The sequence below is a fragment of the Janthinobacterium sp. J1-1 genome (assembly GCF_030944405.1).
In the GTDB taxonomy this organism is placed as follows: domain Bacteria; phylum Pseudomonadota; class Gammaproteobacteria; order Burkholderiales; family Burkholderiaceae_D; genus Janthinobacterium.
Map to the genome: position 1 here is coordinate 2,788,643 of NZ_CP132339.1, position 57,671 is coordinate 2,846,313.

46 protein-coding genes (2 of these 46 running past the window's edge) are annotated in these 57,671 nt (G+C 63.6%); 21 read left to right on the forward strand and 25 right to left on the reverse strand.

The window, feature by feature from the left end:
* A protein-coding gene (locus Q8L25_RS12670; RefSeq protein ID WP_308925159.1) for an inorganic phosphate transporter crosses the window boundary here: on the forward strand, positions 1-813 show its 3' portion. Its footprint begins 198 nt before the window's first position; the window shows 813 of its 1,011 coding nt (coding positions 199-1,011); its start codon lies beyond the left edge, outside the window; the stop codon is at positions 811-813.
* A 47-nt stretch (positions 814-860) separates the two neighbouring features.
* On the opposite strand, the gene Q8L25_RS12675 is transcribed toward Q8L25_RS12670, so the two are convergent.
* From Q8L25_RS12675 to Q8L25_RS12685, 3 genes are all read right to left on the reverse strand, one after another.
* Complete coding sequence (locus Q8L25_RS12675) at positions 861-1,106, reverse strand: hypothetical protein (RefSeq protein WP_308925160.1); 246 nt, start codon at positions 1,104-1,106, stop codon at positions 861-863.
* A gap of 52 nt (positions 1,107-1,158) precedes the next feature.
* Entirely contained in the window at positions 1,159-1,329 is a 171-nt protein-coding gene (locus Q8L25_RS12680; RefSeq protein ID WP_165829518.1) for a hypothetical protein, read from the reverse strand.
* Between the two features lie 81 nt (positions 1,330-1,410).
* Entirely contained in the window at positions 1,411-2,295 is an 885-nt protein-coding gene (locus Q8L25_RS12685; protein WP_308925161.1) for an MBL fold metallo-hydrolase, read from the reverse strand.
* A 180-nt stretch (positions 2,296-2,475) separates the two neighbouring features.
* Here Q8L25_RS12685 and Q8L25_RS12690 point away from each other — a divergent pair, with 180 nt between their 5' ends.
* The 9 genes from Q8L25_RS12690 (at position 2,476) to Q8L25_RS12730 (ending at position 23,387) form a co-directional block, all read left to right on the forward strand.
* On the forward strand, positions 2,476-4,119 hold the full coding sequence (locus Q8L25_RS12690; RefSeq protein WP_308925162.1) for an HD domain-containing phosphohydrolase: 1,644 nt from the start codon (positions 2,476-2,478) through the stop codon (positions 4,117-4,119).
* Positions 4,119-6,368 carry an adenylate/guanylate cyclase domain-containing protein gene (locus Q8L25_RS12695; protein ID WP_308925163.1) on the forward strand — a complete coding sequence of 750 codons (2,250 nt, stop codon included), beginning with the start codon at positions 4,119-4,121 and terminating at the stop codon, positions 6,366-6,368. The genes Q8L25_RS12690 and Q8L25_RS12695 overlap by 1 nt, the downstream gene beginning before the upstream one ends.
* Positions 6,369-6,484: 116 nt before the next feature.
* The gene (locus tag Q8L25_RS12700; protein WP_308925164.1) at positions 6,485-8,071 is read left to right on the forward strand and encodes a ShlB/FhaC/HecB family hemolysin secretion/activation protein; all 1,587 of its coding nucleotides are present in this window, start codon (positions 6,485-6,487) and stop codon (positions 8,069-8,071) included.
* Positions 8,072-8,091: 20 nt separating this feature from the next.
* A complete protein-coding gene (locus tag Q8L25_RS12705) occupies positions 8,092-18,834 on the forward strand; it encodes a YDG domain-containing protein (RefSeq protein WP_308925165.1) in 10,743 nt (3,580 codons plus the stop codon).
* Between the two features lie 4 nt (positions 18,835-18,838).
* Positions 18,839-19,573 carry a FecR family protein gene (locus Q8L25_RS12710; protein ID WP_308925166.1) on the forward strand — a complete coding sequence of 245 codons (735 nt, stop codon included), beginning with the start codon at positions 18,839-18,841 and terminating at the stop codon, positions 19,571-19,573.
* Between the two features lie 72 nt (positions 19,574-19,645).
* Positions 19,646-22,030: a heavy metal translocating P-type ATPase gene (locus Q8L25_RS12715; RefSeq protein ID WP_308925167.1), complete on the forward strand. Its 2,385-nt coding sequence runs from the start codon at positions 19,646-19,648 to the stop codon at positions 22,028-22,030.
* Positions 22,031-22,033: 3 nt separating this feature from the next.
* A complete protein-coding gene (gene cueR / locus Q8L25_RS12720; RefSeq protein WP_308925168.1) occupies positions 22,034-22,459 on the forward strand; it encodes a Cu(I)-responsive transcriptional regulator in 426 nt (141 codons plus the stop codon).
* A gap of 98 nt (positions 22,460-22,557) precedes the next feature.
* Positions 22,558-22,773: a hypothetical protein gene (locus tag Q8L25_RS12725; RefSeq protein WP_308925169.1), complete on the forward strand. Its 216-nt coding sequence runs from the start codon at positions 22,558-22,560 to the stop codon at positions 22,771-22,773.
* Positions 22,774-22,784: 11 nt separating this feature from the next.
* Entirely contained in the window at positions 22,785-23,387 is a 603-nt protein-coding gene (locus tag Q8L25_RS12730) for a hypothetical protein (RefSeq protein WP_308925170.1), read from the forward strand.
* On the opposite strand, the gene Q8L25_RS12735 is transcribed toward Q8L25_RS12730, so the two are convergent.
* Genes Q8L25_RS12735 through Q8L25_RS12750 form a run of 4 tightly spaced genes read right to left on the reverse strand, consistent with a single transcriptional unit; the run spans position 23,353 to position 27,534 of the window.
* On the reverse strand, positions 23,353-23,670 hold the full coding sequence (locus Q8L25_RS12735) for a hypothetical protein (RefSeq protein WP_308925171.1): 318 nt from the start codon (positions 23,668-23,670) through the stop codon (positions 23,353-23,355). The two genes, Q8L25_RS12730 and Q8L25_RS12735, sit on opposite strands and share 35 nt — an antisense overlap.
* 11 nt (positions 23,671-23,681) lie before the next feature.
* Positions 23,682-26,198 (reverse strand): cbb3-type cytochrome c oxidase subunit I, encoded by a 2,517-nt coding sequence (locus Q8L25_RS12740; RefSeq protein WP_308925172.1) that lies wholly within the window; start codon positions 26,196-26,198, stop codon positions 23,682-23,684.
* Positions 26,195-27,133, reverse strand: a complete 939-nt coding sequence (gene coxB / locus Q8L25_RS12745) for a cytochrome c oxidase subunit II (protein ID WP_308925173.1) — start codon at positions 27,131-27,133, stop codon at positions 26,195-26,197. Before coxB ends, Q8L25_RS12740 begins: the two co-directional genes overlap by 4 nt.
* Positions 27,130-27,534 (reverse strand): c-type cytochrome, encoded by a 405-nt coding sequence (locus tag Q8L25_RS12750; RefSeq protein ID WP_308925174.1) that lies wholly within the window; start codon positions 27,532-27,534, stop codon positions 27,130-27,132. Before Q8L25_RS12750 ends, coxB begins: the two co-directional genes overlap by 4 nt.
* Positions 27,535-27,652: 118 nt before the next feature.
* Here Q8L25_RS12750 and Q8L25_RS12755 point away from each other — a divergent pair, with 118 nt between their 5' ends.
* The gene (locus Q8L25_RS12755; RefSeq protein WP_308925175.1) at positions 27,653-28,525 is read left to right on the forward strand and encodes a c-type cytochrome; all 873 of its coding nucleotides are present in this window, start codon (positions 27,653-27,655) and stop codon (positions 28,523-28,525) included.
* Between the two features lie 30 nt (positions 28,526-28,555).
* The gene (locus Q8L25_RS12760; protein WP_308925176.1) at positions 28,556-29,296 is read left to right on the forward strand and encodes a glutathione S-transferase family protein; all 741 of its coding nucleotides are present in this window, start codon (positions 28,556-28,558) and stop codon (positions 29,294-29,296) included.
* A gap of 41 nt (positions 29,297-29,337) precedes the next feature.
* On the opposite strand, the gene Q8L25_RS12765 is transcribed toward Q8L25_RS12760, so the two are convergent.
* The 3 genes from Q8L25_RS12765 to yidD form a co-directional block, all read right to left on the reverse strand.
* Positions 29,338-29,547 carry a heavy-metal-associated domain-containing protein gene (locus Q8L25_RS12765; protein WP_308925177.1) on the reverse strand — a complete coding sequence of 70 codons (210 nt, stop codon included), beginning with the start codon at positions 29,545-29,547 and terminating at the stop codon, positions 29,338-29,340.
* Positions 29,548-29,641: 94 nt separating this feature from the next.
* On the reverse strand, positions 29,642-30,583 hold the full coding sequence (locus Q8L25_RS12770; protein ID WP_308925178.1) for a bestrophin family protein: 942 nt from the start codon (positions 30,581-30,583) through the stop codon (positions 29,642-29,644).
* 201 nt (positions 30,584-30,784) lie between these two features.
* On the reverse strand, positions 30,785-31,177 hold the full coding sequence (gene yidD, locus Q8L25_RS12775) for a membrane protein insertion efficiency factor YidD (protein ID WP_308925179.1): 393 nt from the start codon (positions 31,175-31,177) through the stop codon (positions 30,785-30,787).
* Positions 31,178-31,326: 149 nt separating this feature from the next.
* On the opposite strand from yidD, the gene Q8L25_RS12780 reads away from it, so the two are divergent.
* On the forward strand, positions 31,327-32,694 hold the full coding sequence (locus tag Q8L25_RS12780; RefSeq protein ID WP_308925180.1) for an NAD-dependent succinate-semialdehyde dehydrogenase: 1,368 nt from the start codon (positions 31,327-31,329) through the stop codon (positions 32,692-32,694).
* A gap of 33 nt (positions 32,695-32,727) precedes the next feature.
* Here the strand turns inward: Q8L25_RS12780 and Q8L25_RS12785 are convergent, their stop codons facing one another.
* Positions 32,728-33,711, reverse strand: a complete 984-nt coding sequence (locus Q8L25_RS12785; protein ID WP_308925181.1) for a TPM domain-containing protein — start codon at positions 33,709-33,711, stop codon at positions 32,728-32,730.
* A 146-nt stretch (positions 33,712-33,857) separates the two neighbouring features.
* Between Q8L25_RS12785 and Q8L25_RS12790 the strand changes: the two genes are divergently transcribed.
* Positions 33,858-36,269: a TonB-dependent siderophore receptor gene (locus Q8L25_RS12790; protein ID WP_308925182.1), complete on the forward strand. Its 2,412-nt coding sequence runs from the start codon at positions 33,858-33,860 to the stop codon at positions 36,267-36,269.
* A 62-nt stretch (positions 36,270-36,331) separates the two neighbouring features.
* Here Q8L25_RS12790 and Q8L25_RS12795 read toward each other — a convergent pair whose 3' ends face one another.
* Entirely contained in the window at positions 36,332-37,006 is a 675-nt protein-coding gene (locus tag Q8L25_RS12795; protein WP_308925183.1) for a site-2 protease family protein, read from the reverse strand.
* Positions 37,007-37,229: 223 nt separating this feature from the next.
* On the opposite strand from Q8L25_RS12795, the gene Q8L25_RS12800 reads away from it, so the two are divergent.
* Positions 37,230-37,628 carry a DUF3304 domain-containing protein gene (locus Q8L25_RS12800; RefSeq protein ID WP_308925184.1) on the forward strand — a complete coding sequence of 133 codons (399 nt, stop codon included), beginning with the start codon at positions 37,230-37,232 and terminating at the stop codon, positions 37,626-37,628.
* Positions 37,629-37,722: 94 nt separating this feature from the next.
* On the opposite strand, the gene Q8L25_RS12805 is transcribed toward Q8L25_RS12800, so the two are convergent.
* The 9 genes from Q8L25_RS12805 to Q8L25_RS12845 form a co-directional block, all read right to left on the reverse strand.
* Entirely contained in the window at positions 37,723-39,570 is a 1,848-nt protein-coding gene (locus tag Q8L25_RS12805; protein WP_308925185.1) for a PhoH family protein, read from the reverse strand.
* 270 nt (positions 39,571-39,840) lie between these two features.
* Positions 39,841-40,263, reverse strand: coding sequence for a peroxiredoxin (locus tag Q8L25_RS12810; protein ID WP_374694303.1), 423 nt, complete (start codon positions 40,261-40,263; stop codon positions 39,841-39,843).
* A gap of 122 nt (positions 40,264-40,385) precedes the next feature.
* A complete protein-coding gene (locus tag Q8L25_RS12815) occupies positions 40,386-41,345 on the reverse strand; it encodes a polysaccharide deacetylase family protein (protein WP_308925187.1) in 960 nt (319 codons plus the stop codon).
* A complete protein-coding gene (locus Q8L25_RS12820) occupies positions 41,345-42,397 on the reverse strand; it encodes a bifunctional UDP-4-keto-pentose/UDP-xylose synthase (protein WP_308925188.1) in 1,053 nt (350 codons plus the stop codon). Before Q8L25_RS12820 ends, Q8L25_RS12815 begins: the two co-directional genes overlap by 1 nt.
* Entirely contained in the window at positions 42,394-43,326 is a 933-nt protein-coding gene (locus tag Q8L25_RS12825) for a formyltransferase (protein WP_308925189.1), read from the reverse strand. The genes Q8L25_RS12820 and Q8L25_RS12825 overlap by 4 nt, the downstream gene beginning before the upstream one ends.
* Complete coding sequence (locus Q8L25_RS12830; RefSeq protein ID WP_308925190.1) at positions 43,326-44,321, reverse strand: glycosyltransferase; 996 nt, start codon at positions 44,319-44,321, stop codon at positions 43,326-43,328. The genes Q8L25_RS12825 and Q8L25_RS12830 overlap by 1 nt, the downstream gene beginning before the upstream one ends.
* Positions 44,318-45,481, reverse strand: coding sequence for a DegT/DnrJ/EryC1/StrS aminotransferase family protein (locus Q8L25_RS12835; protein WP_308925191.1), 1,164 nt, complete (start codon positions 45,479-45,481; stop codon positions 44,318-44,320). Before Q8L25_RS12835 ends, Q8L25_RS12830 begins: the two co-directional genes overlap by 4 nt.
* Positions 45,482-45,728: 247 nt before the next feature.
* Positions 45,729-47,402: a glycosyltransferase family 39 protein gene (locus Q8L25_RS12840; protein ID WP_308925192.1), complete on the reverse strand. Its 1,674-nt coding sequence runs from the start codon at positions 47,400-47,402 to the stop codon at positions 45,729-45,731.
* The gene (locus Q8L25_RS12845) at positions 47,399-47,803 is read right to left on the reverse strand and encodes an Mth938-like domain-containing protein (protein WP_308925193.1); all 405 of its coding nucleotides are present in this window, start codon (positions 47,801-47,803) and stop codon (positions 47,399-47,401) included. Before Q8L25_RS12845 ends, Q8L25_RS12840 begins: the two co-directional genes overlap by 4 nt.
* A 379-nt stretch (positions 47,804-48,182) precedes the next feature.
* Between Q8L25_RS12845 and Q8L25_RS12850 the strand changes: the two genes are divergently transcribed.
* Together Q8L25_RS12850 and Q8L25_RS12855 are read left to right on the forward strand one after the other, a co-directional pair.
* Positions 48,183-49,412 (forward strand): pyridoxal phosphate-dependent aminotransferase, encoded by a 1,230-nt coding sequence (locus Q8L25_RS12850; RefSeq protein ID WP_308925194.1) that lies wholly within the window; start codon positions 48,183-48,185, stop codon positions 49,410-49,412.
* A 72-nt stretch (positions 49,413-49,484) separates the two neighbouring features.
* Positions 49,485-50,807: a homoserine dehydrogenase gene (locus Q8L25_RS12855; RefSeq protein WP_308925195.1), complete on the forward strand. Its 1,323-nt coding sequence runs from the start codon at positions 49,485-49,487 to the stop codon at positions 50,805-50,807.
* Between the two features lie 53 nt (positions 50,808-50,860).
* Here Q8L25_RS12855 and Q8L25_RS12860 read toward each other — a convergent pair whose 3' ends face one another.
* Positions 50,861-51,217, reverse strand: a complete 357-nt coding sequence (locus Q8L25_RS12860; protein WP_308925196.1) for a ribonuclease E inhibitor RraB — start codon at positions 51,215-51,217, stop codon at positions 50,861-50,863.
* A gap of 294 nt (positions 51,218-51,511) precedes the next feature.
* On the opposite strand from Q8L25_RS12860, the gene Q8L25_RS12865 reads away from it, so the two are divergent.
* Positions 51,512-51,910, forward strand: coding sequence for a hypothetical protein (locus tag Q8L25_RS12865; protein ID WP_308925197.1), 399 nt, complete (start codon positions 51,512-51,514; stop codon positions 51,908-51,910).
* Positions 51,911-52,351: 441 nt separating this feature from the next.
* Here the strand turns inward: Q8L25_RS12865 and Q8L25_RS12870 are convergent, their stop codons facing one another.
* From Q8L25_RS12870 to Q8L25_RS12880, 3 genes are all read right to left on the reverse strand, one after another.
* Positions 52,352-52,912 carry an outer membrane beta-barrel protein gene (locus Q8L25_RS12870; RefSeq protein ID WP_308925198.1) on the reverse strand — a complete coding sequence of 187 codons (561 nt, stop codon included), beginning with the start codon at positions 52,910-52,912 and terminating at the stop codon, positions 52,352-52,354.
* A gap of 146 nt (positions 52,913-53,058) precedes the next feature.
* Positions 53,059-54,519, reverse strand: coding sequence for a sensor histidine kinase N-terminal domain-containing protein (locus Q8L25_RS12875; RefSeq protein ID WP_374694304.1), 1,461 nt, complete (start codon positions 54,517-54,519; stop codon positions 53,059-53,061).
* Between the two features lie 41 nt (positions 54,520-54,560).
* The gene (locus tag Q8L25_RS12880; RefSeq protein ID WP_308925199.1) at positions 54,561-55,274 is read right to left on the reverse strand and encodes a response regulator; all 714 of its coding nucleotides are present in this window, start codon (positions 55,272-55,274) and stop codon (positions 54,561-54,563) included.
* 188 nt (positions 55,275-55,462) lie between these two features.
* Between Q8L25_RS12880 and Q8L25_RS12885 the strand changes: the two genes are divergently transcribed.
* The 3 genes in view from Q8L25_RS12885 to Q8L25_RS12895 are tightly spaced (at most 44 nt apart) and all read left to right on the forward strand, a layout consistent with a single transcriptional unit that may run on beyond the window.
* Positions 55,463-56,524 carry a porin gene (locus tag Q8L25_RS12885; RefSeq protein WP_308925200.1) on the forward strand — a complete coding sequence of 354 codons (1,062 nt, stop codon included), beginning with the start codon at positions 55,463-55,465 and terminating at the stop codon, positions 56,522-56,524.
* A gap of 3 nt (positions 56,525-56,527) precedes the next feature.
* A complete protein-coding gene (locus Q8L25_RS12890; protein WP_308925201.1) occupies positions 56,528-57,523 on the forward strand; it encodes a tripartite tricarboxylate transporter substrate-binding protein in 996 nt (331 codons plus the stop codon).
* 44 nt (positions 57,524-57,567) lie between these two features.
* Positions 57,568-57,671: the beginning of an ABC transporter substrate-binding protein gene (locus tag Q8L25_RS12895; RefSeq protein WP_308925202.1), read on the forward strand. 994 nt of this gene lie beyond the right edge of the window; 104 of the gene's 1,098 nt are visible here — the first part of the coding sequence; the start codon lies at positions 57,568-57,570; its stop codon lies beyond the right edge, outside the window.

A 57,671-nucleotide genomic window follows, 5' to 3' on the forward strand; every position in this document is an offset into this window, starting at 1 on the left:
GTGGCCGCCACAGTGGGCAAGGGCACCATCGACCCGGCGGTGATCGATCAGTACGTGATCTTCGGCGCACTGATGGGCGCCATCTTCTGGAACCTTTTTACCTGGTATTACGGGATTCCATCGTCGTCCTCGCACGCCCTGATCGGCGGCCTGGTCGGCGCCGCCGTCGCCAAGTCCGGTACCGGCGCGCTGGTCGCGGCGGGCCTGTGGAAAACCGTCGCCTTTATCGTCATCGCCCCGGTGCTGGGCTTTGTGTTCGGCTCGATCATGATGCTGATCGTGTCGTGGATTTTCGTGCGCTCGACGCCGCGCAAGGTCGACAAATGGTTCCGCCGCCTGCAACTGGTCTCGGCCGCCGCCTACAGCCTGGGCCACGGCGGCAATGACGCGCAAAAAACCATCGGCATCATCTGGATGCTGCTGATCGCCGCAGGTTACTCCAGCGCGGCCGACGCCATGCCGCCGATGTGGGTCATCATCTCGTGCTACACGGCGATCAGCTTCGGCACCCTGTTCGGTGGCTGGCGCATCGTCAAGACCATGGGCCAGAAGATCACCAAGCTGAAACCGGTGGGCGGCTTCTGCGCCGAAACCGGTGGCGCCATCACCCTGTTCGTCTCGACCGCGCTGGGCATCCCGGTGTCGACCACGCACACCATCACCGGCGCCATCGTCGGCGTCGGTTCGTCGCAAAAAATGTCGGCCGTGCGCTGGGGCGTGGCGGGCAATATCGTCTGGGCCTGGATCTTCACGATTCCGGCATCGGCCTTTGTTGCCGCAGTGGCCTGGTGGATCGGCCACCACATCATGTGATGAAGTACCTTCACGATTGAAAAGGGAGCCGTCCAGGCTCCCTTTTTTTATTGGCCGATCTGCGCCTGTTTGCCTCGCCGGCGCGCATACCCCATGCACAGCAGCACCAACAGCACCAGGAACACGATGGGGGCGGCGCCCATCACGGCAAATACGGCGCCGTAGCCGCAAGCGCCTTCGGAATGGCCGCCAAACCAGGAACACGGCATCAGTTCGAGCGCCATAAAGGCGAGCAGGGCGGTCGCCAGCGCAGAGAGCAGGGCCAGGCCGGCAATGGTCAGCAGGTTTTTCATGGGGGAGCGCCAAATGAAACAGGCGCCGCGGCGCCTGTCTGGTGGTCAGGACTTACTGGCCGCGTGGACCCTTGTCGCCACCCTGGTGCGGTTTCAGGCCGTCATTCTGGCGGATCGCCCCCTTGTCCTGCTCGGCCTGCTGGCGGCTTTTGTTCGCTTCATGCTGGGCTTGCTGATCTTCGCGCTGCTGCTGTTCGCGCGCTTTTTCGCTTTGCTGGGTCATGACGGTCTCCTTGAATAAACAGGCATTCATCATGGCCCACTGGCGCCGGCCTGACCGTTCGTTACCCAACATACACAGACCTTACGCCAGCGCCACCGTCATGCCCTCGGCCGCCAGGAAGACCTGCAGCGGTCCCAGCCGCCCCGCAAAGCGCGCCATCACGTCGGCAAACACGGCTTCCAGCTGATCGTCGCTGCGGCCCGGTTCGTGGTGGGTGCAATACAGCCGTTTGGCGCCGCAGCGCAGGGCCAGTTCGAACGCGCCGTCGAAGGTGCCGTGGCCCCAGCCGCGTTTGTTCGCGTATTCCTCGCGCGTGTACGAGCAGTCCATGATCAAGGCGTCGACGCCGGCAATCGCCTTGTCGATGGCGCCCTGGCGCTGGGCGATGACGGCTTCGCAGGCGGCGTGCTCGGGCGTGCCGCTGGCGTATGGATTGGCAAACGGTTCATGGTCGCCGCTGAAAAACAGCGAGGCGCCGCCGGACTCGATGCGGTAGCCCAGGTTGATCACCGGGTGGTTCATTTCGGCGTTCGTCACCACCGCGTCGGCCACTGCCACGCGTTCGCCGACGGCCAGGGTGCGGTAGTCGATCTCGGCCGCCATGGCCGCTTCGCTGACGGGAAAATAATTGTTCTGCAGCTGCGTGGCCATCACGTGCTCGATACCATTGCCGGCCGCATCCGCCGCGCCATACAGGCGCACGCGGCTGCCGCGGATGAAGAGTGGCGCGAACATCGGCAGGCCATGGATATGGTCCCAGTGGCTGTGGGTGATCAGGATGTGCGCCGTCGCCGGTCCTGGCGGCAGTGCGCCGGCCAGGGCGAAGAGGCCGCTGCCGCCATCGAGTACCAGCAGGGCATCGCCGGCCGTGCGCACTTCGATGCAGGTCGTGTTGCCGCCGTAGCGCACCGTGTGCGGGCCGGGCGAGGGGATCGAACCGCGCACGCCCCTGAAGGTGAATTTCATCGCTGCCTTGTTATACTGTAACGATTGTTGATTCTATTCTAATTGTCGTGCACGAAACGGCATTTTTTAATAGTTGTTGTGTTTCGGAAATCTATTTTCAGTTGTTGCCTTTTTGTAATGTACAGCCGGCAGCCGGCAACGTTACACTGGCGGTTGTTGCCACTTCCCCAGTCCTCCACCATGCTCCAGCTGCACCCCGAGCAAATTGCCCAGCGGCTCGACCAGCTGACTGAACTGAGCGTCGAACTGGGCCGTGGCGCGGCGGCAGGCATGCTGCACGGCGGCGATATCACGCCCCTGCTCGAACGCATCGTGCTGGTCGCCAAGGACATGACGGGCGCCGATGGCGGCACCTTGTACCGCCCCAGCGCCGATGGCCGCAGCCTGGAATTTCATATCAGTATCAATGACAGCCTGGGGCTGCGCCAGGGCGCCAGCGCCGGCGTGGCGGTCGGCGTGCCGGGCGTGGCGCTGTGGCAGGAAGACGGCGCACCCAATCTGGCGTCGGTGGCGGCGTATGCCGCGCACCGCCGGGTGTCGGTCAATATCGACGATGTGTACCAGTCGGGCGAATTCAATTTCTCGGGCATGCGCGCCTTTGACGGCCATTATGGCTACCGTTCCAGGTCGTTCCTGACGGTACCGATGAGCGACCATGAAGGCGAGCTGATCGGCGTGCTGCAACTGATCAACGCCCAGGACCGCGAGACCGGCGCGGTGCAGGCGTTTTCCGCCACCGACCAGCGCTTTATCGAGGCCCTGGCGGCGCAGGCGGCCGTGGCGCTGACCAATCAATTGCTGCTGCGCCAGCTGGAACAGTTGCTGGAATCCCTGGTCAACCTGATCAATATCGGCATCGATGAAAAGTCGCCCTACACGGGCCGGCACTGCCAGTTCGTGCCCGAGCTGACCATGATGCTGGCCGACGCCGTGCACGCCACCACGCACGGCCCGATGGCAGGTTTCCAGTTGAGCGAGAACGAACGCAAGCAGCTGTGGCTGGCAGGCCTGCTGCACGACTGCGGCAAGATCACCACCCCGGTGCACGTGGTCGACAAGGCCACCAAGCTGGAAACCATCCATGACCGCATCCACCTGGTCGACACGCGCTTCGAAGTGCTGCTGCGCGACGCGGAAATTGCCGCGTTAAAAGCGCAACTGGCGTCACCGGCACAGGCTGGCGAGATCGCGCTGGCCCTGCGCGAACAGCAAATCTTGCTGCGCGAGGAGCGCGACTTTTTACGTCACGCCAATATCGGCGGCGAAGGCATGTCACCGGCGGACCAGGAGCGGGTGCGCGCAATCGCGGCGCGGCGCTGGACCGGCCCCGACGGGGTCGAGCGCGATTTCCTCGACGCCAATGAGCTGGAAAACCTGACGATTCGTTTCGGCACACTGACCGATGCCGAGCGCAAGATCATCAACAACCATATTTCGGTATCGATCCGCATGCTCGAAGCATTGCCCTGGCCCAAGCATTTGCAGAAGGTGCCGGAATACGCGGGCGGCCACCATGAACGCATGGACGGCAAGGGGTATCCGCGTGGCCTCACGCGCGAGCAGATGTCGGTGCCGGCGCGGCTGATGGCGATCGCCGATATCTTCGAGGCGCTGACGGCGCGCGACCGGCCCTATAAAAAGGGCAAGTCGCTGTCCGAGTCGCTGCGCATCCTGGGCCACTTCAGCCTGAACGGCCATATCGATCCCGACCTGTTCGACGTGTTTATCCGCAGCAAGGTGTACCTGGCGTTTGCCCGGCAGCATATGCATCCCGAACAGATCGACGCCGTCGACGAGGCGGCCATTCCCGGTTACGTGCCTTGATGCGCTGGTTTGCGGCACTGAAAAAGCATGGCGCGCGGCTGCTGCTGGGCGCATTGTTGACGGTGCTGGCCGCCTGCGCCAGCATCGGCCTGTTCGGCGTCGATACCCTGGGCCGGCTGGACGCCATGCTGGGCGACATGCGCATGCGCGTCGAAGCCCCGCAGCTCGACACGCGCATCGTGATCGTCGATATCGATGAAAAAAGCCTGAACCAGATCGGCCGTTTTCCCTGGGGGCGCGACGTGCAGGCGCGCTTGGTGAGGCAACTGACGGGCCACTATGGCGTGGCCGCGGTCGGCTTCGATATCTCGTTTCCCGAGCCCGACACCAGTTCCGGCTATGGCGTGCTGGCCGACCTGGCCAAGGGCCAACTGGCCGGCGTGCCCGGCCTGCGCAGCCAGCTCGAACGCCTCAAACCACAGATGGACTACGACGCTTTGTTTGCCGAGGCCATGCGCGGTCAGCCGGTGGTGCTGGGCTACAGCGTGTCGGACAGGCAAAAGAAAGGCGTGCTGCCCAAGCCTGCTTTTACGGTGAGCGACCTGAACGGGCGCACGGTGACGGCGTTTACGGCGCCCGGCTACGAGGCCAACCTGGCTCAGCTGCAACAGGCGGCGCAAGGGGCCGGCATCCTCACGGCCCTGACCGACAGCGACGGCGTGCTGCGCTCGTCGACCCTGCTGCAGCGCATCGGCGACGCGTACTATCCGTCGCTGTCGCTGGCCACGGCCAGCGTGTACCTGAAGGCGCGCGCGATCGCACCGGTGTTCGGCCAGACCGCCGACAACTTGTCCGAGGCCGAGCGCGAGCATGGCGGCCTGGACCACATCGCCGTGTTTACGCCACGCGGACGCCTCGATATCCCGGTCGGCGAAGCCTTGACCACCACCATCCAGTTTCGCGGCAATGGCGGCCCCGACGGCGGCGCCTTCCGCTATGTGTCGGCCGCCGACGTGCTGATGGGGGCGGTGCCGACCGAAGTGCTGCACGGCGCCATCGTGCTGGTGGGCACCACCGCCGCCGGCCTGAACGATATCCGCGCCACGCCCGTCAATGCCGAGTTTCCCGGTGTGGAAGTCCACGCCAACCTGATCAAATCCATCCTCGACGGCCATTTCAAGTCGCGTCCCGACTATGCGCTGGCGATCGAGTTCGGCCAGGTGGTGCTGGTGGGATTGCTGCTGGGCTGCGCGCTGGCGCTGGCCACGCCGGCGGCAGCCGTATTGCTGGCAGGCAGCACGCTGGCCGGCGCACTGGGCCTGAACTGGTGGCTGTACCACGGCTTCGACGCGGCGCTCGATATTGCCGTGCTGCTGCTCCTGGTCGCGGCGCTGTTCGTCGCCAATCTGGCCTGGGGGTATTTTTTCGAAGTGCGCAAGGGCAGGGCGCTGGTGTCGCGCTTCGGCCAGTACGTGGCGCCGGAACTGGTGGCGCAGATGGCCGACAATCCCGACCGCTACAGCATGGATGGCGAAAGCCGCGAGCTGACGGTGCTGTTTGCCGACGTGCGCGGCTTTACCGCCATTTCGGAACAGATGACGCCGCAGGAGCTGCGGGAATACATCAACCTCTACCTGACCGCCATGTCGGAAGACATCCGCGACAGCCACGGCGGCACCCTGGACAAATATATCGGCGACGCCGTGATGGCGTTCTGGGGCGCGCCGGTGGCGTTTTCCGATCATGCCAGCCGGGCCGTGGCCAGTGCCCTGCTGATGCAGCGCAGCGCAGCGCGCCTGAACACGGACTTCCAGGCGCGTGGCTGGCCGGCGCTGCAGATCGGCATCGGCATCAATAGCGGCCTGATGCATGTGGGCGACATGGGCTCGCGCATCCGCCGCGCGTATACCGTGATGGGCGACGCCGTCAACCTGGGCGCGCGCCTGGAAGGCATTACCAAGGTGTACGGCGTGGGGATTGCCGTGAGCGAATTCACGCGTGCGCAGGCGCCGCAATTTGCCTACCGCGAACTGGACCGCGTGCGGGTAAAAGGCAAGACGGAACCGGTGGCCATCTACGAGCCGCGTGGCTTGCTGGGCGAGGCCGATGCGGTTGAACTGGCGCTGCTGGCGCGCTGGTCGCGCCTGCTGGAATTGTTGCGCGCACGCGACTGGGATGGCGCTGGGGCAATCTTGCTGGAACTGCCAGATGATGGCTTGCGCCGGCTGTACGCCGAGCGCCTGCGCCAGTATCGCGCCACGCCGCCCGGAGCGGACTGGGATGGCGTCACCAGCTTCGAGACAAAATAACCATCGCTAGCACAGAAATATCTGACTGAGAATCAGAATCCGTCTAAACTTTGCCTTCAATCAATTGATGGTCCAGACACGCCTGGCTGGCCATGCAACCACAAGAACTCTCACACATGAATTATCGTCTGGTGCGCCTGCTTGCAGGTTCCGCGCTGTTGTTCTGCGCGGCATGCGCAAACGCCCAAACCCCGGCCGCCGACAGTGCCGTTCCTCTGTTCGATATCGCCCGCTACGAGGTCAGCGGCGACACCTTGCTGGGGCCGCAACTGGTGCAATCGCTGGTGGCGCCGTTCGCCGGCCGGCAGCGCGATTTTGGCGCCATCCAGCAAGCCGTCGAGGCGCTGGAAAACGCCTACCGCGCGCGTGGCTACACCATGGTGCTGGTGGCTTTGCCGGAGCAGGAACTCGATCATGGCGCCGTGCGCCTGGAGGTCATGCAGACGCAGGTCGGCAAGGTGGCCATTACCGGCAACCAGCATGTCGACCAGGCCAATGTGCGGCGAGCCTTGCCGGCCCTGGTCGAAGGGCAGACGCCGAACATGCCGGCGCTGGGGCAAAGTTTGAAGCTGGCCAATGAAAATCCGGCGCGCAAGATGGAAGTCAAGCTGGCCACCGGCGAGGTCGACGGCACGGTCGACGCCAGCATCGCGGTGGCGGACGAACGTGCCTGGAAAGCCACGCTCAACCTCGACAATACCGGCAGCAAGGACTCCGGCAAGACGCACGCCGGCGTGGTGCTGCAGCATGCCAATCTGTGGGGCCGCGATCACGTGGTCAGCCTGCAATACACCACCTCGCTCGAGCACGCCAACCAGGTCGGCGTGTACGGCCTCGGCTACCATGTGCCGCTGTATGCGCTGGGCGATTCGCTGGACTTTTTTGCCAGCTATTCGAACGTCGATTCGGGCAGCGTCGCGGCCGGCATTGTCGACCTGGCCGTCAGCGGCCGCGGCACCACCGCCGGCGCGCGCTACAACCAGAACTTCGGCAAGCGCGACAACTACGAACCCAAGCTGGTGTACGGCCTGGACTTCAAGGCCTACCGCAACAGCCTGCAGTTCTTCGGCATGGAGCTGGGCACCGACGTGACGGTGCACCCCGTCAGCATTGCGTATATCGGCGCCTGGAGCTTGCCGCGCGGCGAGGCCAGCGTGGGCCTGACCCTGACGCGCAATATTCCCGGCGGCAAGAATGGCAGCCAGCAGGATTTTACCCTGGCGCGCCTGGGGGCCAAGGCCGGCTACAGCACGTTGCGCTTGAGCGGCAACTATAGCCAGGTGCTGGACGGCGACTGGCAATGGCGCGCGCTGTTCAACGGCCAGTACACGCCCGATGCGCTGGTGCCGGGCGAGCAGTTCGGCGTCGGCGGCGCGGCCACCGTGCGCGGCTTCCTGGAGCGCGAAGTGGCGAACGATAGCGGCGCCAACCTGAACCTGGAACTGTACACGCCGAACTGGTGCGGCGACGGCGGCTACCAGTGCCGCGCGCTGGCGTTTTATGACACGGCCTGGGTGCGCCGCAATCACGCCTTGCCCGGCGAAATCGACAGCATGGCGATCGGCTCGACCGGCCTGGGCCTGCGCATCCTGCTGAACCGCTACGCCAACCTGCAGTTGGACTATGCGCATGTGGTCAACGCCGGCCAGTCGGGGCGCCGCGACGCCAACCGCCTGCATTTCAGAGTTGCGCTGTCGTACTGAGCATCAAGGATAACCACATCATGAGCAAACAAAAACAATTGCGCACCGTGCCTGCCGGCGGCCCCTTCGAGCCGCCGCTGCGCCGCACCGCGCTGGCCTTGCTGATCGCCGCCTGCTTCAATGCGGCCCACGCCAATCCGGTCTTGCCGCAAGTGGTGCATGGCCAGGCCACGTTCAACCAGCAGGGCAATCTGTTTACGATCACGAACACGCCCAACACCATCATCAACTGGCAGAGTTTTTCCGTCAACCAGGGCGAAATCACGCGCTTTGTCCAGCAAAACGCCGGCAGCAGCGTACTGAACCGCATCACCGGACAAGACCCCAGCAAGATCCTCGGTTCCTTGCAATCGAACGGCAAGGTCTTTCTGATCAATCCGAACGGCGTGCTGTTCGGCCGTGATGCGCGGGTCGACGTGGCGGGCCTGGTGGCGTCCAGCCTGGCGCTGTCGAACCAGGATTTCCTGGCCGGCAAGATGAACTTCAATGCCGGCGACACGGCCGGCGCCGTTATTAACCAGGGAGCCATCAACGCCGTCAGCGGCGGGCAGATTCTGCTGATCGCGCCGAACGTGGAAAACAGCGGCATCATCACCGCGCCCAACGGCGACGTGCTGCTGGCCGCCGGCCACAGCGTGCAGCTGGCCGACGCCGCCAACCCGGACCTGCGCGTGGTGCTGTCGGCCCCCGCGGACCAGGCCATCAATGTGGGGCAGATCGTGGCCCAGGGCGGGCGCATCGGCATGGCCGGCGCGCTGCTGAACCAGCGCGGCGTGCTCAATGCCAACAGCGCGGTGCTCGGCGAGAACGGCAAGATCGTGCTGAAAGCGACCGGCAAGGCGCTGCTGGAAAACGGCAGCGTCACCACCGCGAGCAACACGGCGGGCAAGGGCGGCGAGGTCACGGTGCTGGGCGAGCAGGTCGGCGTGCTGGGCAATGCCCAGGTCGACGCCAGCGGCGCCCTTGGGGGCGGCACGGTGCTGCTGGGTGGCGACTACCAAGGCAAGAATGCTGCCATTCCCAATGCGCGCCAGGTGGCGGTGGACAGCGGCGCCAGCATCAAGGCCGATGCGATCGTCAACGGCGATGGCGGCAAGGTCATCGTCTGGGGCAATGAAACGGCGCGCGTGTACGGCAGTATTTCGGCGCGTGGCGGCGCCGCGTCCGGCAACGGTGGCCTGGTGGAAACCTCGGGCCACTACCTGGACGTCGATGGCATCCGCATCGATACCGGCGCGTCGCGTGGCAAGCGCGGTAACTGGTTGCTCGACCCCTACGATATCGATGTGGTGTCCAGTTCCAGTGGCCAGCTGGAGAACTTCGACCAGTTTGCCGATGGGCCAGCCACTGGCAGCTCGACCATTGGCGCCGGCACCATTTCGTCGGCACAGACTAATGTAACCCTGCAGGCCACGCACCGCATCACGTTTACCAGCGCGATTAATATCGTCAAGTCGGGCGTTGGACTGACGGCCCTGGCCGGCGAGTCCATCGTCGTCAATGCGGCGATCAGCGCGCAGGGTGGCAATATTACGCTGTCGGCCAACGATGCTACCAGCGGCAGCGCCTATGGCCTCGGCTCCGATGTGATCCTGCACGCACCCATCAACACCTATGGCGGCGCGGCTTACCTGTCGGGCGCGAGCATTACCAGCAATGGTTCGGGCTGGGTCAATGTCGGTAATGGCAACCTGACCTTGCGCGCCAGTGACGCGCTTGGTGGCATCAATCTGGGAGGCGGCGGCGACCAGTTGCTTGGCAGCGGCGCCTATGGCCAGTTGGTAACTTTGCAGGCCGATAACATCAGCTTTGGTGGCAGGCTCGTTTTTGGTGGCGCCACCGGCTATGCCGAAGTGATCGCCAAGCCGCTGACCGATGGGCGCCAGGTGTCCGTGGGAAGCAAACCCGGCAATGGCCTGGGCCTGACAAATACCGAGCTGAACCAGATTTCCGCCAATACCGTCACCATCGGTAGCGCGACGGCGGGCAACCTGACCGTCAGTGCGCCGGTCGACCTGGTCAATCTGGCCGAGACCGAAGGTGTGCGCAGCCTGAACCTGCAAACCGGCGGCAACCTGACCGTGTCGAACATGGTGGCCCTGCGCCAGGACGGCAGCAACCTGCGTGCCACGGCCGGCGGCGCCTTGAGCGTGAATACCGGCGGCGGCTTGTACGCGGGCGGCACGGTCAGCCTGGTGGCCGACAACATGACGCTGGGCGGCGCCGCGCAATCGATCTCGACCGCATCGAACGGCACGGTCAACCTGCGGCGCCGCAGCAATGACGGCAGCATCGAAGTGGGCACTAGCGCCGCCGACAGCGGTACCAGCCTGGGCCTGAGCACGGCCGAACTGGGCACCATTGCTGCGCCGACGATTGCGATTGGCAGCAGCGAGTTTTCCGGTACACTCGATGTAAAGGGCGGGCTCGACCTGACAGGCCTGACGACCCTCAATACGCTGGCCTTGAACAGTGGCGGCGGCATCAACCTGAACAGTGCGCTGGCGGTGGCCAAGGACCTGACCCTGTCGGGCGGCTCCATCAATGCCACTGGCGCCGTCAACGTGGGCGGCAACTTCCTGCTCGATCGTGGCAACTGGGAACAGAACGCCGCCAGCCTGCCCGCTTTCTTTGCCAACGGCTTCAGCATTGGCAACGCCACCTTTTTGCGCGCCACCGGCGGCGACGGCAGCGTGGCGGCGCCGTATCAGATTGCCGATGTGTACGGCCTGCAAGGCGTCGGCAAACAGATCAACAACAAGAATTATCTGCTGGCGGGCGATATCGACGCCAGCGGCACCGCCAGCTGGAACGGGGGCGCCGGCTTCACGCCGCTGTTCGGCGGCGACGAATATGCGTACACCGGCATCTTTGACGGCGGCAATCACGGCATCCAGGGCCTGGTCATCAATGGCAGCGCCAATTCATCCTATTTTGGCAGCGGCCTGTTTGCCAGGTTGCAGGGTGGCACCATCCGCAACCTGGCCATGCTGGGCGGCAGCGTCACCGGCGGCAACAATGTCGGTGCGTTGGTGGGCAACAACAGCGAAGGCACGCTCAGCAATGTGAGCAGCAGCATGGCCGTCAGCGGCAACACCAATGTCGGTGGCCTGGTGGGGGCCAATGGCGGGACGATCAGCAATGCCACCGCCACTGGCAATGTGACGGGCCTGGCCGGCGGCATGGGCAACGGCAGTGTCAGCGGTTCATCGATTGGCGGCCTGGTCGGTTCCAACAATAGCGACGGCAGCATCAGCGTGGCGCGCGCCAGTGGCGCCGTCACCGGCCCAGGCGAAAAGATCGGTGGCCTGGTCGGCAATAATGACGGCGCCATTTCGCAGGCCTACGCCACCGGTGGCGTGGGCGGCGGCGCGAATGTCGGCGGCCTGGTCGGACGCAACGGCGGCACCATCGCCGATGCCTATGCCGCCGGCGCCATCGGCCTGGCCAGCAATAGCGACCAGACGCTCACGCGCGAGAACGTGGGTGGCGTGATCGGCTGGAGCGTGGCGGGCAGCAGCGCCAGCCGCCTGTATTTTTCCGGCACGGTATCGGGCAATGGCGTCAACTCCGGTACCTTGGGCGCCGTGGTGGGCCGCGCCGATCCTGGCGCAGGCGTGGGGCCGGCCTTCTTCAACTACGAAACCGCCGGTACTTATTTTGACCAGGGCGGCTCCACCGGGCGCAGTACGGCCGACATGAACAAGCAAAGCAGCTTCGGCGGCTTCAATTTCGGCGAGAACGCCGTCTGGCGCATCTACGACGGCTATACCACGCCGATGCTGAAGGCCTTTTTGACGCCGCTCCAGGTCACCGCCAGCGGCGCGGCCAGCCGGGTCTATGACGGCCAGGTGGCCGGCGTTGACACGCTCGGCTATGTCGGCCTGCTCAATGGCGATCTTGGCGCCAGCGGCACCGCCAGCTACGGCAACGCCCTCAATGTCGGCAACTACGCGCTGGGCGGCTTGTGGTCGACCAAGTACGACATCAGCTATGCCGGCACCACCACGCTGGCCATCACGCCGCGCGCCCTGAGCGTGATCCTGGGTGGCAGCAAGGTGTATGACAGCCAGCTGGGGTTTGCCAACGCGACCTTAAGCTTGGGTAACACGGTTAGTGGCGACACCCTGGGCGTGACCGGCAGCGCGCAATTTGTCGACAAGAATGCCGGCACCGCCAAGGCCGTCAATCTCAGCGGCCTGGCCTTGAGCGGCAATGAACTGGGCAATTACAGCCTGGCCGAAACGGCCAGCGGCACGGCCGAGATCAGCCGCGCCAGCCTCAGCCTGGCCAGCGTGAGCGCCGCCAGCAAAGTCTACGATGGCAGTACCGGCGCCAGCCTCAGCGCGACCTTCGAAGGCGTGTTCGGCACCGACCAGGTCCAGCTGTCGGGCGCCTCGGCCAATTTCGTCGACAAGAACGTGGGCGCCGGCAAGGACGTCAACTACAGCGTGGCAGGCGGCAACCTGGGCGGCAGCGACGCGGGCAATTATGTGCTCAATACCAGCACAGGCAAGACCAGCGCCGGCATCACGGCGCGCACGCTCGATCTCGGCTTTACCGGCGTCAACAAGACTTACGATGGCGGCGTGGCGGCGGCCGTGACGCTCACCGATAACCGCGTGGCCGGCGACGTGCTGACGGCAACGGCCACCGGCGCATTTGCCGACAAGAACGCGGGTGCTGGCAAGACCGTGACGGTACAGAACGCCAGCCTGTCCGGTACCGACGCGGCCAACTATACGCTAGGCAATACCGGTGGCACGGCCACGGCCGATATCGCGCAGCGCGCCCTGAACCTGGCGTTTGCCGGTGTCAACAAGGTGTATGACGGCGGCACGACTGCCGTCGTGACAGTCACCGATAACCGTGTGACCGGCGACTTGCTGACGGCAACGGCCAGCGGCGCATTTGCCGACAAGAATGCTGGCGCCAACAAAGCCGTGACGGTGCAGAATGCCAGCTTGTCCGGTACCGATGCAGCCAACTATACGCTGGGCAATACCGGTGGCACCGCCACGGCCGATATCACGCAGCGCACCCTGAACCTGGCGTTTGCCGGTGTCAACAAGGTATATGACGGCAGCACGACTGCTGCCGTGACGGTTACCGATAATCGTGTGACCGGTGATCTGCTGACAGCGTCCGCAACCGGCGCGTTTGCCGACAAGAACGCGGGTGCTGGCAAGACGGTGACGGTACAGAACGCCAGCTTGTCCGGTACCGACGCGGCTAACTATACGCTGGGCAATACCGGTGGCACGGCCACGGCCGATATCACGCAGCGCACTTTGAACCTGGCGTTTGCCGGTGTCAATAAAGTGTATGACGGCGGCACGACTGCTGCCGTGACTGTCACTGATAATCGCGTGACCGGTGACGTGCTGACAGCGTCCGCAACCGGCGCGTTTGCCGACAAGAACGCGGGTGCTGGCAAGACGGTGACGGTGCAGAACGCCAGCTTGTCCGGTCTTGACGCGGCTAACTATACGCTGGGCAATACCGGTGGCACGGCCACGGCAGATATCACGCAGCGCGCTTTGAACCTGGCGTTTGCCGGTGTTAACAAGGTATATGACGGCGCTACCAATGCTGCCGTGACCGTCACCGATAATCGCGTGACCGGTGATGTGCTGACAGCGTCGGCAACAGGCACGTTTGCCGACAAGAACGCGGGTGCTGGCAAGACGGTGACGGTGCAGAGCGCCAGCCTGTCTGGTACCGACGCGGCCAATTATGCGCTGGGCAATACCGGTGGCACGGCCACGGCCGATATCGCGCAGCGCACCCTGAACCTGGCGTTTGCCGGTGTCAACAAGGTATATGACGGCGGCACGACTGCTGCCGTGACGGTTACCGATAATCGTGTGACCGGTGATCTGCTGACAGCGTCGGCCACCGGCACATTTGCCGACAAGAACGCGGGCGCTGGCAAGACGGTGACGGTGCAGAATGCCAGCCTGTCCGGTCTTGACGCGGCCAACTATGTGCTGGCCAAGACGGACGGTACGGCGACGGCGGCCATCACGCCGCGTGTGCTGACGGCCACTGTAAGCGGCAGCAAGGTCTACGATGGTGGCCTGAATCTGGACGGCGCCAGTTTTGTCCTGGCGAACGTGGTTGCCGGCGAGTCGCTCGCCGCCAGCCTGGGCGCTGGTGGCAGCGTGAAGTTTGACGACAAGAATGCTGGAACTGGCAAACCCGTCAATGCCACCGGCATCAGCCTGGCGGGCAATGAACTGGGTAACTACACGCTGGCGACCACCGCCAGCGGCCTGGCCGATATCACGCCACGGACCCTGACGGCCAGTGTCGGCGGCAGCAAGGTCTACGATGGCAAGCTGAGCTTGAATGGCGCCAGCTTCACGCTGGGCAATGCAGTGGCGGGCGATACGGTCAATGCCAGCGGCAGCGTGGAGTTCACGGACAAGAATGCCGGCAGCGGCAAGAGCGTCAAGGCGACTGGCGTGTCGCTGGCCGGCAGCGACAAGGGTAATTACACGGTGGCCGATACCGCCACCGGCACGGCCGAGATCAGCCGCGCCAGCCTGGCATTGGCCACGGCCAGCGCGGCAGGCAAGGTGTACGACGGCACTGTGGCGGCCAGTCTGAGCGGCACGTTTGACGGTCTGTTCGGCGACGACCAGGTACAGCTGTCGAATGCGGCCGCCAGTTTCGTCGACAAGAATGTGGGAACGCGCAAGATCGTCGACTACAGCGTCACTGGCAGCAATCTCGCCGGCCGTGACGCGGGGAACTATATTCTCGGCGACAGCAAAGGCAGCGCCAGTGCCGATATTACGGCGCGCGCGCTCAATCTGGGCTTTGCCGGTGTCAACAAAACCTATGATGGCGGCACGGCGGCCTCAGTGACCATCACCGATGATCGCATCGGCAACGACGTGCTGACAGCCACAGCCACTGGGACGTTTGATGGCAAGAATGCGGGCACGGGGAAAACCGTCACGGTAAAGGATGCCAGCCTGTCCGGCGCGGATGCGGCCAACTACACGCTGGCCAATGTCGGCGCCGAGGTCAAGGCCGATATCACCCAGCGCGAATTGAACCTGGACTTTGCCGGTGTCAACAAGATTTACGATGGCGGCAAGGGCGCTGCCGTGGCGATCAGCGACGACCGTATCGCGAACGACGTGCTGACGGCGACCGCAATTGCTGCGTTTGCCGACAAAAATGCGGGCGCCGACAAGGCCGTGACGGTCCAGAACGCGAGCCTTTCCGGTGCCGATGCCGCCAACTATGTATTGAAATCAACCACCGGCGTGACCAGCGCCGCCATTACCCAGCGCGAACTGGCGCTGGGCTTTGCGGCAGCCGGCAAGACCTATGATGGCAGTACCGCCGCCACAGTCGCCGTGACCGACAACCGCGTGGCCGGCGATGTGCTGACGGCAACGGCGACCGGCGCGTTTGCCGACAAAAATGCGGGTGCCAACAAGGCCGTGACGGTGCAGAACACCAGCCTGTCCGGTACCGATGCCGCCAACTATATATTGAAATCAACCACCGGCGCGGCCAGCGCCGCCATTACCCAGCGCGAACTGGCGCTGGGCTTTGCGGCAGCCGGCAAGACCTATGATGGCAGTACCGCCGCCACAGTCGCCGTGACCGACAACCGCGTGGCCGGCGATGTGCTGACGGCAACGGCCAGCGGCGCGTTTGCCGACAAGAACGCTGGCGTCAACAAGTCGGTGACGGTGCAAAATGCCAGCTTGTCCGGTACCGACGCAGCCAACTATGTATTGAGCTCGACCACCGGCGCCTCCAGCGCCACGATCACGCAACGCGAGTTGGCATTGAGCTTTGCGGCAGCCGGCAAGACCTACGACGGCAGCACCGCCGCCACGGTCGCCGTGACCGACAACCGCGTCGCTGGCGACGTGCTGACGGCAACGGCCAGCGGTGTGTTTGCCGACAAGAACGCCGGCGCCAACAAGGCCGTGACGGTGCAGAACGCCAGCCTGTCCGGTGTCGATGCCGCCAACTATGTATTGAACTCGACCACCGGCGCCACCAGCGCGACCATTACCCAGCGCGAACTGGCGCTGGGCTTTGCGGTAGCCGGCAAGACGTATGACGGCAATACCGCCGCCACAGTTGGCATCACCGACAACCGTATTGCCGGTGATGTGCTGACGGCAACGGCCAGCGGTGCATTTGCCGACAAGAATGCTGGCGCCAACAAGACCGTGGCGGTCCAGAACGCGAGCCTGTCCGGTGCCGATGCCGCCAACTATGTACTCACCTCGACCACCGGCGCCACCAGCGCCACGATAACCCAGCGCGAACTGGCGCTGGGCATCACTGCCGCAGGCAAGACCTATGACGGCAATACCGCCGCCACCGTCGCCATCACTGACAACCGTGTCGCCGGCGATGTGCTGACGGCAACGGCCAGCGGCGCGTTTGCCGACAAGAATGCGGGCGCCAACAAGGTCGTGACGGTCCAGAACGCCAGCTTGTCCGGTACCGATGCCGCCAACTATGTACTGGCCTCGACCACCGGCGCGACCAGCGCCAGCATCGCGCAACGCGCGTTGGCATTGAGCTTTGCCGCAGCAGGCAAGATCTATGACGGCAGCACCGCTGCCACCGTCGCCATCACTGACAACCGTGTCGCCGGCGATATGCTGACGGCCACGGCAACCGGCGCGTTTGCCGACAAGAACGCTGGCAACAACAAGGTCGTGACGGTGCAGAACGCCAGCCTGTCCGGTGTCGATGCCGCCAACTATGTATTGAACTCGACCACCGGCGTGTCCAGCGCCACCATTACCCAGCGCGAACTGGCCTTGGGCTTTGCGGCGGCGGGCAAGACCTACGACGGCAATACCGCCGCCACGGTCGCCGTGACCGACAACCGTATTGCCGGTGACGCATTGAACGTGTCGGCCAGCGGCGCGTTTGCCGACAAGAACGCCGGCAATAACAAAGTCGTGATGGTGCAGAACGCCAGCCTGTCAGGCGCTGATTCTGGCAACTACACGCTGGCCACGACCGGCGGCACGACCACCGCCGCCATCGCGCAGCGCGCCTTGACCCTGGGCTATACGGGTATCGACAAGGTGTATGACGGCGTGACCGGCGCGCAGGTGGCGATCAGCGATAACCGCATCGCCGGTGACGTCCTGACGGCCTCGGCCAGCGCGGCGTTTGCCGACAAGAATGCGGGCAGCGGCAAGGCCGTGGCGGTGCAGGGCGCGACCCTGTCCGGTACGGACGCCGGCAATTACCGGCTCGCCGCCACCGGCGGCGCCACCAGCGCCAGCATTGCGCGGGCGGCGTTGACCTTGGCCAGCGTCAGCGCCAGCGACAAGGTGTATGACGGCACGCAAGTGGCCAGTGTCAGCGGCACCGTGGCGGGCGTGATCGGCCAGGATACGGTCAGCCTGGCGGGCGGCAGCGGCACCTTTGCCGACCGCAACTTCGGCACCGGTAAAACCGTGGCGGTGAGCGGCTTCCAGTTGGCAGGTAGCGATGCCGGCAATTACGCCTTGACATCGAACAGCGGCGTGGCCCAGGCCAGCATTGCGCAGCGCGCCCTGTCGACCTGGATTGGCGCGGCCGGCGGCTTGTGGAGCGACGCCGCCAACTGGGAAGGCGGCGTGGCACCTAGCGGCGCCAATGTGCTGGCGGCCGATTTCGCGGCCAGCACCGGCAACGTGGTCTACACGGCGGCGGCCGGCGATACCGTGCTCGACAGCTTGACCTCGCGCGGCGGCCTGAACCTTTCCGGCGGCAGCCTGTCGGTCAATAACGTGTTGACGGTGGCCAACTATGCGCAAAGCGGCGGACTGCTGGGCGGCCTCGGCAACGTGACGGTCGGCAACAGCTTCAGCCAGAGCGCGGGCGCCATCAATATCGGCGGCAACCTGGCCGTGACCCAGGCCGCCGGCGACCTGCGTTTCGCGGCACTGACCGCCAATGCCATCAGCCTGAACGCTGGCGCAGGCGCCATCAGCCAGAGCGGCGCCGTGGTTGCCCGCAGCCTGGCCACGCAATCGCAAACCGGCACCGTGCTGAACGACGCCGGCAACCGTGTCAAGACCTTCAGTGCGAGCAACAGCGGCGCCGGCGGCATTGCGCTGACCAATACCAGTGCGCCTGACGTGCTGGTGCTGGGTAGCTTGTCTACCGGCGCGGGCGATGTGCGCATCGAAAGCACGGGTGGCATCGAGAGCCATGCGATCAATGCCAACAGCGGCAATGTGACCCTGATCGCGCACAGCCCTGTCAATGTGCAGGGCGTCGTCCAAGGCAACGACGTCACCGTCGATGCCAGCACGGACGTGGCCTTCGGCGACGGCGCGCGCGTCAATGCGGCGCGCGCCATCGCGGTCACGGCCGGTACCGGCGTCACCTTTGCCGGCGCCGCCACACTCGATGTGCAGGCGACGGGCGGCATCAACGTGCTGGCGAAAAACGGTGACCTGACCGCCGCCGAGACGGTCCGCATCAACAGCCGCGGCGCGCCCGTGTCGCTGCTGGCGCCGAATGGTCGCGTGACGGTGCCGGCTTCGGTGCTGGTGGCCGGGCCTGTCACCACGCCAGTGTTGCCGCCTGCGGTGATCGTGACCACAAACAACTACGTGCCGGCGATCAGCGAGCAATACAACCCGCTCAACCAGCTCAATACGCCCAACAATGTCACGTCGCCGCTGCTGGCAAGCGCCGCACCGACAGTATCGACGAAGGAAACCAAAGATGATCTGCAGAACAGCATCAAAAAGACCTTTTGCAACTAGGCCCATGCTGATATGCGCCTTGTTGTGGCTGGCGCTGATGAGCGTCAGCCTGCAGGCGATGGCGCAAGTGGCCGGTACGGTCACGCAGCTGAGCGGCCCGCTGATGGCGAAAAAGGCCGATGGCAAGATCAAGGTATTGTCGCTCAAGTCCGAGGTGGAGTCTGGCGACACGCTGGTGACGGAGAAAAACACCTATGCGCTGGTGAAATTCATCGACAGCAGCGAGATCACCCTGAAACCGTCCACCACGTTCGTGGTCGAGCAGTTTGCCTACCAGGCCGACCAGCCCGATGGTGACCGCGCCTCGTTCAACCTGGTCAAGGGCGGGCTGCGTTCGCTGTCCGGCCTGCTGGGCAAGCGCAACAAGGAAAAGTTCTCGCTGAAGACGCCGGTCGCCACCATCGGCATCCGCGGCACGTATTTCATTGCTACCTTCGTGCCAGCGCCGACGCCGGGGCAATCGGCGCTGCCATCCGCGCCGGCGGCGGGGGCCACGCCACCCGGTTTGTATGTGCAGGTGCTCGATGGCATGATCCATGTGAGCAATCCCGCCGGTTCGCTCAATGTCGGCGCCGACCAGTTCGGGTTCACGCCGAGCTTCAAGCAGCCCCCCGTGGCTGTGCCGACCAATCCGGGTATTCCGTTTTCGCCACCGCCCATCTTCAACTCGAGCACGGCGCCGGCCGCAGTCAATAGCGATGCTGGCAAGCCGAATGCCGTCGATTGCATCGTACGCTAATCGGTGCTTGACCTTCCCATCGTTGGATAGCTGATCCTGCAGACATATATTCTTGTCTACAGGATCCGCGCCATGCAGCCAGCTTCCCCCTATTTGCAATCGTTCACGGTCGAAGGCATGACCTGCGCCTCGTGCGTGGCCCGCGTTGAAAAGGCGCTGGCGGCCGTGCCGGGCGTGACCAGCGCCAGCATCAACCTGGCCACCGATACGGCCAGGGTGGCGTCCAGCCAGAACGTGCCGCTGGCCACCTTGCAGGCGGCGGTGGACAAGGCCGGCTATGCGGTGGCCAGCACCGACATCGACCTGTCGGTGGCCGACATGACGTGCGCCTCGTGCGTGGGCCGGGTGGAAAAAGCATTATTGAAAGTGCCGGGTGTCCTGGCCGCCAGCGTCAACCTGGCTACCGAAAGCGCGCGCGTGACGGTCAGCGGCGTCGAGGCGTCCACGCTGGTGGCGGCGGTCACCGCTGCCGGCTATGCGGCCAGCGTGCCGCTGCAGGGCGAGGTCGGGGCACCAGCGCCATCGCGTGACGGAATCAAGGTGGTCTTTGCCGGTCTGCTGTCCTTGCCTTTGATGCTGCCGATGCTGCTGGAGTGGGCCGGCGTCCACCTGATGCTGCCGGGCGCTCTGCAATTCGCGCTGGCCACGCCGGTGCAGTTTTACCTGGGCGCGCGTTTCTACAAGGCGGGCTGGAAGGCGGTGAGGGCGGGCAGTGGCAATATGGACCTGCTGGTGGCGATCGGCACCAGCGCCGCGTATGGCTTGTCGGTCTATCAATGGCTCACAGCCGAGGAGATGTTGCCGCACCTGTATTTCGAAGCGTCGGCGGTGGTGATCACCCTGGTGCTGCTGGGCAAATGGCTGGAAGGGCGCGCCAAGCGGCAGACGGCTTCGGCTATCCGGGCCTTGCAAGTGTTGCGGCCGGCCTCGGCGCGCGTGCGCCGCGACGGCGTGGAGAGCGATGTGCCGGTGGAACAGGTCAGGCTGGGCGACCTGGCGGTGATACGGCCCGGCGAGCGGGTGGCCGTCGATGGCGTGGTGATCGATGGCGCCAGCCAGGTCAACGAGTCGCTGATCACCGGTGAAAGCCTGCCGGTCGACAAGCATGTGGGCGACCAGGTCACAGGCGGCGCCATCAATGGTGACGGCTTGCTGCTGGTCAGGACGACCGCGGTCGGCGCGGAGACCACCTTGTCGCGCATTATCCGCCTGGTGGAAGACGCGCAGGCCGCCAAGGCGCCGATCCAGCACCTGGTCGACAAGGTCAGCGCCATTTTTGTTCCCGTGGTGCTGGGGCTGGCGCTGCTGACCTTGCTCGGTTGGTGGTTCACCAATGGCGACCTGGAAACCGCCATCATCAATGCCGTCGCTGTGCTGGTGATCGCCTGCCCGTGCGCGCTGGGCTTGGCCACGCCGACCGCCATCATGGCCGGCACCGGCGTGGCGGCACGTTACGGCATCCTGATCAAGGACGCCGAAGCGCTGGAGGTGGCGCATGCCGTCACGACTGTCGTGTTCGACAAGACGGGTACTTTGACGGTGGGCAAGCCGGTGCTTGCCGCACTGCATGCGCATGGCGTGGACGAGGAGCGACTCCTGCTGCTGGCGGCCAGCATACAGTCGGGCAGCGAACACAGCCTGGCCAAGGCCGTGCTGGAGGCGGCCGGCGCGCGCGGCATCGTGGCCTTGTCGGCGAGCGGCCTGTCGGCCCTGCCGGGCCGGGGCCTGGCGGCGCAGGTCGATGGCATGGCGCTGAAACTGGGCAGTACGCGGCTGATGCAGGAGGAGGGTGTGGACATGTCAGCCTTGGCCAGCCAGGCGCAGGCGCTGGAAGCTGCCGGCAACACGATTTCCTGGCTGTCTGCCGGCACGCAATTGCTGGGATTGTTCGCCTTTAGCGACCAGGTCAAGCCCGGCGCGCGCGAGGCGATCGCCCGGCTGCACGCGCTGGGCATCGCCACCGTCATGCTGACGGGCGACAACCAGGGCAGCGCCGAGGCGGTCGGCAAGCAGCTGGGTATCGACACGGTGGTGGCCAAAATGCTGCCGGCCGATAAAACCGCTAGAATCATGGAGCTGAAAGCGGCCGGTGCGAAGGTCGCCATGGTGGGCGACGGCATCAACGATGCGCCCGCGCTGGCGGCGGCCGATGTTGGTATCGCCATGGCTACCGGTACCGACGTGGCCATGCATGCGGCCGGCATTACCCTGATGCGCGGCGATCCGGCTCTGGTGGCGGACGCCATCGACATCTCGCGCCGCAGCTACAGCAAGATACGGCAGAATCTGTTCTGGGCATTTATCTATAACCTGATCGGCATTCCGCTGGCCGCGTTCGGCTTGCTGAACCCCATGGTGGCGGGCGCGGCGATGGCGTTCAGCTCGGTCAGCGTGATCAGCAATGCCTTGCTGCTGCGGCGCTGGAAGGCGCACGGCGCGCATCACCAAGAGGAGTAAGCAATGAATATCGGCCAGGCGGCAAGCGAGACGGGTGTCTCGGCAAAAATGATACGGTATTACGAAAGCATTACGCTGTTGAAACCCAGCGCGCGCAGCGATGCCGGCTACCGCATCTACACACCGCAAGACCTGCACGCGCTGCATTTCATCAAGCGTTCGCGCAACCTGGGCTTTTCGCTGGAACAGATCCGCGAACTGCTGTCGCTGTGGCAAAACGACCAGCGCGCCAGCGCTGATGTAAAAACCATTGCACTGGCCCATGTGGCCGACCTGAACCAGCGCATCGCCGAACTGACCGACATGCGCGATACCCTCAGTCAACTGGCCGGTTCCTGCCATGGCGACGACCAGCCCGATTGCCCGATCTTGCAGAATCTGGGGCTGGCGATGGGGGAAGGCGGAACCGGTAAAGCATGTTGTGGTTAATGTCAAACTTCCTGCTCAAAACCTGCGCCGTAACGGATGTATAATTTGCAGGCGCCGTTAGACGGCGAGTTCATTTGAATTTGACAGGAGCCGATAGCATGAGTGCAAAATCAGCTTTCTCGCGCAGCGACGTGGCTGCCATCATGATCCGGATGTCGAACGGCCATCCTGGCGCGGAGTTTCCCGCTTCAAGCTTGTCGCATGCGCCTGCCTCCCCCGTCGCCGCCAAGATCATGCGTGAAATAGGGGTGTCGCGTGAAAAGATGCGTCAGGCGTATGGCTATGCCAAGAGCGTGGTGTTGGCCCAAAAATAGGATTGTTGGCGGTGGTCTACAATACCATTTATGAAAAACTGACGGCTGACCCAAACGATCTGGTCGGTGCGTTTGCCTACATCATCTACAAGCAGCAAAAAGTCGACTATTTCAAGTCTTTTGGCGGGCGCGAGTTGCGTCGTGAAGAAGTGGAGAGTTTCCATGCCATTGCCGCCCTGGATACGTCCATTGCCGCATATCGCACACAGGGCGAGGCGCTGGCGCAAACCTTCCTTAACGCCAGTCTTGATGAACTGGTGGAACGCACCGAAGCCGCTACGCGCAAAGATACCCTACACCGGCAAATTGATACGGTTCATGCCGGCTTGGCCGCCAGGCTGGCTGCCATCAGTGAAAGCCTCAATGCCAGACGCACATTGTCGGGTTGGGCGCGCGATGTCGCCGGCAATCTGCTGGTCAATCTGGTGTCGATTTTCGTGCTGGGTGCGCTGCTATTGGGTTACCGGTTCAGCGGCGAGTTACAGCAAAGCGCGGAAAAGAAGGTCGGCGTCAACGCACCCGGTGTGGATCAAGGCAGCCAAGGAAGAGCCGTTGCACCAGGCGGTGCAGCAAAGAGCGTCAATACCGGAGCAGCACCAGCGGAAGACAGGTAAGCAGCACGCCAATCATACCCAGCACCGCGCAGGCCGCGCTGGCCCAGTCCAGCATGCTGATGGCGCCACCCGCATGCAAGCGTCGCACTGCGCGCCAGCACAGCACTGTCAGTAACGCCAGCGCCAGCAGCGAGGCGATCCCCACCGTCCACAAGAGCGACGCCTTGCCGAAGCGACCCTGCTCGGCCGCCACAATATAGCAAAAGAAAAAGTGCATGCCCCATACCAGCAGCGGCAGCGACGGTTGCAGCAGTTGACGGAGCAAATGGTCTTGTGCGCGCATGGAGATTTTCCTTAGCCCATCAACGACGGCATCAAGTGCACGAGGGCAATGCCGACGATGCCCTGCAGCGCCGTGCCGTGCCACAGCAGGCTGCAGTTGTCGAGCGTGACGCGGTGGCTTGGCAGCAGCCGGTTGGCCCACGAACGGGCGCACAAAAATCCTGCCACCAGCACCAGGATCACCACATGGAAGCCCTGGTAGGCCAGCAATGCCGCCACGGTGGCGGCCCAGGCGCTGGCGGTTGGCGACAGTCCCGCCAGCGCCTGGCTATACCAGGCCAGGCCGAAGCCGGCCAGCGCGCAGGCCAGCGCCAGCAGCACGGCCAGACGCAGCAATCCTTGCCTGTTGCTTAATTGCATTTTGCGCGCCCACAGCATCATGATCGATCCCAAAATCAACAGCGCGCAGGCGGCCCACGGCCACAGCGGCGCCGGCAATCTGGCGCCCGGCGGCGGGCAGATCTGCAATGCCATGGCACTATGGATATGCGCAAAGGCGAAGGCCGCAAAGATGCTGGCATCGACCACCAGCATGATGATGGTGGCGCACCAGGAGTGGGATGCCGGGCCGGTGATGCCGACCGGCAGCACGACGGTGTCCGATACCCGCGCCGTCGTCACGGGCGGTGTGCTGTCCGACTGCCACATCCAGGCGATGATCGCCACGATGGCGGCAATCCCGCAAGCCCACGCCAGCCGGGTCTGTTCTATCGTCAGCAGCAGGAAGAAGCCGGCCGTGCCCAGCGCGCCGACCAGCGGCCATGCGCTGTCGCCGGGCAAGATCTGCAGGTACAAGGGGCGCGCCTGGACCGGGCTGGTGATTATCGTTTCGCGCAAGCCCGTGACGGTGCCGGGCAGCCAGTGCCGGCCGGCCACCACTTCGTCGGGCAAATCCGGCTGGTCCCACAAGGGGTGGCGCGAACGGATATCGGGAATGCTGCGCACGGCGTAGTCTTCCATCGGCAGCCATTCGAGGGTGGCGGCGCGCCACGGGTTGCCGTGTTCCTGCTTGGGTTTGCGCAGGGTGCGCACCAGGTCGATAAAGAACAGCACGATGCCCAGCGCCAGGATCAGCGCGCCGATGCTGGACGCCATGTTCAGATTGTTCCAGCCCATGTCGGCCGGATAGGTGTAGACGCGGCGCGGCATGCCCCACAGGCCAGTCAGGTGCATGGGGAAAAACGCCAGGTTGAAGCCGCCGAACATCAGGCTGAAGACCCAGCGCGCGCAGCGCTCGGACAGGCGGTGGCCGTTGACCAGCGGCATCCAGTAATAAAAGCCGGCAAACATCGGGAACACCATGCCGCCGATCAGCACATAGTGCAGATGCGCGACGATGAAATAGGTGTCGTGCGCCTGCCAGTCGAACGGCAGCACGGCCACCATCACGCCCGTCAAGCCACCGAGCACGAAGATGAACATAAAGCCGAGCAGGAACAGGGTAGGGGCGTTGGCTGGACTGGCCTGGCCGCGCCACAAGGTGGCGATCCAGGCAAACACCTGCACGGCGGTAGGGATCGCCACGGCCATGCTGGCGGCCGATACCAGGCTCATTTCCAGCACGCCTAGCCCGGCCGTCAACATATGGTGGGCCCACAGCGCAAAGCTGAAAAAGCCCACCGCCAGCAGGGCCGCCACGATAGAGCGGTGACCGACCAGGGCCGTGCCGGCCAGGGTCGGGATCATGGTCGAGACCATGCCGGCGGCCGGCAGGAAGATGATATACACCTCGGGATGGCCGAAGAACCAGAACAGGTGCTGCCACAGCAGCGGATCGCCGCCGCGCTCGACGATAAAGAAGGGCCAGTCGAAGGCGCGCTCCATTTCCAGCAGGGTGGTGCCGGCGATCACGGCCGGAAAGGCAAACACGATCATCACGCCGACCACCAGCATGGCCCAGGCATACACCGGCATCTTCGACAAGGTCATGCCCGGCGCACGCGTATAGAGAATGCCGACGATCAGTTCGATCGCGCCGGCAATCGCCGAGATCTCGATAAAGCCGATGCCCAGCAGCCAGAAATCGGCATTGAGGCCCGGCGAATACTCCTTGCTAGTGAGCGGTGGATACATGAACCAGCCGCCGTCGGGCGCCAGGCCCCAGAACAGGCTGGTAAAGAACCCCAGGCCGCCGACCGCGTAGGCCCAGAAGGCATATGCCGACAGGCGCGGAAACGGCAGATCACGCGCACCGAGCATGCCGGGCAGCAAATACACGGCGATCGCCTCGACCACGGGAATGGCGAACAAGAACATCATCACCGTGCCGTGCATGGTAAAGATCTGGTTATAGGTGCCGGCCGACAGAAAATCATTTTCCGGCACCGCCAGCTGCAGGCGGATCAGCAGGCCCAAAATGCCGGCCAGCACGAAGAACAGCAGCGCCGTGCCGATATACAGCAGGCCGATATTGTTGTTATTTACGGTCGTAAAGAAGCGCCAGCCGGTCGGCGTGCGCCAGACTGCTTCCAGCTTGGCCAGTTCGTCCGGTGGACGCGGCAGGGAGCTTGGCAATGCGGAGTGTGTCATTGCAGTTGCTCCAGGTAAGCGGTGAGGGCGGCCAGGGTTGAAGTGTCGAGGTCGCCAGCGGCCGGCATGCGCACGCCCGGTTTGCTGGCATGCGGGTCGGCGATCCAGCCTGCCATGGCGCCGGGACTGTTGCGCAAGGTGCCTGCGCCCAGGTACAGGCGGCTGCCAATATGGGTCAGGTCCGGCCCCAGTTGCGCCTCGTTTTCGACTCCGCGCACCGTGTGGCAGGCAACGCAGCGCCGGGCGACAAACGCGTCGCGCCCGCGCAGCGCCAGCGCGCCGGTGGGCGTCGCGGCCGGCCTGGCCTGGTTCGCCAGCCAGGCCGTGAATTCTTCGGGCGTTTGCACCACCACATGCAGCGCCATGCGCGCATGCTGTTCGCCGCAGTATTCGGCGCACTGTCCGCGGTACACGCCGGGCTTGTCGGCGCGCACTGTCATGCCGTGCAGGCGGCCCGGCAGCATGTCGACCTTGCCGGCCAAGGCTGGCACCCAGAAGCTGTGGATCACGTCGGTACTGGTGAGGCCCAGGTAGACGCTTTGCCCGGCCGGCAGGCGGATTTCATTGGCCAGCACGATATCGCGTCCGCTGGCCGGGTCGGTGTAGCGCACTTCCCACCACCACATCTTGGCGGTGACCGCGATCTTGACCGCGTGCTGCGACGACGGGCGCGTCAGGTGGGCGCTGCGCAAGGTGCTCCAGGCCAGGAGCGCCGTCAGCATCACCAGCGGCAGCACCACGCCGCCGCCGATCAGCCAGCGCAGCGGCCGCACCGGCGCGCCTGATTTTTTGCGGCGCAGCGCCAGCGCCAGCAGCACCATCATGCCCAGCAGGATCACGCTGGCGCCGATGATCAGCAGCCACGACAGATTGTGGATGATGGCCGCGTCGGGGCCGGCCGGATGCAACGCCGATTGCCGGAAGTCTGCGCTCATGGCAGGCCATACAAATAGGCGGCCATGTCGCGCGCCTGGTCGGCGGACACGCCCATGGCCGGCATCAGGGCGCCTGGCTGCATGGCTTGCGGATCGACGATCCAGCGCACCAGTGTTTCGGGCTGGTTCGGAAACTGGCCGGCGATATAGCTCTGCTTGCCCATATTCGCCAGGCTGGGGCCCATGTAACTGCGCGCGGCCGGCACGTCGGGGATCTGGTGGCAGGCGCCGCACTGGAACTGCGCCAGCAGGCGCTGGCCCCGTTCGGCATTGCCCAGGGGCGTGGCGGAAGCGGGAGGCGCCGGCATGTCGCGCATGTCGCAGGCGCTGGCCAGCAAGGCGCAGCCCAGCAGGCAGGTCAGGCGGGCATACGGTCGACAGTCGATCAAGGGCTTGCGCACGATTGCTTCCTGCTGAAAGCTGGTGAATCTTTATACTACGATAAAGGTATTATTTTCTTGCGTTCAATAGAAATGCCGGCGCAGCAAGCCGGCCGCCACTGTCAAAGGAGCCGCCCTGATGCCTACGCGCCGCGCGACCATCGTTCGCACCATCGCCGCCACCCTGCTGGCGTGCGGCGCCGCAGGTGCGCTGGCCGGCGTGTTCGTGCTGAAAAGCGGCTGGTACAACATCGGCGCCACCAAGCAGCACTGGCAACCCGTGTACAGCGTGCTGGAGCAGGGCATGCACGAATCGGTGCGCCACCATGCCAGCGAGGTGAAGGTGCCCGAGCCCCTGGCCGCTGGTGCTGCCAAAGAGCAACTGGTAGCCGGTGCCGGCCTGTACCGCCAGCATTGCGCGCAGTGCCATGGCGCACCGGGCGTGGCGCAGGAAGCCATCGGCCAGAGCATGCAGCCGATCCCGGGGCCGCTGGTCGACGCGGCCAGGCGCTGGCGCAAGAACGAGCTGTACTGGATCACGCGGCACGGCATCAAGATGAGCGGCATGCCGGCCTGGGGCCATCATCTGGATGAAGAGCAACTGTGGGCGGTGGTGGCGTTCCTGGGCCAGCTGCCGGCGATCTCGGCGCAGGACTATGCACAATTGGCCAGCGCAACGGCGCCGTTGAACCACCAGCCGCAGACCACGCATGGCCGTGCGCCGAATCCGGCCACCAGCATCGAACGGGGCAAGGTCGCGCTGACGCAATTCGCCTGCCGGGCCTGCCACATGATCCCCGGCATCACCGGCTCGGAAGTGTTCGTGGGGCCGCCCCTGGACAAGCTGGCGCAACGGCGCTACCTGGCCGGGCGCCTGGCCAATACGGATGCCCATCTGCAGCAGTGGATACGCGATCCGCAGTCCGTGAAACCGCAGACGGCCATGCCGAAGCTGGGCGTGGGCGCCGACGATGCGCGTGACATGGCGGCCTACCTGCTGAGCCTTGATTGATTGTGTTGTGCCACCCTAGAGAGGTCATCCATGAGCGCACCGTATCTGCTGTATTACTGGCCCACCATCCAGGGCCGCGGCGAATTCGTCCGCCTGGCGCTGGAAGAAGCGGGCGCCGACTACCAGGACGTGGCGCGCCTGCCCGAGCGCAAGGGCAAGCGGCAGGGCATGAGCGCGCTGCTGGCCTGCCTCGATGGCGATGCCACGCCGCAAGTGGCGTATGCGCCGCCGGTGCTGGGCCATGGCGAGCTGCTGCTGGCCCAGACGCCGAATATTTTGTTTTATCTGGGCAAGCAGCTGGGCCTGGCGCCGCGCGCCGAGGCCGGCCGGCTTTGGCTGAACCAGTTGCAGCTGACCATGGCCGACTGGCTGACGGAAGTGCACGACACGCATCATCCCTTGGCGATGGGCCAGTATTATGAAGACCAGGCGGCCGCCGCCGCCTTGCGTTCGGCAGATTTCCGTGCAACGCGCCTGCCGAAATTCCTCGATTATTTCACCCAGGTGCTGGCCAATAACGGCAGCCGGGGCGGCTTTCTGGTCGGCGCCAAACTGACGTATGGCGACCTGTCGCTGTTCCAGATGATGGCCGGCCTGCGCTATGCCTTTCCGCAGGCCATGGAACGGCTGGCACCACGCTACCAGGCGCTGTCCGACCTGCATGACAGCGTGGCGGCGCGGCCCAATATTGCCCGTTACCTCAAGTCCAAAAGGCGATTGCCGTTCAGCGAGGAAGGGATCTTCCGGCATTATCCGGAGCTGGATGGGTGAGTTGTGGCTTCTGTGGCTGTTGTCGGATTACGGCCCTTGACCTATCCGACCGATGCGGATTTGGTGACCGGATAACCGGCTTCCACGATGGCCGCGCTGATGGCTTCCAGCGCCTTGTCGGTGCCGACCTTGACGCTTTTCTCTTCCAGCTCGATCTGCACTTGTGCCTGCGGGTCGACCGACTGCACGGCCTTGGTGACGGCGCTGACGCAATGGCCGCAGGTCATGTTTTCAACTTGTAACTGGTACATGGCGATTCCTCCTGAATGGTTAACATGGCCACTATAAGCCTTGCTGCCATGGGAAGGTCAAGCGGCGCACCTGCCGTGCGGCGCCTGGTGCCGATCAGGTCAACATGAAGTTTTCCGGCTGCATCGGCGGCGGCACCTGCTCGTCCTGCAGCGACTCGCGCAGGTTGATTTCAATCGTGCGGCAGATGGCCGACAGCGGCAGGTCGTTGGCGTCTTCGCCGAACGGCTCTTCGATCTCGTCGCCGAGCGCGTCCAGGCCAAAGAAGGTGTAGGCGACGATGGCCACCACGAACGGCGTCATGAAACCGAGCGAGTCGACCAGGCCGAACGGCAGCAGGAAGCAATACAGATAGGCCGTGCGGTGCAGCAGCAGCGAGTACGAAAACGGAATCGGCGTGCCGCGGATGCGTTCGCACGAGGCGCCGGCGCCCACCATGGCCGAGATCGAATTGTCGAGCTGCGCGGCCAGGATGGTGTCGATGCGTTGTTCGCGCACGCAGGTGGCCAGGTCATGGCCCATCTGCTGCATCAGGTAGTCGGACGGGTTCGACGACTTGCAGGCCAGCTCCCATTCGCCGGGCCGCAGCAGCGGCTGCAAATCAGACGCGCACTTTGAATCGCGCAACTGGTGGCGCAGCGCATGGCAAAAGGCGATGGTGCGGCAGACCATGCGCACGCGTACGTCGTCCAGCCCAAGTTTTGCGTGCGCCACCGTGTCGCTCTGGATCATGCTCTGGCACTGGCGCGAAAAGTTGCGGCTACGCAGCACCAGTTCGCCCCACAGCTTGCGCCCTTCCCAGTAGCGGTCATAGGCGGCTGTATTGCGAAAGCCGAGGAAGATCGCCAACGGCAGGCCGATCAGGGTAAACGGGATGGTGGTGAGGATCACCTTGTGGTCGAACAGCGTGCCGTGGCACCAGGTGACGAGGGTGGCGATCAGGGTGTTGACGATCAGGGTGACGCGGATGCGCGGCAGGATGGAACCGCGCACGATAAGGAACAGCCTTAGCGCCGAAGGGCGTTCGCGCACGATCATGGCATGCTCCCGAAGCTGGTGGAGAAAGGAGACAAGTGCTGCGAACAACAAGCCCGCAAGGCGTGCGGACCGGAATGGGTGTTCATGGGTGGCAATGTAGGGGAGAGGGCAGGAGTATAGGCCGCCAGTTTGCGGGCCGCCAATTCAGAATGGCGATGGCAGTTATTCATTTTATGAATGTATATTTCATAAATATCATAATCAAGCTGATTTTTTCTTTTTGCGCGGCCAGTCGCAGCAATCGAGCAGCTCGCTTGCATCACAGGCGCAGTTCGCACAATCCGCCGATGGCAGGTCGCAGTCGCAATAGCCGGCCTGCGCCTGATGGCGGGCGGCGCGGTATCGCATGGCGGATGCCGCCGCCTGATGTGCCTGGTAATGCCGGCTGCAGGCACGCGTGCGGCGCCGTAGCAATGCCATTCCGCGCAGCAGGCCGAACCGTTCGATCGCGCGATAGCCATAGGCGGAACAGCTGTCGCGTCCGGTCAGCACGCGGAAGGCGCACGCATAGCCTTTCAGCGGCGACAGGTAGCGCTGGTAAGCGCGGATGACCAGCAGGGCGGGGTAGGCAAGAATGATGGCGCTCCCATGCATTTAAAACAAGCAGCATACGTCCAGTGCTGCTTTTGGGCAAATATTTGAGGCCGCCACTATGTACGTCCCCGAACGGTAGCGTTTGCCTTACCGGCGCATACTGAAAAGCTACCCATGCAATCGCGGGGCGTCATGACAAAGGAAAACAGATGAGCTATCAGACCACGAATCCGTACAGCGAACAGATCGAACAAACCTTCACGCCGCACAGCGACGCGCAAATGGAAACCATCCTGGCCCAGGCCGCCACCACCTTCGAGAGCGACTGGCGCCAGCGCAGCTTCGCCGAGCGCAAGGCCGTGGTCAAGAAAGCGGCCAGCCTGTTAAAAGAGCAGCGCGACGATTTCGCCAAGCTGATCACGCTGGAAATGGGCAAGCTGTTCAAGGAAGCGCAGCAGGAAGTGTCGCTGTGCGTGAAAATCCTCGACTACTACGCCGACAACGCCGAACAGTTTTTGGCGCCCAAGCAACTCGACGTCAAGCGCGGCGAGGCCAGCGTGGAAATTGCGCCGCTGGGCGTGATCTTCTGCGTCGAGCCGTGGAACTTCCCGTATTACCAGCTGGCCCGCGTGGCCGGCCCGAACTTGATGGCCGGCAATACGCTGGTCGTGAAACACGCGTCGAACGTGCCGCAATGCGCGCTGGCGTTTGAAAAACTGTTTGCCGATGCGGGCGCGCCGGCCGGCGCCTACACCAATGCCTTTTTCTCCAGCGAGCAGGTGGCCACGGCGATTGCCGACCCGCGCGTGCAGGGCGTGGCGCTGACCGGCAGTGAACGGGCCGGCGCATCGGTTGCCGCCACCGCAGGCAAGGCCTTGAAAAAGACCACGATGGAACTGGGCGGCAGCGACGCCTTCATCGTGCTGGGCGACGCCGACATGGACCTGGCGGTGAAACTGGCCGTGATCGGCCGCATCCAGAATTCGGGCCAGGTCTGCGACGGCTCGAAACGTTTTATTCTGGCCGACAGCATCGCCGACACCTTTGTCGAACGCTTCCAGGCCGAACTGGCCAAGTTGCAGGCGGGCGACCCGATGGACGCGGCCACCACGCTGGCGCCATTGTCGAGCGAAGCGGCACTGAAGCTGGCCGTGAAACAGGTGGGCCAGGCGGTCGAAGGCGGCGCGAAAGTGCTGCTGGGCGGCAAGCAAGTTGACCGCACCGGTTACTTCATGGAGCCGACCATCCTGACCGATGTGACACCCGACAATCCCGTCTACTACCAGGAGTTCTTCGCGCCCGTCGCCATGATCTTCCGTGTGAAAGACGAGAACGAGGCGATCACGCTGGCCAACGACTCGCCGTTCGGTCTGGGCGGCACCATCATCACCACCGATATCGCGCGCGCCAAGAAACTGGCCAGCCAGATCGAGACGGGCATGGTCTTTATCAACTCGCCGGCGATCACGGCGCCGGACCTGCCATTTGGCGGCGTCAAGCATTCCGGCTATGGCCGCGAACTGTCGGACCTGGGCATCATGGAGTTCGTCAACCGTAAATTGGTGCTGGTGGGATAACCCTGCGCCGCATGGTGGTGGGGCCTGCCGGCCTTACCACGATCCCGACGCGCCACCTCCGCCCGAGCGCCCGCCGCCGCCGGAGGTGCCGCTGCCGCCCGACGAACCGCCGCCCGACGTTCCACCACCGCTGCGCCGGTCATTGCGCTCCCGCTTCTTTTGCGGCCCGCCACGCGCAAACCCCAGCGAAAACAGATAGACCCCGAGCCACGCCAGTGTTTGACTGCGCGCCTTCGGCAAGTGATATTTGCGCACATTGTTCGCCACCATCCACCAGCGCAGCAGCAGCCACGCCAGCACCACCGTGCCCGCAATGATCCAGCCGCGCCAGTCGCTGGCGAACAGCAGTACCACCGACACCGCGACGATCACGCTGGCCAGCAGGCCGAACACGCCCGCAAACAGCGACATGCCGAGCGCAAACAGCAGCAGGAAACCGAACAGGCCCAGCACGATCCATTTGGCGGCGCCCGAGATTTCCTTGTTCGCGACCTTGGCGCCAGCCAGCGGCGCGGCGGCCGGCTGGCCCGAAATGACAGCCAGCATGGCGTCGACGCCATCGGCCACGCCGCCCTCGATATCGCCTTGTTGGAAACGCGGCGCGATCACCTCGCGCACGATGCGCGCGCTGTGCAGATCCGTCAGTTTGTCTTCCAGTCCATAACCGGTTTCGATGCGCATCTTCCGGTCGCCGGTGGCGATCACCAGCAGCGCGCCATCGTCACGCCCCTTGCGGCCCGGCTGCCATTGTTCGAATACCGCCACGGCATAGGCGTCGATCGAGGTGTCCGCAGGCAGGCGGTCGACCGTCAGCACGAATACCTGGTGGCCGCTTTGCGTCTCGAAGGTTTTCAGTGTCGCGTCGATGGCCGGGCCGCGTGCGGCCAGCACGCCGGCGTAGTCGTTTACATGCGATTGCAAGATGGGAAGCGGCGTGGCCGCGTGCGCCAGCGTCATCGCCATCAGGCACAGTGCGCACAGCCAGGTCCAAAGACGCGACAAACGAGGTGAAATCAACAGCAGCTCCGGGAAAAGTGAGAGGCCACGGCATGCATGGCCGTGATGAGATTATCATTTATTTTCAACAAAACCTGACCGATCCGCATTTTCAAGGCACCTGCTTGATAGACACCCTCTTTGGCACGCACTTTGAAAGGCATCACATGTCAGCCGGCAATCAGCAGCATCGTTCTTCTTTAAAATTAAAATCCAAACCGCTAGTCCAGGCCGTTTCACTGGCCGTCTGCAGCCTGGCGCTGTATGCGGGCGCACCAGCCGATGCGTACGCGCAGGCGCAGCCGGCCAGCAACCAGCAGGGAGCGCGCCTTGCCTACAGCATCCCCGCCGGACCATTGGCGCCGGCGCTGCGCAGCCTGGCCAGCGCGGCGAATGTCCTGCTCAGTTATACGCCGGATCAGGCCAGCAGCAAGACGACAGCCGGGCTGCAGGGCCAGTACACGCCGCAGGCGGCGCTGGCCGCCTTGCTGGCGGGCACCGGGTTGCAGGCGGTGGAACTGGCGCCGGGCAGCTATGTGCTGCGCGCCGCCGCTGCCGTCGCAGCCAAGGCGCCCGACGCCGTGATGCCGCTCATTTCCGTCACGGCCGTGCAGGATGGCGAGGCGGCGACCGTCGCGCGCGGCTATGCGCCGGTCAGCGTGGCCGCCACCAAGATCGGCACGCCGCTGATCGAGACGCCGCGCGCCGTGTCGGTGGTCACGCACGAGCAGCTCAAGGCGCAGGCGCCGAAAAACATCGAGCAGTCGCTGGCCTACACGGCCGGCGTGATGACCGACGTGGCCGGCACCGACGTGCGCATGTCGGGCGCTACCATCCGCGGTTTCAGCGACGGCAGTTCGTACTACCAGGATGGGCTGAAGCTGCTGTCGGCCGGCAGCTATGGCTCCTGGAATGCCGAGATGGAAGAGGTCGAGAGCGTGGAAGTGGTCAAGGGGCCGGCGTCCGTGTTCTATGGCCAGGGGCGCCCTGGCGGCATGATCAATGTCACTTCCAAGCTGCCCGGGCGCGATCATGTCAATACGGTGGGCGTATCGGCCGGCCGCTACAGCAATTACCAGGCGAATGCCGACCTGGGCGGCGCGCTGGGCGCCAATGACGATCTGCTGTACCGCGTGATCGTCAGCGGGCGCAACGCCGACGATCGCCTGGTCGGCTCGCAGAACGACCGCCTGTCGCTCTCGCCCTCGTTGCGCTGGGCCATGTCTGGCCGCAGCAGCCTGACCCTGCTCGGTACCTGGTCGCAGGAGCGCGGTACGCCGAAATCATGGTGGCCCAGCCTGTTCGTCTATCCGCAAATCAAGGACTTGCCCGTCAGCCGCACGGCGGGCGACCCGTCGTTCGATTACTTCAACCGCGATACGCGCGCGCTCGGCTATATGTTCGAGCATGCGATGGACAGCGGCTGGCGCCTGACGCAGAACCTGCGCTACTCGACCATCAAGGTCGATTACCAGCATATCTACGCGATGGACCTGCTGGCCGACGGCCGCACCGCCACGCGCGCCAACCTGGCGGAAAAAGTCGATGGCAAGACCTTCACGGTCGACAGCCGCGCGCAGCAGGACTTTCGCTGGGGTGCAGTGGAGCACCGCGTGGTGCTGGGTGTCGACTATCTGAAATACAAGGAAAATGACGGCCTGGGCTTTGGCTGGGACGTACCGAATCTCGATATCTACGCGCCCGTGTATGGCCAGGCCATTGCCGCGCCAGAACTCGAGTACAACCACAAGCAGCTGAGGCAGACCGGCATCTACACCTTGAACCAGTTCAAGCTGCAACAGTGGGTCGCCAATCTCAGCCTGCGCCACGACCGCGCGAGCAGTTCGCAGGCGGCCACCACCACCACGCGCATCAGCGACAGCGCCACCACCGGCAGCACCGGCCTCTTGTACCTGTTCGACAATGGCGTGGCGCCGTATGCCAGTTATGCCACCTCTTTCGATCCTGCCACCGGCAGCGATTTTTATGGCAAGGCTTTCCAGCCGCGCAAGGGCAAGCAGGTGGAACTGGGCGTGAAATACCAGCCGCCCGGCAGCAGCACCTTGCTGACGGCGTCGCTGTTCGACCTGACGCAAACCAATGTCACCACGCAGGACCCGGAACACCCGCGCGCCTCGATACAGACCGGCGAAGTGCGTTCCACCGGGGTGGAGCTGGAAGCGACCTTCAAACCCGTCAATGAACTCAATGTGCTGGCCGGCTACACCTACCTCGACCCGCGCACCACGAAAAGCAACCGTGCCTGGGAGCTCGGCCGCCAGACCATCCAGACCACGCGCCATGCGGCCAGCCTGTGGCTCGACTACCGCCCCAATGTCGTGCCCGGCCTGATGCTGGCCGCCGGCCTGCGCTACCGTGGCAGCGCGCCCTACAACGGCGCCGCCAACGCCCTTTACATGAACGATCCTTATACGTTGGCCGACCTGGCGGTCGCGTATGAAACGGCACGCTACCGGCTGGCGCTGAACGTGGGCAACGTATTCGACAAAAAATACTTCGGCGGCATCTTTCGCGGCGCCGAACGCGAAGCGCAGCTGAGCCTGAAAGTCAATTTTTAAGTTGTGGCATGCCGGGGTCCGACCCGCCGGGTCGTATCCCAGCCTTCCGTTTTGGGTCTCAGCTACCCGATTGAATGACGCCAGCAATACACCCCGAACGCCACCAGCCACGCCAGCGCTACCCCCAGCCCCGGCAGCAGCAGCCATTTCGCCACCGTCTCTTCCCACGCCACATAGGGTTTGCCGCCGCGCGCCAGCGCCAGCAGCACCTGGCCGCCGCTCAGGCCGCCAAACGGCAGCAGGTTGAACGCACACAGTTTCACACTGACAAGGGCAGCCACCAGTGCAAAGCCGTGCGAACGGGCAAACACCTCGCCATCGGCCAGCAGCAGTTGCGCCGTGTTCAAAGGCGCCAGCGCGCCCGCGATAATCTGCGCAAACGCGTCCGTAAAACTATCCCATCCCTGCGCGCCCAGCAAGCCCAGCGCCAGGATCAAGGGCACCACCACGCCACTGAGCGGCACGGCGAGCTGTTGCCACAGCGGCCGCTCGTTATAAATATCGTTGCCACGATCGTCGTCGTAAATGTCTTCTTCACGCGTGTCCTTCAGCACCACGCTGCCGGCAAACGGCAGCAACCTGATCTGCGCCCTGCCAACCGAAAACAGGGCCGGCCCCACGCCATAGGCAATGCGGCGTATCGTGATGCCGAAGGCGCGGGCGCACAGCGCCATCGCAGACACATGGAGCAGCATGAAGACAAAGGTGGCGAGCAGGAACTGGAAGGCTGGGTGCATTGCGGCAGGGGGAAAGTTGGTGAACCGTATTAGAGCATGTCGCCTGCAGAAACCGCGTTCCGCCTGAAACCTTGTAATATGGGCAATCTTGTGCGGAAAAAATGCGGCATGGCTGGCGTGACAGGGAGAACAGAGCATGAAGTGCACGAACAGATGCGTTGTGGCGTTGCTGGCGATCGTTTTATGCTGTCTCGGCGCTGGCTGTGGCGAGCGGACCAAGCTTTTGAGCCTGGTCGGCTATAACCATACCGAGCATGGGATCGGCGGCTATGTCGTACGGCTGGCGGACGGCTCGTGGGATGAAGCAGGTTATCTCGATCCGGGCGGGGGCGGCGGCAGCATGATGGGTTCCGTGTCGGTCCCCAGGCAATGGCAGCCGGGCATGACGGTCACGGTCATCATGTACACGGTAAAAGATGGCCAGGACATCCATGTGGTCAAGGTCGTGCCCGTGCCCCGTTATGACGCCGCGCATGCCAACTACTTTGTCGTGCATTTCCTGCATGACGGCAGCTACAAGGTCTTGGTCACCCGGGTGCTGCTGGGACACCGTGAGTATCCGCTGTCCGGCAAGGAAGCGGAACTGGTGCCGGGCGAGCCGCTGGAAATCGTCTGGGAGTGAACCGGCGCGACAGCTGCACGTAAAAAAGCCCCGCCCGCATCGCTGCGGCCGGGGCTTTTCAATACTGCGGCAGCTGGCGCTGCCCGGTAAAAAATTACAACACTTCGCTGGCGTGATCGGCCAGGCGCGAACGCTCGCCGCGCGCCAGGGTCACGTGGCCGCTGTGCGACCAGCCCTTGAAGCGGTCGACCACATAGGTCAGGCCGCTCGAACCTTCGGTCAGGTACGGCGTGTCGATCTGGGCGATATTGCCCAGGCACAGGATCTTCGTGCCGGGACCGGCGCGCGTGACCAGGGTCTTGACCTGTTTCGGCGTCAGATTCTGCGCTTCATCGATGATCAGGAATTTGTTCACAAAAGTGCGGCCGCGCATGAAGTTGAGCGACTTGATCTTGATGCGCGAGCGGATCAGGTCTTGCGTTGCCGCACGGCCCCATTCGCCGCCATCCGAGTCGGACTTGTTCAGCACTTCCAGGTTGTCGTCGAAGGCGCCCATCCATGGCGACATCTTCTCTTCTTCCGTACCCGGCAGGAAACCGATGTCTTCGCCGACCGGCACCGTCACGCGGGTGACGATGATTTCGTTGTAGAGCTTGGTTTCCAGCACTTGCGCGAGACCGGCGGCCAGGGCCAGCAGGGTCTTGCCGGTACCGGCCTGGCCCAGCAGGGTGACGAAGTCGCATTCCGGATTCATCAGCAAATTCAGCGCGAAGTTCTGCTCGCGGTTGCGCGCCGTCACGCCCCATACGTTGTTCTTGGTGTGGCTGAAGTCGCGCAGCGTCTGCAGCACGGCCGTCTTGCCGTTGATCTGTTTTACCTGGCCGTAGAACGGCGTTTCGCCGTTTTTCGGTTCCAGGTAGATGAACTGGTTCACCAGCAGCGACGGGATGAACGGGCCGGTGACGCGGTAGAACGTCGAGCTGTAGCCGTTCTTGCTTTCCTGCCAGGATTCCATGTCCTTGCCGTGCTTGTTCCAGAAGTCGTCCGGCAGTTGCACGATGCCCGAGTACAGCAAGTCCGTGTCTTCCAGCACATGGTCGTTGAAGTAGTCTTCGGCCGGCAGGCCCAGCGCGCGCGCCTTGATGCGCATGTTGATGTCCTTCGACACCAGCACCACCGGGCGGCCCTCCTGTTCCGATTCGAGCGAACGCACGACGGCCAGGATCTGGTTGTCGGCCTTGCCGACCGGCAGGCCGGCTGGCAGGTCGGCGCTTTGCAGACGCGTCTGGAAGAACAATCGGCCCTTGGCGTCCTTGTTGCCCAGCTTGGACAGCGCAATGCCGTGCTCGATCGCGTCGTCGTCGGTATTGCTGATCAGCGCGTCGAGCGTGCGCGACACCTGGCGGGCGTTGCGCGCGACTTCCGTCATGCCCTTCTTGTGGTTGTCCAGCTCTTCCAATGTCATCATCGGCAGGTAGACATCGTGCTCTTCGAAGCGGAACAGCGACGAAGGGTCGTGCATCAGCACATTGGTGTCGAGCACGAACAGTTTCGATACGCCACGCTGGTCGGCGGCGCGGCTGGCCGACGATTTGAGCTGGACTTCGACCGGCTTGTGCTTGGCCGGATGGGCTTGCTCGGCCTGTTTGACGGACTTGATCGGCGTGACTTTCGCCACTGGCGCTTCGGCCACCTTGGCCGGTGCCTTGGCTTTGGCGGCAGGCTTGGCCTTGGCCGCTGGCGCTGGTGCAGCGGCGACCGGCGCCGGTGCCGCGACAGGTGCAGGTGCAGGCTTGGCGACCATCAGTGCCGCCACTTGCTTGATCTTGGTGGCCGCATTGCGGACCGGTTTTGCAACTTCGGCGATCGCCGCTTCAATAATCGGTGCAGCCACTTTCTTGGCTGCCGGGGTTTTGGTGGCCGGGCGCGCTGCGCCTGCGGTTGGGTAATCTTGGGTGGCCAGGATGGTGGCTGGCTTGCTCGGTAATTTTGGCAGTGGCATCAGGATCTCAATCAAAAAATTTCTGGAATGAATCTCCCACGGGCAGCCAAATCATGGCGGCACAGCATGGGGTGGATGCGGGAACAACAATGGAACAGGACGATATGACTGCCGACTGGCCGGCTTGCTGAGCCGGTAAGGAGATCCATCAGCGGGCGCTGGGCCCGGCTGGCGGAGTGGAGTGAGGCGCTTCGTTGACTCAAAATGGCGATAGCTGCTGTGAACTGAACGATAGGTTGGACGACGCTTGCTGCAAACCCGACATGCGCATCAGTTCAGACGCGCCACGAATTCCAGCACTTCTTCCACGTGAGTTGCGACCTTCACGCCTCGCCATTCTTTCACTATTCGGCCCTCAGCGTCAATCACAAACGTGCTGCGCTCGACGCCGCGCACGGTCTTGCCATACATCTGTTTCATCTTCATGACATTGAATTGCAGGCACATGGCCTCGTCGGGATCGGAAATCAGCTCGAACGGCAGCTCCAGCTTGGCCTTGAAGCTTTCATGCGAGCGCAGGGAATCGCGGCTGATGCCGTAGATGTCCACATTGGCGGCGGTAAATTTGTCGTAGGCGTCACGAAACGCGATGTTTTCCGTGGTGCAGCCCGGCGTGTTGTCTTTCGGGTAAAAGAACAGCACGCTGGCCTTGGCTGGACGGCCCAGCAATTGAAAGGTCTTGCCGCTGGTCATGGCGGCGGTAAAATCGGGTACGGCAACGAGGGATAGGCTATCAGCCACAGGTTCTCTCCTGAACGGTGATCATCAGCGCTGTTTTTAACCTGGCAACGCATCCAGGTGGAACAATACAGCATTCAGGCGGCTTTGCCCTGCACGATCAGGCGTCCCGAGCGACCCGGCAATTCATCCCAGGTGATGGGGCAGACGGGCAATTCGGACTGTTTGACCTTGTCATGATACTCGGCCATCGAGGCAAATTGATAACCCTGGGCTTGCCAGCCTGTCAGCAGTTGCTCGAAAATGGGGGCGAGTTTCTGTCCTTCAAGCTCTGCGTGCAAAGTATAGACATGATCGCGGCGGTTTTCCGCCGTCAGGGACAGGATATGGTCGGCAATATTGCTGGTGGTGAGCATTTTGCCATCAATCTGGCATCCAAGCAATTCGTCGAGGGTGGGCAGGGTGGTCGGCAGCTGCACGCATTGCAGTACTGTATTGCCATTGCGCAGACGGTGCGGACCGTCGCTGGCGCGTACCATGGCGCCCCGTTCGTCCAGCATGGCGCGCCCGTCCGAGGCGTAGGCATAGCCGGCCGCGTCGTGTTCGACAAAGGCGCTGACATTCATTTGCCAGCCGGCCGCACCTATGGTGTGCGCCGGCGCGCCGAATACCTGCGCAAAGCGGGCGGCGGCCTTGCGCATCATGGCGGTGGTCCAGCCGGCCTCGCGGCGGGCCACGTTGTCCTGCCACAAGGTGTGGTCCCAGGTATGGATGCCGCATTCGAAGCCGGCGTCGCGCACGGCGCGCAATTCATCCGCGCACAGCTTGCCGATGTCCGGACCCGGCAGCAAGGTGCCGTACATCAATGTTTTCAAGCCATAGTGCTCGACCACCGAAGTGCGCGAGACCTTGCTGAAAAAACCGGGCCGCAGGGCCCGGCGCAAGGCCCAGCCCGTATGGTCGGGGCCCAGCGAAAACAGGAACGTCGCCTGGGCCTGGTGCGCGGCCAGCATGCGCACCAGATTGCCCATGCCCTCGCGGGTGCCGCGATAGGTGTCGACGTCGATCTTCAGTGTCAATAAGGGTTTGCTCAACATTAATCCATCAGCGCTTGCGCCTGCGTGACCTGGCTGCGGTAGGCATCGAAAATATGGCGCAGCGCGTCGCTCATGCCGGTGGTCGGCGCCCAGCCCAGTTCTTCGCAGGTATTGGTAATCTTCGGCACGCGGTTCTGCACGTCCTGGTAGCCGGCGCCATAGTAGGCGCCCGAGGTGGTTTCCACGATTTTCACATGCTGCGCGCCGTCGGCGTATTCCGGGTATTCGGCGGCCAGGGTCAGCATCATGCCGGCCAGCTCGCGGATCGAATAGTTATTGCCCGGATTGCCGATATTATAGATCTTGCCGCTGGCAATGCCGTTCCGATTGGCGATAATGTGCATCAGCGCATCGATGCCGTCGTCGATATACGTGAACGCGCGTTTTTGCGCGCCGCCGTCGACCAGCGAAATGTTTTCACCGCGCACGATATGGCCGAAGAACTGCGTCACCACGCGCGACGAACCTTCCTTCGGCGTGTGGATGGAATCGAGGCCGGCGCCGATCCAGTTGAACGGGCGGAACAGGGTGAAGTTCAGCCCTTCCATGCCGTAGCCCCAGATCACGCGGTCCATCAGCTGCTTGGCGTTCGAATAGATCCAGCGCGGCTTGTTGATCGGACCGCAGATCAGTTCCGAGTTCTCCGGATCGAATTCCTCGTCGTGGCACATGCCGTACACTTCCGAGGTCGACGGGAACACCAGGTGCTTGCCGTACTTGGCGGCCGAACGCACGATCGGCAGATTCGCTTCGAAGTCCAGCTCGAACACGCGCAGCGGCTGCTTGACGTAGGTCGACGGCGTGGCGATCGCCACCAGCGGCAGGATCACGTCGCATTTCTTGACGTGGTACTCGACCCAGTCCTTGTTGATGGTGATGTCGCCCTCGAAGAAATGCATGCGCGATTTGTATTCCGGGTTCTCCAGCACATCGCTGATGCGGTCCGAATTCATGTCCATGCCGTACACATGCCAGTCGGTGGTTTCCAGGATGCGCTTGGACAGGTGATGGCCGATAAAACCGTTGATGCCGAGGATGAGTACTTTTTTCATATGAATTTCTCTTGGATGGTATTGAGGGTGCTGGCATGGGAAGCCAGCTGGTCTTGCAGTTGTGCGGCAGAAATCGGTGCGCCATCGGCGTGCAAGGAGGAAATGGCCAGCAGCCGGCCGTCGCCGCAGACGCCGGCGATGGCGCCATCGACGATGGCCAGGCCCGGTGTCAGCTTGACTGGCGCAAGCTTGCTCAATCTGGCTTGCTGGATCACGTAGGTGACGCCATTGAGCTCGGTAAACGCGCCAGGATAGGGCGGCGCGACGGCGCGGTGCAGGTTGTAGACCTGCTGCGCCGGCAAGCTCCAGTCGATGCGGCCATCGGCCGGTTTGCGGCCACCGAAGTAGCCGCCCTGGGTCAGGTCGTTCGGCAGCAGCGGCGCGCTGCCGTCCAGCAGGGCCGGCAGCACGCGCCACAGGGTCTGCTCGGCCGCCACGGTGACCTTGCCGAATACCTCGAAAGCGGTGTCGTCGGGCAAAATCGGCACGGCGGTCTGCGCGACGATGGCGCCGGCGTCCGGTTTCACCGTCATCGCGTGCAGGGTGGCGCCACTCTCGCGGGCGCCGTGCAGCACGGCCCAGTTGACGGGTGCGCGGCCACGGAACTGCGGCAGCAGCGAGCCGTGCATGTTCCAGGCCGGCGCCACATCGAGGATGCCTGCTGGCAGCATATGGCGGTAATAAAAGCTGAACAGCATGTCGGGCCGGGCGGCCTGCACTTGCGCCAGCAGTTCGGGCGACCCGGCATCGGGCGGCGTAATAAAAGCAATGCCCTCCATGCGGCACAGGCTGGCGACCGACTCGAACCACAGGTTTTCCTGCGGGTTGTCCTCATGCGTGACCACCAGCGCGATATCGACGCCGCCGGCCAGCAGCACCTTGATGCAGCGCACGCCCACATTGTGATAGGCGAAAACGACGGCGCGCATCAGCGGGCCACCTGGCGTTTTTCCAGGCGCACATACGGCAGGGCTTCCGCCTCGGCCTGCGCCATGCCGTCCTGCAAGATGGTCTGCACCACGTAGCGGGGGCGGGCGCGCACCTGCTGGAAGATGCGGCCCACGTATTCGCCCACCAGGCCGATGCCGAACAGGATCACGCCCATCAGGAAGAAGGCGACCGCGAACAGGGTAAACACGCCCTCGGCTTCGGCGCCGAACAGGAAGCGGCGCGCCAGAAGGTAGATCACCAGCAGTGCCGAGCTGAACGACAGCAGCATGCCCAGCATGGAAAAGATCTGCAGCGGGATCAGCGAAAAGCCCGTCACCAGGTCGAAGTTCAGGCGGATCAGGCTGTACAGCGAATACTTCGATTCGCCTGCCGCCCGCTCCTCGTGTTCGACGATGATCTCGGTCGGTTTGCGGGCAAAGGTGTAGGCCAGCGCCGGCACGAAGGTATTGACTTCGGCGCACTGGTTGACCAGGTCGATCACATTGCGGCCATAGGCGCGCAACATATTGCCCTGGTCGGTGATCTTGATATTGGTGATGCGTTCGCGCAGGCGGTTCATCATTTTCGAGGCCACCGTGCGCCAGGCGGAATCCTGCCGCTTGCGCCGGATCGAACCCACGTAATCGTAGCCTTCGCGCATCTTGGCCACCAGGTTGCCGATTTCCTCGGGCGGGTTTTGCAGGTCGGCGTCGAGCGTGATCATGATCTGGCCGCGCGACACCTCAAAGCCGGCCAGGATCGCCATGTGCTGGCCGTAGTTGCCGTTGAACAGTACCACCCGCGTCACTTCCGGGCGCTGGCGGAATTGCTCGGCCAGCAGGGCCACGGAATTGTCGCGGCTGCCGTCGTTGACGAAAATGATTTCGTAGCTGGTCTGCAAGGCGTCGAGCGCCGGGTACAGGCGCGCGAACAGGCTGGCCAGGCCTTCCTGTTCGTTGTAGATCGGAATGATGACCGACAGTTCAGGTTTCATGATGGGGTTCCTTCCTTGACGAGGATGGATTTGACGGCGGCCACGGCCCGTTCCACGTCGGCCAGGGTCATGGCGTAGAACATCGGCAGGGTGACGGTCAGGCGGCCGATGGTTTCCGCATGGGGAAACATGCCTTCGCTAAAGCCGCGTGCGCGGTACAGGCTGAACAGGTGGATCGGCGCGTAATGAAAGCCGGTGCCCACGTTCAGTTCGGCCATCTGGCGCATGAAGGTGGCGCGCGTGTCGGGGCCGTGGTCGGGCAGGATGATCTGGAACAAATGCCAGTTGCTGTTCTCGAAATCGGCCACCGGCAACTGCGCGCCGCTGGCCGCTTCGAAACCGCTGCCGAACTGGACAAAGTAATGGCGCGCCAGCGCGCGGCGGTGCGCGGTGATGGCGTCGAGCTTGGCAAACTGGCCGAGACCAATCGCGGCCATGATGTCGCTCATGTTGTACTTGCCGCCCAGCACATCGACGTCGATGCCGTCCACGCCGCTGCGCGTGACGCCCTGCAGGCGGAATTTCTCGGCCAGCTTGGCTTCTTCCAGGTTGTTCAGCACCAGCGCGCCGCCTTCGCCGGTGGTGATGTTCTTGTTGGCCTGGAAGCTGAACGACACCATGTCGCCAAACGAGCCGATCGGACGGCCTTTCCACGAAGAGCCCAGCGCCTGCGCCGCGTCTTCGATCACGCGCAAATTGTATTGCCTGGCGATCGCATACAGGCGGTCCATGTCGACCGGCAAGCCGGCCAGGTAGACGGGAATGATGGCGCGGGTGCGTGGTGTAATGGCCGCTTCCAGCTTGTCGAGGTCGATATTGCGCGTGACCGGGTCGATATCGGCAAACACCGGCGTGGCGCCCACTTCGATGATCACGTTGGCCGTCGCCACCCACGACACGGGCGTGGTGATGACTTCATCGCCTGGCCCTATGCCGGCCACGCGCAGCGCGATTTCCATGGTGCAGGTGCCGGAATTGAAGGTGCGCACAGGGCGCCCGCCGCAGTACCCGGACAATTGCGCTTCGAAGGCCTGCACTTTCGGGCCACTGGTGATCCAGCCCGAGCGCAGCACCTCGCCGACGGCGGCAATCGTGGCCTCGTCGATGGTGGGCTTGGAAAACGGCAAAAATGGCAGGGGCGGGGTCGTAATGTTTGTCATGCTGCACTCACTGTTTCTCGGTTCAGGCTGGTCATTCGCCATGTGGCGCGCTCGCGAAAGCCGCCTGCAAACAAGGCGTTTGCAGGCACTTCCATTTTAAAGCTTCTCAATTTTGCGGCACGGTCAATTTCAGCGGGGGCGGGGCTGAGATCCGTGCTGCGGAAGGGGTGGCAATTTCGGCGAACCCTGATGGCTGGCCGCTCTTGCCGGTGTTGCTGTCGTGGCGCATGCTTGGGCCACGGCTTTATTACAAGTTGGCAATGATCATGCGGCGTGCATCTTCGGCAACGACGCGCATGGGAACACTGCGGTGTTTCAAGTCTTCATACCGGTCCAGGCTGATGATGGCGAGGCTGTGCACGCCGGCGGCGGCGTCGTTTGTCCATTGCGTGATGAAAGTCTCTATCACCGGCATCGACAGTTCAGGCTGCTGTTTCAGGCCAAAAGCGAATTCATCGGTGTAGGCCACCAGGGTCACCGGACGCCGCAGGTAAAACACCAGCGACTGCTCGTAGATGCCGACCGAATACAGCTTGGTGCCGGGTTTCAGTTCGGCCTGGATCTGCGGCAGCAGGTCGGTGCCGGCGCGGTTCTGGCCATACAGTTCGGAGCCGGCCAGGATGCTGTGGGTGGCCAGGAAGCCAGCCACGGCGATCGTCAGCACCGCCATGTCGCGCCGCGACTGGCGCTCATGCAGCAGCGCCATCACGCCGCCCGCCATCACCAGGAAACCTGCCGCCATGACCCAGGGCTGGTAGCCGCGCAGGGCCGCCAGGTGGGCCTCGTCGCGGGCCGTGATCAGCGCCAGCGTGACCGGCACGGCGACCAGGATGGCGAGGCCCAGCACGGCCAGCATGCCGGCGAAGATCAGGCGCTGGCGACGCGAGGCCGCTTCCAGCGACAGCGCCGCCAGCAGCGCCAGGGCCGGGAAGATGGGCACGATGTAGCCGGGCAGCTTCGAGGTCGAATAGCTGAAGAACAGGAAGATGAAGACGGCCCAGATCAAGATCATCAGGCGCGGCTGGAAGGCGCCGGCCTGGCGCTTGGCGCCTGCGGCCAGGCTTTGCGGCAACAAGGTGATCCAGGGCAGCATGCCGGGGATCAGCAGCACCAGGAAGTAATACCAGCCGCCTTCGCGCTTGTGGCCCTTCATCAGGAAGCGCTGGAAGTGTTCGTGGACAAAGAAAAAATACGGCTGCTCGGGATTGCGCAAGGCGACCAGCACGAACCACGGCGTGGCGATGGCAAAGAACACCAGCATGCCTTTGATCAGGTGCAAGCGGGTCCAGATGCGCCAGTCGCGGGCGAACAGGCTGTACAGGATCAGCACGGCGCCCGGCAGTACCAGGCCGATCAGGCCCTTGGCCAGCACCGCCAGCGCCATGCCGGCCCAGCACACCAGCATCCAGTTGCGCCGCTCGCTGGCGCTGGCGTCATCGCGCTGGGCGATCAAGAGGCTGGCCAGGGTCACGGTCATCATGCTTGATAAGCCCATGTCGAGCGAATTGATCTGGCCCGAGGCCAGCCAGAACAGGCTAGACGCCAGCACCAGCCCCGCATACAGGCCGGTGCGCGGGCCGAATACTTTCCTGCCCGCATGGGCCGTCATCACCACGCCGAGGATGCCGCACAGGCCGGTCCACAGACGCGCCTGCCATTCACCGAGGCCGAAGGCGGCAAAAGTCAAGGCGTTCATCCAGGTTTGCAGCGGCGGCTTTTCGAAATACTTGATGTCGTTCAGGCGCGTGGTGATCCAGTCGCCGCTGGCGAACATCTCGCGCGCCATTTCGGCGTAGCGGCCCTCGTCGGGCGGCACCAGGGTGCGGATGCCGAGCGCATACAGGGTGACGACGACGAAGAGCCCGAACAGGGTCCACATCGCCACCTTCGATGTGTGCAGCTCGCGAACAGGCAATTTCATGCGGTGGCGCCGGCGCCAGCAGGCTGGGAGACGGGCAGAATCAGGGCCAGGGTAACCTTGCGGCCCTCGCCCATCAGGATATTGTAGGTGCGGCAGGCGGCCTGGCTGTCCATGCATTCGACGCCGATGCGGCGCATGGTCAGCGACGCCGTCAGTTTCGGATGCACGAAGCGCTGGCGCTCGCCCGTGCCGAGGATCACCACGTCGGGCGCGTCGGCCAGGATCTGCTCGAAATGCGCCTCGCTCAGGTCTTCGAAACGCGTCACGTCCCAGGCGCGCGGCGCCGTTTCCGGCATCACGATCAGGCTGTAGCCAAAGTGTTCGGCGTTGATCTCCACGCCGGTGGCGTCGTAGCCGGTCACGGTCTGGTATTGCTGGGTGCTGGAAGCGTGCAGTTTCATGATGGTTCGGGTACTCACTGAGTGGATCGGGATGCGTGCCGATGCTAAAAAAGCATGCGGCGAAGGCCGTCAGGATGCCATAAACAACGTCAAAGAGCGAATGGAAATGGACTTCCTTTCCAAACTGCAATCTAGATGTTGACTAACAGCATCATCCTAAACAGCGAAGATTAAGAGAACATGAAGAAGGGCGCGGCACCTTGCTGCCCGGTATACAAGCAGGCGTGGCAGGATGGGCGCGAAATGCTGGGGTTGACCATGTTTAATTTGATAAAATGGCCTGCTTTCGGCGAGAATGCTTGTTTTCGCCTTGCAGTGCATTGGGGATAGTTCAGGCGCGCCTTGGCTTTTTAGCGCCGCATCACGACAGGGATTTATTTTGCGACCGATTCAGAAATCGAATAAATTGGCGGATGTCTGCTACGACATCCGCGGCCCGGTCCTGGAAAAATCCAGGCAAATGGAAGAAGAAGGCCACAAGATCACCAAGCTCAACATTGGCAACCTCGCCGTGTTCGGCTTCGATCCGCCGGACGAGATCGTGCGCGACATGATGCTCAACCTGCAAAACGCCGCCGGCTACACCGATTCAAAAGGCATGTTCGCGCCGCGCAAGGCCGTCATGCACTATACGCAGGGCAAGAATATCGCCGGTGTCACCATCGACGACATTTACCTGGGCAATGGCGCATCGGAACTGATCGTCATGTCGATGAACGCCCTGCTCAACAGCGGCGACGAGGTGCTGGTGCCGGCGCCCGACTATCCGCTGTGGACGGCGGCGGTCAGCTTGTCGGGCGGCAATCCGGTGCATTATGTGTGCGACGAGCAGAACGAGTGGTATCCCGATATCGAGGACATGCGCCGCAAGATCACGCCCAATACCCGCGCCATCGTCGTCATCAACCCGAACAACCCGACCGGCGCGCTGTACCCGGTCGAGGTGCTGTTGCAGATCGTCGAACTGGCGCGCCAGCATCAATTGATCATTTTCGCCGACGAGATCTATGACAAGGTGTTGTACGACGAAGCCGAGCACGTGTCGATCGCCTCGCTGGCCGACGATGTGCTGTTCATTACCCTGAACGGCCTGTCGAAGAATTACCGTTCCTGCGGCTACCGCTCCGGCTGGATGGTGGTGTCGGGCGAAAAGCGCCACGCCAAGGATTATATCGAGGGCCTGAACATGCTGGCCTCGATGCGCCTGTGCGCCAATGCGCCGGGGCAGTTTGCGATCCAGACGGCGCTGGGCGGCTACCAGAGCATCCAGGACCTGGTGGGGCCGGGCGGGCGCCTGTTGAAACAGCGCGACCTGGCGCACAAGCTGCTGACCGATATCCCGGGCGTCACCTGTGTCAAGCCGAAGGCCGCGCTGTACATGTTCCCGAAGCTGGACCCGGCCGTCTACCCGATCGCCGACGACCAGCAGTTTGCCTATGAATTGCTGGCCGAGGCCAAGGTGCTGATCGTGCAGGGCACCGGTTTCAACTGGATCGCGCCGGACCATTTTCGCGTCGTCTTCCTGCCGAATTCGGACGACCTGACCGAGGCGATGGGGCGCATTGCGCGCTTCCTCGAAGGTTACCGCAAGCGTCACAGCCGGGTTTGAGCCGGCCAGCAGCAGCATCGATCAACCTGGCGCGGGCGGTTTGCCCGCGCCACTCATGAGCACAAGACCATTATGAAATCCATCAAGATCGGCCTGTTGGGCCTGGGCAATGTAGGCTACGGCACGTTCAGCGTTTTGAAGCGCAACCAGGAAGAAATCAAGCGCCGCGCCGGACGCGGCATCGAGGTGGTGGCTGTCGCCGTACGCGACGTGGCGCGCGCCGAAGCGCTCGTCAACGGCGCCTGCAAGGTCGTCAACGATCCTGCCACCATCGTCAACGACCCCGAGATCGATATCGTCGTCGAACTGATCGGCGGCTACGATCTGTCGAAAACCCTGGTGCTGCAGGCGATTGCCAACGGCAAGCACGTGGTCACCGCCAACAAGGCGCTGCTGGCCGTGCATGGCAATGAAATCTTTGCCGCCGCCCAGGAAAAAGGCGTGATGGTGGCGTTCGAAGCGGCGGTTGCCGGCGGCATTCCCATCATCAAGGCGCTGCGCGAAGGCCTGACGGCCAACCGCATCGAATGGATCGCCGGCATCATCAACGGCACCACCAATTTCATCCTGTCCGAAATGCGCGACAAGGGCCTCGATTTCGCCACCGTGCTCAAGCAAGCCCAGGAACTGGGCTATGCGGAAGCCGACCCGACCTTCGACATCGAAGGCGTGGACGCGGCCCACAAGGCCACCATCATGTCGGCCATCGCCTTCGGCATTCCGGTGCAGTTCGACAAGGCCCATGTGGAAGGCATCAGTAACCTCAATGCCATCGATATCCGCTACGCCGAAGAACTGGGCTACCGCATCAAGCTCTTGGGCATCACCAAGCGCGCCACCGTCGACGGCGTGGAAGGCATCGAGCTGCGCGTGCACCCGACCCTGATCCCGGCCAAGCGCCTGATCGCCAACGTCGAAGGCGCGATGAACGCGGTGCTGGTGCATGGCGACGCCGTCGGCGCCAGCCTGTATTCGGGCCGCGGCGCCGGCGCCGAGCCGACCGCCTCGTCGGTGATCGCCGACCTGGTCGACATCACCCGCCTGGCCACGGCCGACCCGGAACACCGCGTGCCGCACCTGGCCTTCCAGCCGAACGCGATGACCGATATCGCGATCCTGCCGATGTCGGAAATCACCACCAGCTACTACCTGCGCATGCACGTGGCCGACCAGCCGGGCGTGCTGGCCGACCTGACGCGCATCCTGGCCGACCGCGGCATCTCGATCGACGCCATGCTGCAAAAGGAACCGGCCGAAGGCGAGACGCATACCGACATCATCATGCTGACCCACCAGACGCAGGAGAAAAACGTCACGGCCGCCATCGAACAGATGGAAGCGCTCAATAGCGTGGTCGGCACGGTGACCAAGATCCGCCTGGAAAACCTCAGCTGATACTGGCCCCGCCATGCAAAACGGCGCCCGCGGGCGCCGTTCTTTTTACCGTATTACAGCGTCGGCGCGCCGACCGGCCCCACATCCATGCCGTCATAGCTGGCCAGCTTCTGCTCCAGCGCGAACTGCTGCAGCTCGCCGTTGCGCGCATGCAGGCTGTCCACATTGTGCACTTCCTCTTTCTCCACGTGCAGCACCCACACCGGTGGTGCGGCCGCGTCTTCCAGTTCCGGCTGGTACAGCTCGACCGGGCGATAGCCGTCGATCGCCAGCAGGCCGGCCGCCTGCTCCAGCGCTTCCGGCGTCGGGTTGGTGAAGTAGTATCCCCACAGCAGCGGCTGGGTCAGGTCCCAGGGCGCGTTTTCGGCGATATTGTCAAACAGTTCGGTCACTTCTTCTTTGGTCATCATGGCGTGCGCCCTTGTTGGATACTGAGGGCGCGATGATAGCATTTGGCGGGTTGTTGATCTGTTGAACATCCAATATGGCAGGAGGAACGGCAGCTGGTTTGTTACAGGCCGTCTGAGCGCAGATGGATAATTTGATTAAATTCATTACCGCCGATAGCGACAAGAAAATAATCGCGGGTACAGTGCGCGCGTAGCAGGTAATTTCAGAATGCAGGCACGACTCGGTGCCGTCAAGGTGTATCAGGTCAGCATGGCAAACTTGCCCTGCGTGCTGACTGATATGAATGTTTACTGGTGGCAATAACGGAGCGACAGGCAAGCCACTGCAGCGGATCCCCGCTTCGCCTCCCCGGCCTGATGGCCGAGGTGCCGCGCGCAAATTCGACGATGAAATGGCATCAATCAATTCCCCTTTTAATAACATTTGTCGGTAGTTTTATCGCATTTTCCGTCGTTTATTACCTGCTGGATCTGTCTTCAGGCTTTCTTGCGCTAGCTCCGAACGGGAATAAGGAACCATTTTTCTTCCAGATCATGGATTTTCTTGATCGCGTTGGCGGCTTTTTTACCGGAGTTCCATTTCACAAAAGAAGTGTCGGACGGGCAATCTTATTTTACGCAACAATATTTGCATTTTGGATAACCTTCTTGGACCATAGAAGAATGGAAAACAAAAAAAATATTCGTAAGTAATTGTCAATTTCTCGCTTGGGGACGGTTTGATAACTTAGCGGAAATGTGGTCGATGCAGCAGCGATCCCATGGCCACGTAAATCATGTTTTTCGACACGTCAATGCGCTGTTCATGGTCGCGCACCAAGCGCCGGTAACGCAGGTAAAGGCGAGGGGTTTGCCTGATGGGCTGCATGGGCGGACGTTTTGTTGTGATGCCGCCGGCACAAAAAAACCGGCCGGGGTGCGATCACCTCGACCGGTTCCCGAGATCAGCCAGACGCTGGCCCGGTATGAATACTTAGAGCCTATCCCAGTAGATGAATACGCCCCCTGCTGGCGCCCCTCAGAAGCGGGGACTGCGTTGCTCGTCGTTGCATGGCTCGCCATGCCGCCTCCTCACGCCTTGTCCGCGCTCCTGATGAGCTGCAAGCAGAAGACGCTCACTACTGGGATAGGCTCTTAGAACTGATAGCGCACGCCAGCCGACAGCATGGACGCTTTCAATTTCGCGCCGTTTTCGCTGTAGGTCTTGCCGAAGTTTTCGTATTCGGCGACGACCGACACGTTCTGGTTGACATGGTAAGCGGCGCCGATGCCGAACATGGCGGCGGTTTTATCTTCCTTGCCGCTGAAACGCAGGCCGAAACCGCTGACGGTGGCCTTGGTGCGGTTTTGCGTGACGCCGGCCTTGGCAAACGCCGAGAGCTGCGGGTTGATCGGCATGGTGGCGGTGCCGGCCAGGTAGAAGGCGCTCGTTTCCATGCTGACGGCAGTGCCGGCATCGCGGTCTTTCAGCTTGCCGAAATTGGCGTAACCGGCTTCCAGGCCGAAATTCTGCGTGAAGTTGTAGCCGGCGTACGCCTTGTAGCCGGTTTTGTCTTCCTTGCCCGAACCCAGGTCGCCCGACAATTTCAATTCCGAACGGCCGGCATTGATGCCGACATAGCTGCTTTGCGCTTGTGCAAACATGGGCAGGGCCAGGGCGGCGCCAACGACGACTGCGAACAATTGTTTTTTCATGATTCATCCAGTAAGTCACCAATGCGGCGAGGAATTCATCGCTTGATGGGAGCCGGATTTTATAACAAGGTTAAATTTTTACAGGTGCGCACGATTCAAAGCGCCAAAAAATTTTACATTAATATCTAGAGAGTAATATTTTCCGGTCAGGCGCCGCTGCCGGCACTGAAATGCACGCGTACCCGCAAACCCTGGCCGTTATCAGCCGTGCCCAGTTCCAGCCGCGCCCCATGCAGGGCGGCGATATCGCGCACGATGGCCAGGCCCAGGCCGGCGCCGCCCGGATTGCGTTCCAGCGCCGACGACACGCGGTAAAAGGGCGTAAACACGCGCTCGCGTTCGGCTTCGGGGATGCCGGCGCCGCTGTCCTGTACTTCCAGCACCGGCCCCTGGCCTGGCCCCTGCGGCGGCTGCACGCGCAGCGCCACGCTGCCGCCGGGCGGCGTGTAGCGCAGCGCATTGTCGACCAGGTTGACCAGCAATTCGTGCAGCAGCAGCGCCTGGCCCTGCACGGTCGCGTCCAGGTCGGCTTCCAGTGACAGATCGATGTCGCGGCCCACGGCCGACATCGCCATTTCCAGCCCCACCTGCTGCGCCAGTTCGCGCAGCGACACGGTGTCCATCAGCAGGTGCTCGCCGCCATGCTCGATGCGCGCCAGGGTCAGCAGGCGGTTGGCCAGCAGCACGGTCGAATCGGTGGTGGCGGCGATGCTGGCGACGATGTCGCGCAGGGCGGCCACCGCCTGCGGGTTGTCGGGCTGGCGGTCGCAGGCGCGCAGCGCCAGTTCGGCCTGGGTTTTCAGCACCGTCAGCGGCGTGCGCAGCTGGTGCGAGGCGTCGGCGATAAAGCGGCGCTGGCTGGCGATCAGCTGCTGCAGCCTGGCCATCGAGCCGTTCATGGCCGACACCAGCGGGCGCATTTCACGGTGCACCAGCGTCGGATCGACATCGGACAAATCGGACAGGGCGCGCGTCTCGACTTCGGTCTTCAGGCGCATCAGCGGCTGCAGCACCAGGCGCACGGCAAACCACACCAGCGCCGCCATCACCAGCACCATCGCCGCCTGCCAGATCAGGGTGTCGAGCAGGATCTGGTTCGACAGGCCGCGCCGCGCGTCCAGTGTTTCGCCCACCTGGATCAGGGCGATGCCGCGCATGGAATCGTCATACACGGGCTGCAGCAGGGCGGCGATGCGGATCGGCTTGCCGTGGTAGTCGGCGTGATAAAAGCGCACCAGCGCCGGGTAATTCTGCGAGCGCGGCACATTCGCCGGCACCGCCGGCAAGTCGCCATAGCCCGACACCAGCTCGCCGTTGATGCCGGTCACCTTGTAGTAGATGCGGCCCAGGGTGTCGGTCTCGAAGCTGTCGAGCGCCACGTAGGGCACGTCGGCCACCACCTTGCCGCCTTCGATCGAGACGCGTTCGGCCAGCGCGCGCGTCGACGCCAGCAGCGAGCGGTCGTAGGCCATGTCGGCCGCGTCCAGCGCATTGCGGTAGACGAACACGGCGTCGAGCAGCACCAGCATCACCAGCGGAATCAGCAGCCAGCGCAGCAGCTGGTTGCGCAGGCTGCCCAGGCGCCGCGCCTGCAGGTGGCGCTGCAGCCGTTCCAGCCAGCTGAGTCTGCGTTCGTTATGGCGTGGCTTCACTTGCTGGCGGCGGCCGGCATCGCGCTGCGCGGCTGCAGCAGGTAGCCGATGCCGCGCAGGGTGGTGATGGCGGCGGGGTCGGCCAGGCCGCCCTGTTCGAGCTTCTTGCGCACGCGGTGGATCAGCAGCTCGATGGCGTCCAGGCTGACGTCGTCGGCCAGCGCGAACACTTCGTCGAACAGTTTTTCTTTCGAGACGGCCCGCCCCAGGCGCGAGATCAGCGCTTCGAGCACGGCGTGTTCGCGCGGCGTCAGGGCCATCGCCGCGCCGCCATAGCTGAACATGCGCGTGATGGTGTCGAAGCTGAGCGCGCCGCAGGTATGCACCAGCGCCTCGTTGCCCTGGCTGCGGCGCAGCAGCGCCTTGACGCGCGCTTCGAGTTCGGCCAGTTCGAACGGCTTGGCCAGGTAGTCGTCGGCGCCCAGGTTCAGGCCCTGCACTTTTTCATCGATGCCGCCGCGCGCCGTGAGTATCATGACGGGGGTCTTGGCGCGCGTGCCGCCGCGTGCGCGCAGGCGGCGCAGCACGTCCAGGCCATCCATTTTCGGCAGGGTGAGGTCGAGCAGCACCAATGCATAATCCTGCGTATGAAGCAGGGCGTCGGCATCGGCGCCGTTATGGGCTGTCTCCACCGTCAGGTGCGCGTCGCGCAGGGCTTTCGCCAGCCAGTGCGACAGCTCCAGATGGTCTTCCACTAATAGTATGCGCATGGTCTCCGCCATTCGTTGTTATGCGTGCAGTGTAAGCCAGGCGCCGCGCTTGTGGGGCCGCCTGTGGCCGGCCGGCGACAGCGCTGATTCTGAAAGCCAATTGAAAGGATGCAGCTCATATAGTGTGATCCTGATTCAGAAAATGAATCGGGCATATCACCAAAAAATATAACTAAAGGGAGACTCCTGTGAAGACTACCGCATTACCGCTGGCCGCCCTGGCCTTGTTTGTGACCGCTGGCGCCGCCCAGGCCCAGTCCAACGTCACCCTGTACGGCCGTCTCGACGCCGGCGTCAGCACCACCAGCAATGCCGGCCCGTCGAAAGACTCGGTCACGCAAGTGAGCTCGGGCGGCATGAACACCTCGCGCTGGGGCATCATCGGCAGCGAAGACCTCGGTGGCGGCCTGAAAGCCGTGTTCAACCTCGAAGGCGGCATCCTGGTCGATACCGGCGCGGCCGACGGCGCGCTGTTCAAGCGCCAGGCCAACGTGGGCCTGGAAGGCGCGTTCGGCCGCGTGGTGCTGGGCCGTTCGTTCACCACCGTGTATGACTTCGTGCTGCCCTACGATCCGATGGCCTATGCGCCGTTCTACTCGTGGGCCACTTCGGGCAATGCAAGCGGTCCCAGCAAATACGGCATGACCACCGCCTTCGACAACCTGGTCAAGTATTCGGGCAAGACCGGCGACTTCACCTATGGCGCTTCCTACGGCTTCGGCGAGCAGAGCACCGGCACCTCGGACAGCGCCAAGCTGTCGACCGCCGTCAACTACAAGAGCGGCCCGGTGAGCGTGCTGGCCACCTATGAGCGCATCAACGGCAATGCGATCGCCGGCGGCGCGCGCGACAAGAACACGGTGGTGCACCTTGCCGCCATGTATGAAGAAGGCGCCTGGAAAGTGCAGGCCGCCGCGCGCGACTACAAGCTCGATCCGGCCGCCGCCAACCGCGCCGATGTGCGCGGCACCCTGTACTGGGGCGGCGTCAGCTACAAGACCACGCCGGTGATCACCCTGACCGGCGTGGTCTACTACCAGGACGTGAAAAACGTCGCCGCCAACCTGGACGCCGATCCCATCATGTACGTGGCGCGCCTGCGCTACGCCCTGTCCAAGCGCACCGACCTGTACGTGGCGGGCGCCTACGCCAAGGCCAAGCACGGCCAACTGGTCAGCCTGTCGCGCGACGACGCCGGTTTCGGCGACACGCAGCGCGGTCTGATCGCCGGCATCCAGCACCGCTTCTAAGCCATGGCCATGCTGCGCACCGCGTTCCTGTCGCTGCTGTTTTCCCTGCTTGCGCTGCCCGCGCTGGCGGGGGCGGCCGCGCCCGAGGTCGAATGCGTGGTGCCGTCCAAGCCGGGCGGCGCCATGGACCTGACCTGCAAGCTGGCCAAAAACGGCCTGCTGCAGCCGGATGCGGCTGCGGCGGCGCCGTTCGCGTCCTCGGTGCGCATCAGCTATCTGCCGGGCGGCATCGGCGCGGTGGCCTGGCGCTCGATGGGATCGCAGCGCCGGCGCGCCGAAGCGAACACCCTGGTGGCGTTTTCGGGCGGCTCGCTGCTGAACCTGGCGCAGGGCAAGTTCGGCAACGCCAAGACGGGCGACGTGCGCTGGGTGGCGGCGCTGGGCGCCGACTACGGCATGATCGCCGTGCGCAGCGATTCGCCCTATAAAACCCTGGCCGACCTGATCGCCGCGCTCAAGCGCCACCCCGACAAGGTGCTGATCGGCGTGTCCGGCACCATCGGCAGCCAGGACTGGCTGAAGATGGCGCTGGTGGCGCGCCACGCCGGCATCGACCCGAAAGTGCTGCGCTTCGTGGCGCTGGAAGGCGGCGGCGAAGTCTTCACGGCGATGCAGGCCGACTACGTGCAGGTGATGTCCGGCGACACCTCGGAAGCGACCCTGAACGCGGGCGCCAACCATGCGCGCGTGCTGGCGGTGCTGTCGGAAAAACGCCTGCCCGGCGTGCTGGCCGGCGTGCCGACGGCGCGCGAGCAGGGCATCGACGTGGTGTGGCCCATTATCCGCGGCTTGTGGATGGGGCCGCAAGTACCGGAAGCGGATTACCAGCGCTGGGTGGCCACCTTTGACCGCGCCATGGCCACGCCGCAGTTTGCCCAGTGGCGCACGCAGGCCGGCATGTATCCGTTCGCGCTGACGGGCAACAAATTGACACAGTATGTAAACCAGGCGGTCGAACGCTATTCCAGGCAGGCGGCCGAACTGGGCCTGATGCGCTGAAGCCATTGCAAGCAACCCTACAACAATCACAGACGGAGACAACCATGCAAACCAAGACCATCCTCGCCATCGCCCTGGCCGCCGCTTTCGCCGGCGCCAACGGCAGCGCTTTTGCACAAGTACCGGCCGGCTATCCGGCCGACTACCA

Excerpts from the sequence above, each read along its gene's own strand:
- Q8L25_RS12680 (WP_165829518.1), bottom strand. The coding sequence starts at position 1,329 with ATGACCCAGCAAAGCGAAAAAGCGCGCGAACAGCAGCAGCGCGAAGAT.
- Q8L25_RS12780 (WP_308925180.1), top strand. The coding sequence starts at position 31,327 with ATGAGCTATCAGACCACGAATCCGTACAGCGAACAGATCGAACAAACC.
- Q8L25_RS12795 (WP_308925183.1), bottom strand. The coding sequence starts at position 37,006 with ATGCACCCAGCCTTCCAGTTCCTGCTCGCCACCTTTGTCTTCATGCTG.
- Q8L25_RS12845 (WP_308925193.1), bottom strand. The coding sequence starts at position 47,803 with ATGAAACTGCACGCTTCCAGCACCCAGCAATACCAGACCGTGACCGGC.
- Q8L25_RS12835 (WP_308925191.1), bottom strand. The coding sequence starts at position 45,481 with ATGACAAACATTACGACCCCGCCCCTGCCATTTTTGCCGTTTTCCAAG.
- Q8L25_RS12755 (WP_308925175.1), top strand. The coding sequence starts at position 27,653 with ATGCCTACGCGCCGCGCGACCATCGTTCGCACCATCGCCGCCACCCTG.
- Q8L25_RS12695 (WP_308925163.1), top strand. The coding sequence starts at position 4,119 with ATGCGCTGGTTTGCGGCACTGAAAAAGCATGGCGCGCGGCTGCTGCTG.
- Q8L25_RS12710 (WP_308925166.1), top strand. The coding sequence starts at position 18,839 with ATGCTGATATGCGCCTTGTTGTGGCTGGCGCTGATGAGCGTCAGCCTG.
- Q8L25_RS12765 (WP_308925177.1), bottom strand. The coding sequence starts at position 29,547 with ATGTACCAGTTACAAGTTGAAAACATGACCTGCGGCCATTGCGTCAGC.
- Q8L25_RS12675 (WP_308925160.1), bottom strand. The coding sequence starts at position 1,106 with ATGAAAAACCTGCTGACCATTGCCGGCCTGGCCCTGCTCTCTGCGCTG.
- Q8L25_RS12860 (WP_308925196.1), bottom strand. The coding sequence starts at position 51,217 with ATGATGACCAAAGAAGAAGTGACCGAACTGTTTGACAATATCGCCGAA.
- Q8L25_RS12870 (WP_308925198.1), bottom strand. The coding sequence starts at position 52,912 with ATGAAAAAACAATTGTTCGCAGTCGTCGTTGGCGCCGCCCTGGCCCTG.
- Q8L25_RS12705 (WP_308925165.1), top strand. The coding sequence starts at position 8,092 with ATGAGCAAACAAAAACAATTGCGCACCGTGCCTGCCGGCGGCCCCTTC.
- Q8L25_RS12760 (WP_308925176.1), top strand. The coding sequence starts at position 28,556 with ATGAGCGCACCGTATCTGCTGTATTACTGGCCCACCATCCAGGGCCGC.
- yidD (WP_308925179.1), bottom strand. The coding sequence starts at position 31,177 with ATGCATGGGAGCGCCATCATTCTTGCCTACCCCGCCCTGCTGGTCATC.
- Q8L25_RS12685 (WP_308925161.1), bottom strand. The coding sequence starts at position 2,295 with ATGAAATTCACCTTCAGGGGCGTGCGCGGTTCGATCCCCTCGCCCGGC.
- Q8L25_RS12740 (WP_308925172.1), bottom strand. The coding sequence starts at position 26,198 with ATGACACACTCCGCATTGCCAAGCTCCCTGCCGCGTCCACCGGACGAA.
- Q8L25_RS12700 (WP_308925164.1), top strand. The coding sequence starts at position 6,485 with ATGAATTATCGTCTGGTGCGCCTGCTTGCAGGTTCCGCGCTGTTGTTC.
- Q8L25_RS12770 (WP_308925178.1), bottom strand. The coding sequence starts at position 30,583 with ATGATCGTGCGCGAACGCCCTTCGGCGCTAAGGCTGTTCCTTATCGTG.
- Q8L25_RS12725 (WP_308925169.1), top strand. The coding sequence starts at position 22,558 with ATGAGTGCAAAATCAGCTTTCTCGCGCAGCGACGTGGCTGCCATCATG.
- Q8L25_RS12880 (WP_308925199.1), bottom strand. The coding sequence starts at position 55,274 with ATGCGCATACTATTAGTGGAAGACCATCTGGAGCTGTCGCACTGGCTG.
- Q8L25_RS12890 (WP_308925201.1), top strand. The coding sequence starts at position 56,528 with ATGGCCATGCTGCGCACCGCGTTCCTGTCGCTGCTGTTTTCCCTGCTT.
- Q8L25_RS12840 (WP_308925192.1), bottom strand. The coding sequence starts at position 47,402 with ATGAAATTGCCTGTTCGCGAGCTGCACACATCGAAGGTGGCGATGTGG.
- Q8L25_RS12855 (WP_308925195.1), top strand. The coding sequence starts at position 49,485 with ATGAAATCCATCAAGATCGGCCTGTTGGGCCTGGGCAATGTAGGCTAC.
- Q8L25_RS12790 (WP_308925182.1), top strand. The coding sequence starts at position 33,858 with ATGTCAGCCGGCAATCAGCAGCATCGTTCTTCTTTAAAATTAAAATCC.
- cueR (WP_308925168.1), top strand. The coding sequence starts at position 22,034 with ATGAATATCGGCCAGGCGGCAAGCGAGACGGGTGTCTCGGCAAAAATG.
- Q8L25_RS12715 (WP_308925167.1), top strand. The coding sequence starts at position 19,646 with ATGCAGCCAGCTTCCCCCTATTTGCAATCGTTCACGGTCGAAGGCATG.
- Q8L25_RS12810 (WP_374694303.1), bottom strand. The coding sequence starts at position 40,263 with ATGACCAGCGGCAAGACCTTTCAATTGCTGGGCCGTCCAGCCAAGGCC.
- Q8L25_RS12805 (WP_308925185.1), bottom strand. The coding sequence starts at position 39,570 with ATGCCACTGCCAAAATTACCGAGCAAGCCAGCCACCATCCTGGCCACC.
- Q8L25_RS12690 (WP_308925162.1), top strand. The coding sequence starts at position 2,476 with ATGCTCCAGCTGCACCCCGAGCAAATTGCCCAGCGGCTCGACCAGCTG.
- Q8L25_RS12735 (WP_308925171.1), bottom strand. The coding sequence starts at position 23,670 with ATGCGCGCACAAGACCATTTGCTCCGTCAACTGCTGCAACCGTCGCTG.
- Q8L25_RS12820 (WP_308925188.1), bottom strand. The coding sequence starts at position 42,397 with ATGAAAAAAGTACTCATCCTCGGCATCAACGGTTTTATCGGCCATCAC.
- Q8L25_RS12830 (WP_308925190.1), bottom strand. The coding sequence starts at position 44,321 with ATGAAACCTGAACTGTCGGTCATCATTCCGATCTACAACGAACAGGAA.
- coxB (WP_308925173.1), bottom strand. The coding sequence starts at position 27,133 with ATGAGCGCAGACTTCCGGCAATCGGCGTTGCATCCGGCCGGCCCCGAC.
- Q8L25_RS12825 (WP_308925189.1), bottom strand. The coding sequence starts at position 43,326 with ATGCGCGCCGTCGTTTTCGCCTATCACAATGTGGGCGTGCGCTGCATC.
- Q8L25_RS12815 (WP_308925187.1), bottom strand. The coding sequence starts at position 41,345 with ATGTTGAGCAAACCCTTATTGACACTGAAGATCGACGTCGACACCTAT.